Source organism: Acidimicrobiia bacterium (assembly GCA_035651955.1).
In the GTDB taxonomy this organism is placed as follows: domain Bacteria; phylum Actinomycetota; class Acidimicrobiia; order IMCC26256; family JAMXLJ01; genus JAMXLJ01.
Window position 1 is genome coordinate 1 of sequence record DASRES010000047.1, and the last position, 47,049, is coordinate 47,049.

Here is a 47,049-nt window from a genome sequence, read left to right on the forward strand (position 1 = left end):
GTGCTCAACGCGCTCGAGGGCGGTGCCGGCCTCGAGCTGCTCATCGACAAGATCCGCACGACGAAGAGCAACGACGAGTTCCTCGCCGAGATCGCGAAGGCTCCTACCCCAGGGGGGTAGGAGCCTTCGATGCTGTCTCGCGCGCTCACTGCGGGCCGGGATACCCGGCCCGCGGGCGTTCGCTCGCTGGCGAGCGCCTGCGCTCCTCCGTCGCTCCGGCGCCGCATCCGGGTCGGTCGGAATGGTTCGCTGGCCTGCGCCGTTATCCTGGAGTCTCCCGTCTCCCGGAAGGTTTTCCTGTGAAGGCTGCAATTCATCCTGAGTACGTCGAATGCACCGTGCGGTGCTCGTGCGGGAACACGTTCACCACGCGCTCGACCGTCCCGGAGCTGCGCGTCGAGCTGTGCTCCGAGTGCCACCCCTTCTACACGGGCAAGCAGAAGCTCGTGGACACCGGCGGTCGCGTCGAGCGGTTCCAGCGTCGCTACGCGAAGGCCCAGAAGACGCAGAAGTCCAGCCGGGCGAAGAAGGCCTGAGCGGCACGGCGACCGGCGCGGCCGAGGAGCGCGGCGTGGCCAAGCAGCCCGAGGCCCGCTACATGGGCGGGCAGGCGGTCATGGACGGCGTGATGATGCGGGGCGCCACGACGTGGGCCGTCGCGTTGCGCACCGAGGAGGGCGACGTCGACGTCGTGGTGCACGACGCGCCGCAATGGGCGGAGCGGTGGTCGCGCGTCCCGCTCGTCCGCGGTGTGGTCACGCTCGCGGAGTCGCTCACGCTCGGCATGCGCGCGCTGATGTGGTCGGCGAGCCGTCAGCTCCCCGAGGAGGAGCAGATCTCGAGCGGCGCGCTCGGCTGGGCGATGGGCATCGCGCTCGTGCTGTTCACCGCGCTGTTCATCCTCCTGCCCGCGCTCGCCGCCAAGGGCCTGGGTGGTCTGGTCGGTCACAGCGGCTGGCAGTTCGACGTCGCGGAGGGCGTCCTGCGCCTCGGCATCTTCCTCGGCTACCTCGCGCTGATCGCCCGCATGGCGGACGTGCGGCGGGTGTTCCAGTACCACGGCGCCGAGCACAAGGCGATCGCCGCATACGAGAACGACGTCGAGCTGACGCCCGAGTCCGCGCAGCGCTTCACGACCGAGCACGTCCGCTGCGGGACGAACTTCCTCCTGACCGTGATGGTCCTCACGATCGTCGTCTACGCGTTCGTCGGCCGTCCGAGCTGGCTCGTGCTGGTCGCGTCCCGGATCGTGCTGATCCCCGTGATCACCGCGTTGAGCTACGAGGTGATCCGGTTCGCCGCGAAGCACATGGACCGGCGGTGGGTCCGCGCGGCGATGCGTCCCGGTCTGGTGCTGCAACGCATGACCACTCGCGAGCCGACGCTCGATCAGCTCGAGGTGGCGATCGCGTCGCTGCGCGCCGTGCTGACCGCCGAGCAGCTCGCCGAGGTCGACGGGCGTGCGCGCATGCCGCGCGTCGACCCGCTCGTCAACCCGGCGTTCGGCTCGTAGCCGCGCCCGACCAACCGAGGATCGCGGCGCGCAGCGCGACGCTCGTCATGTCGAGGAAGACGTCGTCGCGTGCGGCGTCGCCGTGGTCGAGCCAGTTCAGCGTCGCGTCGACGAGGTAGCTGACGACCGTCTGCGCCGCCCACTCGTGCACGGACGCGTCGACACGGCCCGCCAGCAGCGCGCGTGATGCGTCGACCGCGTGGTCGCGCAGCTCCCGCGCGTACTCCGCGAACGCGGGTTCGCGCGCGGCATGCCGCCAGAGCAGCTGAAAGCCGGCAGGATCCTCACGGGCGACCGTCAGCAGCGACCGCGCGCCGATGCTCGCGGTCCCGGGCCGCGCGTACTCGGCGAGGAACTCCTCGGCGAGGCGGTCGAACACCCGCTGCAGCACGGCGCGGTACAGCTCCTCCTTGGAGTCGAAGTGCCGGTACACGATGAGCTTGGTGATGCCGGACGCCGCCGCGATGTCCTCCATCGAGGTGCCCGCGTAGCCCCCGCCCGCGAACGCGACAGCGGCGCCGCGCAGGATGGCGGCGTGGCGCTCGGCTCGGGGGAGCGGGCGGGTCGGGGTGGTCTCGGACGCGGTTGCCATCGGTAAACCGAGGAGTTTACACTCCCGCGTGTACCACGCGCGGGAGGTGCCATGAGCACGCTGCAGCTCGAGTGGACCGAGGACGAGCTCCTGGCGAGCGACCCGATCGCGGAGCCGCTCGTCGCCGGCGGCCGCCGGTGCCACGGCGGCTTCGACGACACCGGCGCGTACCGGTCGCCACGGACGCGCAACCGCGCGCCCGCGATCGCCGCATGGCAGCGACACCATCGTGACCAGTTCGGCACCGAGCTCGTCGAGGCGCCGCTCGACACGTGGCCCGAGAGCTACCCGAACGTCGCGCAGGCGAAGTTCCTGCTGCGCGAAGGCGTCAGTGCTCCCGTCGTCGCGACGTTGACGCGCATCGGCACGGTCGAGGGGTTCGGGGCGATGATCCGTCACGCGCAGATCGGCGACCTGCAGCGCTTCTTCGACGAGCCCGTCGACGGCACCGCGATCGCGCACCTGCAGCGCGGCCTGTTCGAGGCGCACGCTCGCGACGAAGCCGGCTTCGCGGACGAAGCAGGTCATCGCGACATGTGGTGGGCGGCGCGCGACATCGCCTTCGACCGTCCGATCACGCGCGACGAGACGAAGGCGATGATGCAGCGCATGGGCATCGTCGAGCCCGGCGCGGGGGGACTGGTGGACCAGGAGGCGGCCCGTCGCCGGATGCTCGAGGCACGCCGCTTCGACGATCTCGATCTCGGCCTCGAGATGCTCGTGCAACGGATGATCAGCATCCTGCTGATCGAGGTGTCGGCCTTCCACATCTTCCGCTGGGCCGAGACCGTCTTGTCCGACGGCGACCTCGTCGCCGGTGACGGCGAGGCGGCGCGCATCGTGAGCTACATCCGCCAGGACGAGACGCCGCACGTCGAGTACCTGCGCACCGCGCTCACCGAGATGCGCGACCGCACGTTCGTCGGCGAGAGCGGCGCGCGCATCCCGGGTCGCGACGTCATCGGCACGCTGTGGGACGTGATGCTGGCCGACTCGCTCGGCCCGCGCCGCGACGACAACCTCCGCGCGACGTTGGGCGAGGTCGAGCACGCGCTCGACGGCAACCCGCGCCGCGACGACATCCTCGAGGAGTTCCACGCGCTCGGTTCCGGAGCGACGAGCGCCCGCGAGGCGGGTATCCCGCCGAGCAGCGAGTGCGACCATGGGCATCGTCCGGCCCGGCCGGGCGGCGTGACGCGATGAAGTTCGGCATCTTCTACGAGCACCAGCTCCCGCGCCCGTGGACCGACGAGTCCGAGCACGAGCTGCTGAAGGACGCGCTCGAGCAGTGCGCGCTCGCGGACCGGCTGGGCATCGACTACGTGTGGGAGGTCGAGCACCACTTCCTCGAGGAGTACAGCCACTCGAGCGCGCCCGAGCTGTTCCTGGCCGCGGTGTCGCAGCGCACGCGCGACATCCGTCTCGGTCACGGCATCGTGCAGACGCCGCCGCCGTTCAACCATCCGGCGCGCGTCGCCGAGCGCATCGCGACGCTCGACCTCCTCTCCGACGGCCGCGTCGACTTCGGCACCGGTGAGTCGAGCTCCGAGGCCGAGCTCGGCGGCTTCCTCGTCGACCCCGTACAGAAGCGTGCGATGTGGGAGGAAGGGCTGCGCGTCGCGCTCCGTTGCCTGACCGAGGCGCCGTTCACCGGCTTCGCAGGCGACTACGTCACGATGCCGCCGCGCAACGTCGTCCCCAAGCCCCGGCAGAAGCCGCATCCGCCGGTGTGGGTCGCGTGCAGCCGCCGCGACACGATCCACCTCGCCGCGCAGAAGGGGATCGGCGCGCTCACGTTCGCGTTCATCGACCCCGAAGAGGCCGAGCACTGGATCGCCGACTACTACGACACGCTCGAGCGTGAGTGCGTCCCGATCGGCGACACGGTGAACGCGAACCTCGCGTGCGTCACGCCGTTCATGTGCCATCCCGACGAGGAGGAGGCGCTGCGACGCGGTCTCGAGGGCGCGAACTTCTTCGGGTACTCGCTCGCGCACTACTACGTGTTCGGCCGGCACCGTCCCGGCGTCACCGACGTCTGGGCCGAGTACCAGTCGCTGCGCGCGGAGAAGGGTTACTCGCCGGAGGCCGTGATCGCGGCCGCGCAGCACTCCGACCGGCTCGGGGCCAAGGCCGTCGAGCAGGGCGTGTCCGGTCTCCGCGGCGCGATCGGCACGCCCGACCAGCTGCGCGCGTTCCTCCGTCGCTACGAGGAGTACGGCGTCGACCAGGTGATCTTCGTGAGCCAAGCCGGCAAGAACCGCCACGAGGACATCATGGAGAGCCTCGAGCTGTTCGGCCGGGAGGTCCTGCCGGAGTTCAAGGATCGCGACGCGGCGCAGCAGCGGAGCAAGGCAGCGCGTGTCGAGCCGATCGTCGACAAGGCGTTGGCCCGGAAGCCCGACGCCGACCACCCGCCGCTGCCCTCGCCCGACTACGACTTCCCCGCGATCCCGCGCGCGATCGCGGACCGGTCGGGCTCCGACGACTTCCACGCGTGGCTCGACAAGGTCGCCGAGGAGCGGGCGGCCGGCCGGGAGGACATCTTCCCGCGCCTGTCGTGACGCGCACCTGAACCCGGCTTCACACTGCGCTCACACGCGGGGTCGATCGTGACCGCGTGAGCGTCAGTGACCGTGAGCGGGTCTCGCACGTCGTGCGCCGGCTCTCGGTCGGCGCGCATCCCGACGTCGTCGGCGCGCTCCGGACGACCGACGACGCGATCGCGAGGGCGCTCGACCTGTCCGCTCCCGCGGCACCCCCTCCGACGCTCGCGCCGCCGGCCACCGAGGAGGAGTCGCGCCGTGTCGCGGCGATCACCGAGCCGCTCGCGTGGTGGATCGGTCGCATGCGCGCCGACTCCCGCCTGATCGAGGAGCGGCTCGTGTGGTTCTGGCACGACCACTTCGCGACGAGCATCGCGAAGGTGCGCGTGCCGTACCTGATGTGGCAGCAGCACCTCACGATCCGCCGGTACGCGACGGGCAGCTTCGCCGACCTCCTGCACGCGATGGCGAAGGATCCGGCGATGCTCGTCTGGCTCGACGGTGTGACGAACACCGCGCGTCAGCGGAACGAGAACTTCGGCCGCGAGTGCATGGAGCTGTTCACGCTCGGTCGGAACGCGGGCTACACGCAGGACGACGTCGTCGCGGCGTCACGCGCGTTCACCGGCTGGGTCGTCGACGTGCCGTTCCGGCGCAACGCGGTCGCGGCCGGTGCGGCGCCGTACGCGGCGGCGTTCGTCCCCCGGCGCCACGACGCGGGCACGAAGACGCTGCTCGGCGCGACGGGCGACTTCGACCTGGAAGGCGCGCTCGACGTCATCCTCGACCATCCCGCAGCCGCGCGCTTCGTCGCGACGAAGCTCCACCGCGAGCTCGTCGGCGTCGATCCCGACCCGCCGACCGTCGCTCGGCTCGCCGCGACGTTCCGCCGCGACTGGGGCGTCCTCTCGCTCGTCGAGGCGATCGTCACGAGCCCGGCGTTCACCTCGGACGCCGCGGTGCGCGCCAAGGTGCGCACTCCACTCGAGAAGCTCGTCACGTTGCTGCAGGCGGTCCCGTCCCGGGCGCCGGCACACGCCGCGAACGGGGGCGGCAAGGCGGCCCTCGCCGCGCTGCGCCGTATGGGGTACGTCCCGTTCGCACCGCCGAACGTCGGCGGCTTCCCCAAGGGCGCGCCGCTGCTCGGCCCGCACGAGCTCGTCCACGCGCTCGACCTCCTCGCCGCGATCGGCGGACCGCCCCCGGAAGCGTTCACCGCGGACGTCGACGCGCTCTTCGCACGCTTCGGTGTCTTCGACGTCGCACCCGCGTCGCGCGCGGTCGTCGCGTCGCATGACGATCCCGTGACCCGCGTCGCGCTCGTGCTCACCTCACCCGAGGTCGCGCTCACATGAGCGAGCGAGCCGTGAGGCGAGCGGAAGCGGTGGCCCGAGCGGCCCGGCGCCGGAGGCGCCAGGAGCGGGAGACATGACTGGCGAGCCGCGCCGCGTCACACGCCGGCAGTTCCTCACCGGCGCAGGCATCGTCGCGACCGCCGCGGTCGCGGGTGGCTACGGCGTGAGCGTCTGGACGCGCGACGCGCCTACGACGAAGAAGCAGGCGCGCACCGTTGCACACGGTGATCCACGCGGCACGCTCGTCGTCGTCGAGCTCGGCGGCGGGAACGACGCGCTCAACATGGTCGTGCCGAACGACCCGGCGTACCGCGCGCTGCGGCCGACGCTCGGCGTCAGCGATCCGATCCACCTCGACGACGAGACCGGCCTGCACCCGAAGCTGGTCAAGCTCGCGGAGCGGTACCGCCGCGGCCAGGTCGCGATCGTCGAAGGAGTCGGGTACCCCGACCCGAACCTCTCGCACTTCGCGTCGCTCGCGACGTGGTGGTCGGCGCACCCGGGGGGCTCCCTCGACACGGGCTGGCTCGGCCGCTACCTCGACGCAACCGTGGGGTTCGACGACCCGCTCGCGCTCGTCGCGATCGGTCCGACACCGTCGCCTGCCGTGCTCGGCGAGCGGTCGTTCGCGACGTCGATCGCCGACGCGACCGGTCTCACGCCGCGCCTGCCGGCATGGGCGGACCGCGCGTCGGACGTCGTCGCGGCGTGGCGCGGGTTCGCGCCGGCGCCGGTGGATCCCGTCACGCTCACCGAACGGGTCGACGACGCGCTCCGCCTGACCGTCTCGGCCCGTGACGAGCTGCGCGCCACGCTCGGCACGGGTGGCGCTCCCGCGGCGTCCGACGTCGGCGCCGCGCCCGGCGGTGCGCTCGTGGACGAGCTCGAGCTCGCCGGGCGTCTCGTCGCCGGACGCCGTCGCCCGCGCGTCGTGTACGTCAGCGGGACGGGCGACTTCGACACCCACCAGGGCGAGGCGACGCGCCACCCCGCACTGATGGCGGACCTCGACACCGGCATCGACCGGCTGTTCACGGCCGCCGGCCCGGCCGGGAAGGACCTGCTCGTGATGACCGTCTCCGAGTTCGGTCGCCGGCCCGCGGAGAACGGCAGCGGCACCGACCACGGCACCGCGGCCGCGCACCTGCTCGTCGGGTCGTCGGTGCGCGGCGGACGCCACGGCGCGCGGCCGTCGCTCGCCCGTCTCGACCAGCACGGCAACCCCGTCGCCACCGTCGACTTCCGTGCGCTGTACGCGTCCGTGCTGCGCGACTGGCTCCATGCGGATCCCGAGCCCGTGCTCGACGGCGCGTTCGGAGGCCTCCGCGTCGTCGCCTGACGCGGGAAGGCACCGACCCCGCCCACCGTTAGCCTGGTCGGGATGCTCCCCCGCGACCGCCTCGCCGACCTGGAGGCCGAGCTCGAGAAGCTCGAGTCGAACCTGCCCGAGATCTACGCGTCGGGCGACCAGCAGGCGACGCGCGACGCCGGCCGCCGTCATGCGGAGCTCAAGCCGCTCGTCGACGCGTGGCGCGACTACAAGCGCACCGAGGACGACGTCGCGGAGGCGAAGGAGCTTCTCGGCAACGAGGACGACGCCGAGATGCGCGAGTTCCTGCGCGGCGAGGTCACGGAGAAGGAAGCGCGGCTCGGCGCGATCGACGCGCACATCAAGGAACTGCTCCTCCCGCGCGACCCGAACGACGGCAAGAACGTCATCGTCGAGATCCGCGGCGCGGTGGGCGGCGAGGAGGCGAACCTCTGGGCCGCGGACCTCTACCGCATGTACCAGCGCTATGCCGAGGCGCACGGCTGGCGCGTCGAGCCGATGTCCAGCCAGCCGTCCGAGATGGGCGGCTTCCGCGAGGTGACCTTCGTCGTGAAGGGGCCCGACGCGTGGACGCGCCTGAAGTACGAGGCCGGCGTCCACCGGGTGCAGCGGGTCCCGGTGACGGAGAGCCAGGGCCGCGTCCACACGAGCGCGGCGACCGTCGCGGTGCTCCCCGAGGCGGAGGACATCGCGATCGACGTCGATCCCAACGACCTCGAGATCGACGTCTACCGGTCGACGGGACCGGGCGGGCAGTCCGTCAACACGACCGACTCCGCGGTCCGCATCACGCACAAGCCGTCGGGACTCGTCGTCACGTGCCAGGACGAGAAGAGCCAGCTGCAGAACAAGGAGAAGGCGATGCGGATCCTGCGCTCGCGCCTGCTGCAGATCGAGCAGGAGCGCCAGCAGCAGGAGCTCTCGTCCGCGCGGCGCAGCCAGGTGAAGAGCGGTGACCGCTCCGACAAGAGCCGGACGTACAACTACAAGGAGAACCGGGTCACCGACCACCGTGTCAACCTGACGGTGAAGGCCCTCGATCGCGTGCTCGAGGGCGATCTCGACGAGATCGTCGACGCGCTCGCGGCCGCCGAGCGCAGCGAGCAGCTCGCCGCGTCGGACAGCTGAGCCAGCGAGCCGACGTGGCGAGCTGGCGACAGCTGCTCGATGACGCAACCCGTGCGCTCGATGCCGCCGGTGTCACCGCCGCCTCGACCGAGGCCCGGTGGATGCTCGAGGAGGTCTCGGGCTACGACGCGGCGGAGCTGCTCGCCAACCGGGGCGACGACGCGCCCGCACGCGCGGTCGCCCGTCTGCAGGGGATGGTCGCGCGGCGCGCCGCCGGCGAGCCCCTGCAGTACGTCCTGGGTCACTGGTCGTTCCGCGACCTCGATCTCCTCGTCGACCCGCGCGTCCTGATCCCGCGTCCCGAGACGGAGGTGGTCGCCGAGGTCGCGCTCGACGAGGCGGTGCGGCTCGGTGCGAGGCGCGGCCGGCCGCGCACGTTCACACGTTCCCACACGCCGCGGCCGTTCACGATCGCCGATCTCGGGACGGGATCGGGCGCGCTCGCGCTCGCGCTCGCGACGCAGCTCCCCGAGGCCGAGGTGTGGGCCACCGACGTGAGCGAGGACGCGCTGGCCGTCGCGCGCGCGAACCTCGCCGGGATCGGGACCGCCGCGACGCGTGTGCGCGTCGCGAGCGGCTCGTGGTTCGACGCACTGCCGCCGTTCCTGCGCGGCCACGTGCGTCTCGTCGTGTCGAACCCGCCGTACGTCGCCAACCGCGAGATGCAGTCGCTGCCCGCGGACGTCGCGGACCACGAGCCGATGGAGGCGTTGGTGAGCGGCCCGACCGGCCTCGAGGCGATCGAGCGCATCCTCGCGGATGCGCCGTCATGGCTCGTGGCGAACGGTTCCGTCGTGTGCGAGATCGCACCGCACCAGAGCGTCGACGCCGTCGCGGTCGCGCTCGAGCACGGATTCGAGGAGGCGTTCACGCGGCCAGACCTCGCGGGACGCGAGCGCGTGCTGGTCGCGCGGCGGCGGATAGGGTGGCCGGGATGGCCGACGAGCTCGACGTCGACGCGATGCTCCAGCGGTTCCGGGACCGGGCCGAGGCCGTGAAGAGCCGGCCGCTCCCACCGGTCGCGGGTGCCGAACGGCAGCGCTTCGTCGAGCAGGCCCAGCTCGACTACCAGGACTTCGCGATCGTCGGCGACGCGTCGTGGACCTTCGAGGACGGCGTCCTCACCCTGCAGGTCGACCTCAAGGGCTGAGCGCTCAGGACGACCGCTCGTCGAAGATCTCGAACCGGTCCATCCGCTGCAGGTACGCGCGGTCCACCGCCATCCACACCGTCTTCGAGAACGGGTAGTAGAGGATCGGCGCGAACAGCATGAGCGGTACGAGCACCGCGAGCAGCGGTGCGACCGGGATGTTCGGGACGGTCGCCGCGACGAGCGCGACGAACACGGCCGCGAACACGCCGCCCACCACGATCATGTTGATCGCGAGCGCACCGACGAAGTAGCCGGACTCACGCTCGAAGTGCAGCCCGCAGCGCGGACAGTCGGGCACCAACGTGAAGTACCGGCGGAACAGGTGACCGCTGCCGCAGCGCGGGCATCGCCGTGTGAAGCCCCACCACATCGTGCGTGCACGGCTCGGTTGGACGGTCACGACGCGCCGGCCCACGGTCCCAGGGTACCGGTCGGGTCAGACGTTCACGCCGGGCGGAACCGGCCATGCGGCGACCGCGGGCGCGGCGCTGTCGCGGCAGATCGAGCGGTACCGGCACCACCCGCACGTGGTCGGGTCCGCCACGCCCGCGTACTCCTGCTCCTGCCACATCTCGCCGACCACCGCGCGCATCTCCTCCTCGATGTCGGCGAGCTCGTCGTCGTCGGGCTCGAAGGGCACCGGGTCGTCGACGACCTCCGGCGAGAGGAACTCGTAGCGCACGCGCACGCGCAGTCCCTTGCGGGCCGCGCGCGGCGCGAGCAGCCAGGCCTGCAGGCGCGCCCGCGGGTCGTCCCGGAGGTGCTCGGACGTCGGCGGCGCGCCCGTCTTGTAGTCGCGCGCATCGGCGATCCCGTCGTGGATCCACACGGCGTCGATGCGCCCCGTCGCCATGAACATCGGTGCCGGCAGGCGATGGAACCGGGCGAGGTCGAGCTCGTGTGCCGACCACACCGCGCCCTCCGGGCAGCGACGTGCATGACGCTCGACGAACGCGTGCATGGGCCCGTCACCGTCGAAGCCGTGCGCGGCGAGGACGTCCACCACATGGGCGCCGTCACGGCAGGAGCCCGTTCCGGTCGTGTGCACCTGCCGGAGCATCGCGTGCACCGCGACGCCGAGGTCGGGCGACGGGCCCTCGTCGCTCGCCGGGATGCCGAGCATGCGCGCGATCCGGTACTCGCGGCGACACCGCCGCCACTGGACGAGCGACGTCGCGTTGAGCGCGACGATCGCGGCCGGGCGGACGTCGTCGCGCGCCGTCACGTGTGTGCCTTGCACCCGGGGACGAAGCGGCAGGACGCGCAGTCGGAACCCGGGGCCGGATCGGGCTGCGCGATCCGCTCGCGGATGAGCGCGACGCGCGCTGCGACCCAGTCGTCCAGGTCCGCCCGCCGCGACGCGACGTCGACCACGTCCTCGCGGCGCGCGCCCTGCACGACGTCCGCGACTGACACGAGCAACGGGCGGTCGCCGGCCCAGCGCGCGAGACGGAGGAGCACGAACCGCACGTCGGCGTCGTCGACCAGCACCGCGGGAACGCCGGAGCCCAGTCGGAGCAGACGCACCTCGGCGCGCCCGTCGCCGTCCTCGACCACCAGCCCGCACCGGCCGACGAGACGCACACCGAGGCCGTCCAGCGTCGTGGACCACTCCTCGTCGCCGGGGAGGTCCGCGGCGCGCACCGGGCGATCGCCGTAGAGGGCGACGTACCAGGCGGCCGCGTGCTCGTACAGCCGGCGCTCCTCGTCCGTCAGGGCGTCGGCCCGGAACGCGCCGATCGACGGCGACGCCACGTCGACGTGACACAGCCGGGCGTCCTCGAGGAGGCGCTGCTCCACGCGGAACCGACCCGACCCGAGGTTCATCCCGCGGTGGTCGCCGTGCTCGTGCGCCAGCCGCCGCGGGCACATCGTTCCGGCGCGGCGGAGGTGGCTCACCGTGACCTTCGGCGGCTGGTCGGCGTCGAGGTCCGCGCCGCCACTGCGTGTGCTCGGTCGCACGGGTTCGGCCTTCACCACGGGTCACGGTATGCCGACACGAGGATGTGGCTTCGGACCTCCAGGTGCCGCCTAGCATCCCGCGCGTGGCTGCGGATCGCGAGCGGCCCCGCCGGCGGCGGTGGCCGTACGTCGTCGTGTTCGTCGCGGTCGTGGTCGCGTGGCTCGCGTTCTCGGCGTTCTCGTTGCTCCGCGCCCGCCACGACGCCAACCTCGGCATGGACCTGCTGCGCCAGGCCCGTTCGACCCTCACCCCGACGGATGTCGTCCGCGGTCAGGGTGCCGACATCCTCGCCGCCGCCGAGCGCGACTTCGCCCGGGCCCACGACCGCGTGGACAAGCCGTGGCTGAAGCCGCTCGAGATCGTGCCCGTCGTCGGGCGGCAGGTCCGCTCGATCGACGCGCTCACCGGCTCGGCCCGCCGCGTCGTCGCCGTCGGCTCCGACGCGATGACGCGCTCGCGCGCCCAGCTCTCCGCACCCGTCGTGACCGGCGACGCGCGCGTCCAGCAGGTCCGCGCCCTCGGGTCGATCGCCAGCTCGGCGTGGCGGCAGCTGCGATCGGTCGACCTCGGCCCCGGGAACGCGCTGATCGGCCCGCTGCGCGACGCCCGCACGAAATTCTCCCACGACCTCGCGAAGCTGCGCGACGCGCTGAAGAACGTCGACGACGCGTCCACCGGTCTCGCGCAGCTCATGCAGGGCCCGTCGCGCTACCTCGTCGTCGCGGCGAACAATGCCGAGATGCGCGCCGGATCGGGCATGTGGCTGAGCGCAGGGCTGCTCGACGTGCAGAGCGGCCGGTTCGCCGTCGGGGACATGCGACCCACGCCGGACCTCGCCCTCGACCCGGGCGTCGTCCCGATCACCGGCGACCTCGCGGCACGGTGGGGTTGGACGGTCCCGAACCAGGAGTGGCGGAACCTCATGATGAGCCCGCAGCTCCCGGCGAACGCCGAGCTCGCGGCGAGCATGTGGCGCGCGCAGTCGCCGGTGCCGATCGACGGCGTGCTCGTCATCGACCCGGTCGCGCTGCAGGCACTGCTGTCGGCGTCCGGCCCGGTGAACGTGGACGGCAAGGTGATCGACGCCGACAACGTCGTGGCCTACGTGCTGCACGACCAGTACTACGGCGCATCGACCGAGACCACGCAGCAGGCCGAGCGACGCGAGCAGCTGAGCGCGATCGCCCGCGCCGCGATCCAGGGCATCGACCAGCACGGCTGGGACGCCAGCAAGCTGGTCGACCAGCTGCGCACGGCCGCGCAGGGCCGTCACGTGCTGGCGTGGTCGAGCAATCCGGTGCAGGAGAAGGCCTGGGAGGCCGCGGGCATCAGCGGGACGTTCCCCCGGGACTCGCTCATGGTCTCGATGCTGAACCGCGGCGGCAACAAGCTCGACCAGTACCTGCACGTCGACCCGACGCTCGTGGTGACGCCGACCGCCACACGCACTGCCGCGACGCTGCAGGTCGCCGTGTCGAACCAGACGCCACCCGACCAGCCGTTCTACGTCGAGGGGCCGTTCCCGGGCACGGGCCTCGCGGCGGGCGAGTACCTCGGGATCCTGGCGGTCAACGTCCCGGCCGACGCGTCGAACATCAGCATCGACAACGGCGCGCCCCTCGTCGCGGCCGGCCCCGACGGCGACAGCCGCGTCGTGGCGACGTACGTGCGGCTCGCCCGGGGACAGAGCCGGACGCTCACCGTCCGCTTCACGCTCCCCGCCGGCGCACGGACGATCGACGTGCAGCCGTCCGCCCGGATCCCCGGTGAGGTGTGGCACTTCCGTGACCAGCAGTGGGTCGACTCGGCGGCCCGCCCGTTGACCTGGTGAACGGCACGCGACCGTCGCTCGCGGAGCGTGGCCGCAACCCCGCGACAGCCGGCGGTATCGCGCAGTTGCGACGGGTATAGGTCGATCGGCCCGTTGTCGCGCCGTCAACGTCTGGCTACACTCCGCGCGGAGCTTGGGGGGAACAGGGCCAGGGAGGCAGCAGTGAAGCAGGGACCGACCGTCTCGGGACGTGTCGAGGAGGGGCCGACCGGCCCGACGATCCGGCGCCGTGTCGCCCGTGCGGCTGCGGCCGGCGCGATCGTGCTCGGCGTCCTCGCACCGACCGCCGCGTTCGCGCAGACGTACCCGAACGGGGGCACGACGCCGCCGAAGGCGAACGACCCGGGCGCGCAGGTGCAGGGCGTCAGCGCCACGAACAACAGCTCGTCGCTGCCGTTCACCGGCGGTGACGTGGCCGGCCTCGCCGCCATCGGCGGTGGCGCCGTCGTCGTCGGTGGGCTGCTCGCGCTCCGTTCGCGGCGTTCGCACGCCTGAATCTGCACGCATCCCCGTCGTGAGGGGAAAGCTCATCACGCCGGGATTCGTGCCGACCTGATCGTGATGACGGCTGCGATGAGCGGCGCGACTGCTCCGCAGGGTGGGCTAGCGTGCATCGGAGCGCCTGTCGGGTGCTTCCGCGCGTCGTGTGTGCGTACCACAGTGTCGTACGTGGTCGTCCGGGCTACGGGAACGTGAGGGTGAGCGTCGGAGAGCGGGTACGCCCCGATCGGATCGAGAGCACGCGTCCGCCGCGGGCGACCCGCGGGCGCGCGCGACCCCGTCCCGAGCTCGGGCGGGTCCACCATCCGTCCCTGCGCACCATCCTGCTCGCGGTGGACACCACGTCGGTCGCGGCCGCGTGGCTGCTCACGCTCCTCGTGCCGTGGGCCGGTCGCTCGGCCTTCCACACCCAGCGCTACGCGATCGCGATCGCCGTTCCCGCGATCACGCTCGGCTCCCTGGCGCTGATCGCGTCCCAGCGCCTCTACCTGGCGCGCGTCTGCGGCGTGCGCGCCGTCGAGGTCGCGCGCCTCGCGAGCGCGTCCCTGATCTCCGGTGTCGCGACGTACGCCGTCGCCGCCGCGCTCGGCGCGTCGATCTCGCTGCCGCGAACGCTCGTCGGCGTCGCCCTCGCGTTCACCTTCCTCACGTTCGGCCGCGGCGCGTACGGCACGTGGTTGAAGAGCTCGCGCGCGACGGGTCGCTTCAGCCGACCCGTCGTCATCGTCGGGACGAACGCGGAGGGACGCGAGCTCGAACGCCTGTTGCGGACGCACCCCGAGCTCGGGTTTCGCGTGGTCGGTTGCGTCGGTCGCTCCGACGAGCTGGCGCTGTGGCGCGACGACGTGCCGTGGCTCGGCGACCTCGGCGGTGCGGCCGACGCGATCCGCGGGCGGGGTGCGAACGGCGTGATCATCGCGGCGAGCGCCGTCCCGCACGACCAGCTCAACCGGCTCACTCGTCAGCTGCTCGCGGCCGACGTCCACGTGCACCTGTCGACCGGGCTGCAGGGGATCGCGTACCGGCGGCTCCGGTCGCTCCCGCTCGCGCACGAGCCCCTCTTCTACCTCGAGGCCGTCTCGCTGTCGCGGTGGCAGCTCGCCGCGAAGCGCGCGCTCGACATCATCGTCGCCGCGATCGCGTTGCTGTTCGCGGCGCCCGTCCTCCTGCTCGCGGCGGTCGCGATCAAGGTCGGCGACCGGGGCCCCGTCCTGTTCCGGCAGCGACGGGTCGGGCGGGGCGGGAGGACCTTCGAGGTCCTCAAGCTCCGGACCATGGTCCCCGACGCCGAGGAGCGCCTCGCGGAGGTGACGGCCGAGAACCTGCGGCGTGACGGACCACTGTTCAAGGCCTCCGACGACCCGCGGCGCACGAAGGTCGGCAGGGTGCTCGAGGCGACGAGCCTCGACGAGCTGCCGCAGCTCATCAACGTGCTCGTCGGGACGATGAGCCTCGTCGGCCCCCGGCCCGCGCTGCCCGACGAGGTCGCCCAATTCGACGACGAGCTGCTCGAGCGGCACAGCGTCCCGCCCGGCATCACCGGACTGTGGCAGGTGGAGGCGCGCGACAACCCGTCGTTCGAGGCGTATCGCCGCCTCGACCTCTTCTACGTCGAGAACTGGTCGATCACGCTCGACCTGGCGATCCTGTTCGAGACGTTCCAGGCGGTCGTCGCGCGACTGCTGCGCGGCCCGACGCCGCACTTCGAGACGATCGAGCACGCCCAGGACCGAACCACCGCGGCGTGAGCGAGCGAGCCGGGAGGCGGACCGGCACTCGCACCGTCGTCGAGGCGCCGTTGCGCGCGTTGCTCGTCAACGAGAACCTCGGCGGGCACGCCTCGATGCACCTCTACATCCGCGAGGCGCTGCGCGACGTACCCGAGCTCGCGGCCGACGTCGTCGACGTGCCGCGTGCCGGTCTCGCGCGCAAGCTCCTCGCCGCCCCGGTCCCCGGCCTCGCGTCGCGCGACCTCGATCTCGCGCCGCTGCGCGCGCAGCTCCTCCAGAGCGCGTGGGTGCGACGCGTGCTCGAGCACCGGGCCGGGGCGTACGACGTGGTGCACGTGTACACGCAGAGCACCGCGCTGCTGTCCGCGGACCAGCTCCGCACGCGCCCCAGTGTGGTCTCGACCGACGGCACCGGGACGCAGAACGCGTACCACCTGCCGTACCGCCGCCCGACGCGCTGGACCGCGTCCCAGGCGCGTGCCGCGCGCCGGTTCGAGGACGGCGTGTACGAGGCCGCGACGCTCCTCGTCGCGCAGTCGCACTGGGCCGCGCGCTCGCTCGTCGACGACTACGGCGTCCCCGCCGAGCGGGTGCGCGTCATCCCGTTCGGCGTGCCGATCCCACCTGCCGTGCCACGGCGCGAGCGCGACGGCCTGCCGCTCGTGACGTTCGTCGGCAAGTCGCTCGAGCGGAAGGGCGGGGTGCGCCTGCTGCGCACGTTCCGCGAGCACCTGCGCGGTCGCTGCGAGCTGAACCTCGTCACCCTCGAGCACGTGGCGCCGGAACCCGGTGTCGTCGTGCACAACGACTTCCGACCCGGCGACCCGCGTCTCGTCGACCTGTTGTCGCGGAGCGCCGTGTTCGCGTTCCCGAGCGACATGGACAACTCGCCGTACTCGGTGGTCGAGGCGATGGTCGCCGGCCTGCCGGTCGTCGCGACGCGCGTCGGTGGTGTCCCCGAGATGGTCGTCGACGGCGAGACGGGCGTGCTCGTCGGCGACGACGACGCGCAGCTCGCCGCCGCGATCGCGTCGTTGCTCGACGATCCCGACCGACGCCGCGAGATGGGTCTCGCAGCGCGGCGGCGGGCCGAGGAGCGATACGACGCGCGCACGACGACACGCGCGCTCGCCTCGGTCCTCAGCGAGGCCGTCGAGCGGTTCCAGCCGTAGCCGCGAGCGCCCGCGACGCGGGCGCACCATGGCCGCGCCGCCCGGGTCGCCGAACGCGCAGCGTCACCTGCGAGCGACTCGTCCGGGAACGTCCGATGTCGGGCGATTTCGCGAGCACGGACCGTGCTCAAGTGGGTTTGCGCGGCCGTCGAAAACCACGGCGTGCAGTTCGGGACCCCCGCTCGCCGTGCCCGGTTCGTCGGCGCGACCGCGCTGTTCGCGCTGCTCGTGGTCGTGGCCGCCGTCGCCTCCGGGGGGACGCCGGCGGCCCACGCGGGCATCGACTCCTACGGGCTGGGGCTGGGGGAGCGCTTCGGGTTCTCGCCCGGCGGCGACCTCCTGTGGAACCGCACGTACCAGCAGCAGTCCGCCGAGCTCGACGCCATCGCGGCGACCGGCGCGAAGTGGGTACGGATCGACTTCCCGTGGGACACCGTGCAGGCGGCCGGGCCCGCTTCCTGGAGCTGGGGCCAGGACGACACGCTCGTGCAGATGGCGACCGCGCGCGGGCTGCACGTGCTCGGCGTGCTCGCGTACACGCCGGCCTGGGCCCGCCGCAGCGTGTGCAACACGAACCACGCGTGCCCACCGAACGACCCCAACGCGTTCGCCGCGTTCGCGCGCGCGGCCGCGCAGCGCTACGGCTCGAACGTCACGGCGTGGGAGGTCTGGAACGAGCCGAACTGGGACCCGTTCTGGGCGAGCGGCCCCAACGCCGTCGACTACGTCAACCTGCTGAAGCCGACGTACGTCGCGATCAAGAGCGTCGCGCCGAGCGCGACCGTCGTCACCGGTGGGCTCGCGCCGTACGGTGATCTCGCGCGCACGGCCATCGACCCGAAGGTCGCCGCGGAGCACCCGGTGAACTTCCTGAAGGCGATGTACGCGGCCGGTGCGCGCGGGTACTTCGACGCCGTCGGTCACCACCCGTACTCGTATCCATACGCGCCGACCGACTGCTGCATCGGGTGGAACGCGGTGCTGTACACGCAGACCCTGCACGACGTCATGGCGCAGAACGGCGACGGCGCGAAGAAGATCTGGGGGACCGAGGCCGGCGCGCCGACCTCCGGTTGGGGTGCGGTCTCCGAGGCGCAGCAGGCGCAGTGGGTGCAGCAGTACTTCAGCCTCTGGGACAACTGGTCGTTCACGGGCCCGTTGATGTTCTTCACGCTCGCCGACGCGGGCGGCGACCCGACGAACAACGCGAACTACTTCGGGTTCATGCACGCAGATCTCTCGCCGAAGCCCGCGTACAACATGTTCGTGCAGCAGGTGCAGGCGGCCGCGGGCATCGGCACGGTGTCCGGCGGCAGCACGTCGAGCCCCTTCCTCAAGGTCTCCGCACCGTCACGCGCGGTCGCGGCGAACCCGAACGGCGGCTACTACGTCCTCGCGCCCGACGGCAACGTCGTCGCGTTCGGCGGCGCGCCGTACTTCGGGTCGTCGATCGTCCCGGGCGGGCTCGCGCGCGACCTGGCGGTCATGCCCGACGGCAAGGGCTACGTGATGCTCGACGGATGGGGCGGTGTGCACCGCTTCGGCAGCGCCACGAGCCTGCCGCTCCCGAACGGCTACTGGCCCGGGTGGGACATCGCGCGTCGCGTCGCGATCACGTCGGACGGGCGCGGGCTCGCCGTGCTCGACGGGTGGGGCGGCGTGCACGCGAGCGGCGACGCGCCCAGGCTCACACCGGGCTGGTGGCAGGGTTGGGACATCGCGCGGGCGATCGCGATCGCGCCCGACAACCAGGGTGTGTACGTGCTCGACGGGTGGGGGAGCGTCCACGTCGCGGGAAGCGCGAAGGTCGAGCCCGGCGGACCGTTCTGGTACGGCTGGGACATCGCGCGCGACCTCGTCGTCACGCCGGACAACGGTGGCTACGCGGTGCTCGACGGGTTCGGGACGATCCATCCCGTCGGCGACGCGCCGCACGGCGTCACGCCCGGCTACACCCCCGGTGATCTCTGGCGCGGCCTCGCGCTGAAGAGCGGCTGACCCCGATCACGCGGCCGTCCCGGCGATCGGCATGCGACGGGTCGTCGGCGGCGAGCCCGTACGATGGCCTGCGCTCGGGCATCCCCGAGGAACCCGCCGCAACGTTCGGTTGCCGTGGGGCGGAGCGCCGTAGCGGGCGCGGAGGGATCTCTCATCGTCGATCAGCGCACGCCGGACAACTCGAGTGACGCGCCCGTGACCGGGCCGGCCCGTGGGCCGGGACGCGTCCCGAAGGCGTCGGGCTCGATGCTGTCGGGCGCCGGCATCCTGCTCGCCGGACGGTGGGGCGTCGCCGTGCTCGGGTGGACGACGACCGTCATCGTCGTCCGCACGATCAGCACGCCCGCGTTCGGTGAGTACTCGCTGATCTTCAGCCTGCTCGGGATCATCGGCTTCATCTCGGAGCTGAAGCTGAGCCGCATCGTCCTGCAGCAGGTGATCGTGGCGGACGAGCAGGAGGCGGCCGCAGTCGTCGGCTCGTACACGACCCTGCGCGTGATGGTCGGCGTCGTGGCGTATCTCGTCGCGATGGCGGTGGTGTGGATCGCGAACTACCCCGCGAGCGTCGTCCAGGCGACGGCGGTCGGCGGGCTCGTCGTCATCATCTTCTCGGCCGCGTACGGCATCACGCTGCTCTTCGAGGCACGGCTGTGGCTGCGCAGCATCGCCGCGAGCCAGTTCCTCGCGCAGGTCGTCCAGCTCGGGGTCACCGCGCTCATCGCGGCGCTCGGCGCGGCCTCCGTGCTGCTGTACGCGTGGGCGAACGTCGTCAACGCGTTCGTCACGTTGTTCTGGCTGGTGTGGGTGATCCGGCACATCGCACGCATCCGGCTGCGCATCGACCGCAGGTGGTGGGTCGCCTGGTTGAAGGAGGGAGCACCGCTCGCGGTCGGTGCGGCGCTCGACACCATCTACTTCCGCATCGACACGGTGATGCTGTCGCTGCTCGACACGTTCCGCTCGGTCGGGATCTACAGCGTCGGCTACAAGTTCTCCGACCTGCTCGGCTTCGTCTCGACGGCCGTCGGCACCCCCGCGATGACGATGATGGTGCGCGCGTGGCCGGAGAACCCCGCCGAGTTCCGCCGCGCGTTCCGGCACGCACTCATCCTGCTGACCGTCGCGAGCGTCGGCGCGGCGGTCGGCTTCGGCGTGTTCGCGAAGCCGTTGGTCGTGCACCTGTACGGCGCGAACTACGGCGTGGGCGCGGAGGCGGCGCGGCTGCTCGTCGCGGGCCAGGCGCTGCACTTCTACACGGTGCTGTGCTTCATCACGTTGGTGTCGGTCGGTCGAAACCGGCTCTATCCGATCGCGACGCTGACCGGCGTCGTCGTGAACGTCGGGCTCAACGCGGCGCTGATCCCGCGCTACTCGTTCAACGGGGCGGGGTGGGCCACGGTCGTCACCGAGAGCATGGTGATGGCCGTCCTCGGGTTCGGCGTGCTGCGCATCCCCGGGATCCGGCCGCTCCCGTGGCTGCCGCTGCTGAAGTGCGCGGTCGCCGGCGGCGCGATGTTCGCGGCCGGCGAGGCGATGCTCGGTTCGCTGCCGTGGCCGGTCGCCGGGCTGCTCGCCGGGCTCGTGTACCTCGCGGTGCTGCACGTGACGCAGGTGGACGGGCGGGGCGGTCTGCGGGTCCTGCTCACGAGCGGCCGCATCCGCCACGGCACCGACGGACCGACGTTCGCCGACGAGCGTGACGACGAGCGCGCGCCGCTCGGGACGCCCGATGCCGCGGGCGCGCGCGACGAACACGTCGCCGAGGCGTTCGAGGGCCCCGAGGACTTCCTGCCCCCGCCCGGTCAGCTCCCGTAGTAGCTCGTCGGCCGCGGCGTCGACGCGCGGTTGACCACGACGCCGACGATGTTGGCGCCGCCGCGCTCGAGCGACTCGATCGTCGACCGCACGGCGCGCTTGCGGCTCGTCTTCGTGTCGAGCACGAACACCGTCGCGTCGCACTGCGAGGCGACCGCCATCGCGTCGGCGAACAGCGCGCCGGGCGGCGTGTCGACGACGACGAGACGCACGGCACGCAGCGCGTCGAGCACGCTGCGGAACGCACGCGCGCCGAGCACACCGGACGGGTCGCTGACGGGCGTCCCGCTCGGGAGGATCCGCAGGAACGGGCTCGAGCCGTTGCGGCGGAGCGCGCTCGCGATGTCCGCGCCCTGCAGCACGGCCGACAGACCGGGCGCGCGCACGACACCCGTGCGCTCGTGGATCGCGGGCTTGCGGAGGTCGGCGTCCACCAGCACGACCTTCTCGTCGAGCGCCGCCGCGGACTCCGCGAGGTGGATCGCGACGAACGTCTTCCCGGCGTCGGGGTTCGCGCTCACGATCGCGAGCGTGCGCGGCTTGCCCGCACCCTCGAGGAACATGAGGTTCGTGCGCAGGATGCGGAAGGCCTCGATCGTGTCGGCGTCGGAACCCTTCGGGATGCGGGCGAGGACGGGGAGGCCGACGACCTTCATGATGTCCGCGCTGTCGTCGCTCGCGGAGAAGCGGTCACCGACGGCCCGGGCGACGACCCACAGCTCGGCGATGACGACGAACGACACGACGAGCGCGAGAAGCGCGTCCGTCGTCGGCCGGGGCGAGACCGGGGTCGAGCTCGCCACCGCGGGCGACGCGACGATGATGCGGTTCCGCGGTTGGGCCTCGCGGTTGTAGAGCGCGGTCTGTGCGGCCTGCAGCGCGTTGTTCAGCGAGCCCGCGGCGGGACTGCCGGGCGGCAGGCTCGCGAGCTGCTTGGTCAGCTGGTCGATCTGCGCGTTCAGCGGCGCGATGTCGGCGAGCGTGCTCGTGTTCTGCTGGTCCTCGACCGCGCTCGTCAGCGCGATGGTCGCACCGCGCGCCAGGGCGCGTGCCGCCGCGGGCGACGGGCCGGTCGCCGTCACGCGCAGGAACGCGATGTTGCCGATCTGGCTGACCGAGATGCGGCCGAGGCCGGCGGACGGGTCGATCTTCAGGCCGGACTCCTTCACCGCCTGGAACACCACCGGGACGGACTCGCCGAGCTGCGCGTACGTCTGCGTGAGGAAGTTGGTGTCGTCGGTGGTCGCCTGCCCGATCGAGGCCCGGCCCGAGATCACCTGGAGGTCGGCCTTCGCGGAGTAGGTCTTGGCCCGGCTCGCGTCGACGGCGTACACGGTCGCGGCGACGAGCACGGAGACGATGAGGATCCGCCACCAGTTCTGGAGGATCGTCCGGAGGTGCTCGGCCACGTCCACGGCGGGTCATTGTAGGGGTGAGGGATCCGCCGTTCGGGGCACCGGGTGACCGGCGCGCGCGGAGCGTCGCCGGCCCGGTCGACCGGCGGGCGCTACGGCGACGGCGGCGGGAGCGTGCCGGCGATGACACGCGTGATCGTCTCGAGCGCGGGCTTCGGCGAGCCGTCGGCGTGCAGCACGCCGAACGAGTCCTGCTGGTCACGCCCGGGGCCGGCGTCGCGGACCGAGAACCACAGCATCGGACCGGTGAACGGCCACGTGTTCCACACCGAGTAGTACTCCGCGACCCACACCGCCTGGGTCCGTTCGCCGACCGACCCGTCGCCGCGGGTGGGTGCCCCGACCTCGGTGGCCCAGATCTTCTTCGCCCCGTCGCCGTGCGACGCCATCACGGCGTAGAGGTCCCGGGTCTGGAGGAACGCGTTCGACGAGACACGTGTCGTGGGGTCGAGCGGGAACGTGTACGGATGGTCGGCGACGCCGTCGAAGCTCGCCCCGCCGCCCGCGTCGTAGATCCGCTCCAGGAACGTCCGGGGCGACACCGAGGAGCCCGCGTCGTTCGTCGCCGGTGCCAGGCCGCCGGTGAGGATCGTCACGCCCGGTTCGACGGACCTGAGCGCGGCGGCGCTCATCTCGAGCAGCTGCGTGTAGCGGATCGGGTCGGGACGCTCCCAGAACTGGTCGACGTTCGGCTCGTTCCAGATCTCCCACACCGCGACGCCTCGGGTCGCGTACCGCAGCGCCGCCGCGTGGACGAACCGCGCGAAGTCCGCCGGGTCGTTCGGCGGGTGCTTCTGGCTCGTGCCGGGAGGGCGCGCCCACTCGGGCGTGTACGTCGGCAGCGCGATGACGTCGAGCCCGCGTCGGTGCGCGGCGTTCACGACGCGGTCGATCGCGCTCCAGTCGAACGACGTCGGCCCCGCGCGCTGCACCCACGACCAGTCGAAGTCGAAGCGCACCCACCGAGCGCCGGTGGCCGCGACGGTGTCGAGGTCCGCGGCGAGCTGACCGTCGTCGTCGGCGAGGATCGTGCTGCCGGTCGCGAAGCCGGCACGCGCGCCGATCGCGGTTCGTGGCTTCACCGGTGGCGCGACCGCCGCGATCGGGTTCGACGTCGTCGTCGTCGACGGCCCGGCGGTGGTGCTCGAGGTCGTCGACGGTCGCGACGGCGCCGACGACCCGGGCGGGAACGGCGCGGGCGACGGACCGCCACGCAGCGCCCACACCACGATCCCGAGGATCACCACCAGCGCGATGCCGACGACGACCTGGGTCCGCGTCGGCCGCGACGCGCGCGGGCGCGCGCCGCCCTGCGGGTCGTGCGGCGCGTCAGGCGGGCTCACGCGCGAGCGCCTCGTCCACCGCGGCGACGAAGCGTTCGCGGAACGTGGCGGCCGAGAACGACTCCGCGTGCGCGCGGATCACCGCCCCGTCGAAGCGATCGGGGTCGAAGCGGCGCATCGCGCCGGCGAGGGCGTCGACCTCGTCGGCTGATCCGTCCGACCGGTAGAGCAGGCCGGTCACGCCGTCGACGACCGTGTCGAGCGCGCCGCCGTACCCGAGCGCGACGACGGGCGCGCCGCATGCCTGCGCCTCGACCGGCACGATCCCGAAGTCCTCCTCGTGGGGGAACACGAGCGCGCGACAGCGGCGGTACAGGTCGAGCAGCGTGGCGTCGTCCACGCGCCCGAGCATCTCGAGGCCCGGCCACGCGTGCGCCTCGACGTCCGCGCGGCCACGCCCCTCGCCGGCGACGACCAGGCGCACACCGGCGGCGCGCGCGGCCGCCGCGGCGAGATCGGCGCGTTTGTACGGCGCGAGCCGTCCCGCGAACAGGAAGAAGTCCTCGCGCGCGACCGACGGGTCGGCGGTGTAGTGGTCGATGTCGACGGGTGGTGCGACGACGGTCGCGTCGCGATCCCACCAGTCGCGGACCCGCTGCGCGACGTGTTGGGAGTTCGCGACGATGCGTGTCAGCCGCGACGCGGCGCGGGCATCGGGTCGGCGTTGGGTCGCGGCGAACGCCGCGAGTCCCGCGCGGCCCAGGGGGCCACCGATCTCGTGGGCGCGCATCGACGGCTCCCAGATCCAGCGCGCGGGCGTGTGCGTATACGAGACGACCGGGGTGCCCGGGCGTACCCGAACCCGGTTCGCGAACGCGTGGTGGCTCGTCACGACGAGATCGGCGTCCGCGAGGTCCATGCGCGCGATCGCGAGCGGCAGCAAGGGGAGCAGGTAGGCGTACGTCGTCCCGCCGCGGTACAGCCGCTGCAACGGCGTCGTCTCGACCGTCGCGCCCTTCATGCCGGCCGGGAGCGCGTCGCGGTCGAGGATCGGGACGTGGACCGTCGCCTCGGGCCAGATGCGATGGAGCTGCTCGACGACGCGCTCGGCGCCACCGAGCTCGGTGAACCGCTCGTGCACGATCGCGACGCGTCGCGGGCGCGGGTGCCCGCCCCTCACGTCGTCAACGGCCCGCGCGTCCATTCGGTCCCCGGCTGCGGTGCTCGCGGCTCACGCAACACCTCGTCGTCGTCGTTCCCCGCCGCGCGCGCGGCGGGGCGCCGCCCGGTCGAGGAGGGACCGCGACGCTATCCCGTCGCGCGAGGTGCTCCGCGCGCACGTACCCGGCTAGGCCGGCGCGTACAGGACGACGCGGAGATCGGGCTGGAAGACCCGTTCGGTGACGGGCCGCATCGCGGGGCGCAACCCCGCCACGCTGCGCCGTGCCGCGGCGTCGTCCTGGCCCGGCGGCCATCCTCCGCCGCGCGCGATCACGACCCACACGCGCCGCCCGCTGGTCGAGATCGTGCGGACCTCGCGCGCCGTCGGGAACGTCTGCGTCTCGTTGCCGGTGCGGAACGTCGTCCACGGTTGGCGGGGGAACAGCGGGACGAGCCCGTGCGCGTCACCGCCGTCGCGGTGCAGGTAGTACTCGAACGGGATCCGCGCCTCGTCGCCGAGGAAGACGATGCCGTCACCGGGGCGCGCGTGGTCGAGGATCCACGGCGTCGCGTCGCGCCAGTCGTCCTTCGGGTGCCCGCGGTAGTAGCTCGCGAGCGCGACGCCGGACAGCCCGACGACCGCGACGAGCGCGACGGCGCCGAGCCGCTTGACGTCGAGCGCGCACACCGCGACCGCGACGAGGATCAGCAGCGCGGGCGTGACCTGGACCAGGTACCGCGACTGGAAGCTCTGCTCGACGAACGACGCGACGATCGTCACGATCGTCGGGACGACGAGCCACGACCACGTGAGCGCGTGACCCCACGACCGCGTGCTGCGCAGCCCGCGCCGCCACACGGGGATCGCGCTGAGGAGCGCGAAGAAGGCGAGGACGAACATCACGACGACGAGCGCGCGCGAACCTGTTGCGGCAATCGAACCGATCGCGTGGACGAGCTCGGACAGCGAGCGTCCGCCCTCGAGGAAGTGCGTGCGCTCGCCGCGCGTCGCGGCGAGCAGCACGAGCATCGGCGCGCTCAGTGCCGCGATCACGATCCCGCCACGCGTCAGCCGCCGTCGGTCGACGCGCTCAGCGGGGACGAACGGCAGGGACGCGGCTTGCGCGACCAGGATCCCGATCCCCACCGGCTGCGTGTACACGAGCAGCCCGCTCGGCACGACCCACGCGACGAACGTGCGCCGCGACGGCGAGGTCATCTCGCCGGCGAAGCCGTACATCGAGACCGCGCCGAGCAACATGGTCAGGAGGTACGTGCGCGTCTCCTGGCCGAACACGACGACGTTCACGTTGATCGCCACGAGCAGGCCGACGACGAGCGCGACGCGCCGCCCGAAGAGGCGGCGGGCCGTCAGCGCGACGACGGGGACGAGCGGGAGCGCGCACAGCGCCGACGGCAGACGCAGGAACCACTCGGCGTCCGAGATGCGCGACCAGAACCACATGAAGACGAGGTAGCCCGCGCCTCCGGCCTCGCTCGTCGTGATGTGATGGACGAACGCGGGCCAGCTGCGGTGGACCGACGACCACGTGAACCCCTCGTCGAGCCAGAAGCTGTTGCCGCCGAGGCGCCACAGCACGAGGAAGGCGGCGATCGCGATCTCGATCGCGATGACGGCCCGGTCGGACGGCCAGGTGATGGCCCGCGACCGCTGCGGTCGCGTCAGGTCGTGCGACCGCGGGGCCGCCGGCGCGACACCGGCCTCGTCGTGGACGTCAGTGCGCACGCGCCCACCGCGCCGTGCTCGTCACCCGCGGACGCTCGCCCGCCGACCGGTCGTGTCGTGTGCGCACTCGGCCCACCTGGTTCGCCGCAGACGTCCCCGTCCCGGGACCGCGGGGCCCCCGGGCATGGTCCCACACCGCGGGGACCGTCCCGCGCGGCCCTTCGGGGCTCCCCGATCGGATCGGCATCCGGGGCTCGTTCTTGACCCGCGACGCGTGCGGATCCGCCGCTCACGGCGTGATGTCCGTTCCGGTCCGGAGTGCTCCGTTTCGTGGCCACGAATCGTGGCTACACTGTCACCGGTGAGGGTGGCTCCGGACGCGCGCGTCGGCGCGCCTCCCCACGGTGATCTCGCCGACGCACCGGCGCGGCCGGCGCGGGCGAGCGCGGTCCGGACCGCGGTCGCGCTCGCGATCGGTGCGGCGATCCTCGTCGCGATCGTGTTGCGGTTCGTGACGAAGTCGGACCTCTGGTCGGACGAGGCGCTCTCCGTCAACATCGCGAACCTCCCGCTGCACGACCTGCACGCCGCGCTCGAGCAGGACGGTGCCCCGCCGCTCTACTACCTGCTCCTGCACGGTTGGATGCGCGTCTTCGGGACGGGCGACTTCACCGTGCGGGCCATGTCGGGTCTGTTCTCGCTCGCGACGCTGCCCGCCGTCTGGGCTGCGGGCCGCCGCCTCGACCGGCGCCGCAGCGAGCTCGCGCTGCCCGACGAGGACCGGTCGACCGTCGCGTGGGCCGCCGTGCTGCTGCTCGCGTCGTCGCCGTTCGCGATCCGCTACGCGACCGAGACGCGCATGTACGCGCTCGTCATGTTCCTCGTCGCGTGCGGCTACCTAGCGGTGCTGCGCGCGTTCGACGAGCCGACGGTGCCCCGCCTCGCCGCCGTCGCCGCCGTCACCGGGCTCCTGCTGTACACGCACTACTGGGCGTTCGCGCTCGTCGGCGTCGTCATCGCGTTCCTCGCCGCGACCGCGATCCGCGGCGCGCACCGACGCGCGGCCGTACGGCTGCTCGTCGCCGTCGGCGTCGGGTGCCTGACGTTCCTCCCGTGGGTCGGGACCTTCCTGTACCAGGAGCGGCACACCGGCACACCGTGGGGCAACCCGCTGTCGCCCGCCAGCGGGACGAGTGCCGCGATCCTCGGGTTCGGCGGCTCCACGCGCCCGCTCGCCTGGGGTCTCCTGTTGCTCGTCCTCCTCGCGTTGTTCGCGCGCGCGCTCGACCGTCGCCACGTCGAGGTCGACCTCTGGACGCGCCCGGGCGTACGCGCGGAGATCGCGGTCGCGTTCGGTGCGCTGTGGTGCGGGCTCGTCATCTCGTACGCGGGCAAGAGCACGTTCGACCCCCGCTACGCGTCGGTGATGTTCCCGCTGTTCCTGCTCGCCGCCGCGTTCGGGGTCGCCGCGTTCCAGAGCCGGATCTTCCGGTACGGCGTCGTCGCCCTCGCCGTCGCGCTCGGCTTCGCGGGCGGGTGGAAGAACGTCTCGACGAACAGGACGCAGGCCGCGCAGGTCGCGAACGTCATCAACGCGTCCGCGCACCAGGGCGATCTCGTCCTCTACTGCCCCGACTCGGCCGGGCCGGATGTCAACCGGCTGATCGACAGCTGGCACGGGCTGCGCGAAGCGACGTTCCCGGACTTCCAGAGCCCCCAGCGCGTCGACTGGGTGGACTACCAACGCCGGACGGACGTCTCGCCCCTCACGTTCGCGGAGCAGGCGATCGGCGTCGCGGGACGGCACGACATCTGGTACGTCTGGTCGCCGGGTCTCAACGGTCTGCGCGACAAGTGCGAGCGGATCCTCGACGCGCTCGGGATCATGCGGCCCCACCACGACCGCATCCTCGAGCCCGACCCCGCGTACTTCGAGCACGCGGGGCTCGTCCACTACGCGCTCGGGTAGCGCCCCGCCGCCCCCGTCACGCGTCGCGCCGGCGGACCGCGAGCGCGCGGTAGACGGGCAGCACGCGGCCGATTGCGAACGGCAGGCGGCGCTCCTCGACGATGTCCCCGGCCGCCTCGAGCGCCGGGACGACCTGCGCGCGGCGGCCCTCGAACGTGTCCTCGCCCCGCTCGCCGGTGAGGACCTTGAGGCCGAGGTCGAGGACGGGCGACGTCCCGGGCGTGACGACGAGCGCCACGCCGTGCGGGGTCAGGACGCGCACCGCCTCGCGCGCCGCGACCGCGACGTCGGGGACGAACTCGAACGCGCTGACCACCACGACCGCGTCGAACGTTGCGTCCGCGTACGGCAGCGCGCACGCGTCACCGGTGACGAGCCGCACCTCCACGTCGATCGTGCGCAGCTGTCTGGTGACCGCGGCCGCCTCGTCGTGCACGTCGACGCCGTGCAGCTGCTCGCAGTGTCGCGCGAGCTCGGGCAGGAGGATTCCGCTGCCGTACCCGATCTCGAGCAGGCGTCGCGCACGCGGACGGATTCGCAGCAGCGACGCGATCGCGCCGAAGCGCATCCGCTCGACGCGTCCCAGCACGCCGCGGTACGCCCAGTCGCCCTGGTCGAGGGGGTTCGTCTTGACGAGCAGCTCGCGTGGGAGCAGACGGACGCGCGACCCTGCGGCGCTCACGGGCGGGTCACCAGCTCGTCGATGGCGGCGACGCACCGCTTGGACGCGTCACCGTCGCCGTACGGGGACGGCGTCTGCGCGAGCCGCGCGTGCAGCGCGTCGAGATCCGACGACCAGTCCGCGACCGTCTCGCCGATGGCCGGGCCCGGGGCGACGAGCCGCGCGAACGTCCCTTGGACCTCGGGCCGCTCGGTCGAGTTCCGCACGACGACGAGCGGCCGCTTGATCACGCTCGCCTCCTCCTGGAGCCCGCCCGAGTCCGACACCAGGATGCCGCTGCTCGCCGCGAGCCCGAGGAACTCGCGGTAGCCGAGGGGTTCGACGACGCGCAGCCGTCGCAGCCGGTCGTCGAGCCCGAAGGACGTCGCGCGCGTCGCGGTGCGCGGGTGGAGCGGGAGCACGACGGGCATCGGCAGCCGCGCGAGCTCGTCGAGGATCGTCGCGAGCACGTCGGGGTCGTCGACGTTCTCGGGACGGTGGAACGTGGCGAGCACGAACGCATCCTCGTCGACACCGTGCGACGCGAGCAGCGCGCGCCGCTCGTCGTCGTCCGGGACGATCTCGGGCACGACGTCCACCACCGTGTTGCCGGTCGTGGCGATGCGCTCCGCCGGGATGCCCTCGGCGAGGAGGTTCGCGCGGCTCGTCTCGGTCGGCGCGCAGCAGAGGTCGGCGAGGTGGTCGATGACCACGCGGTTGTGCTCCTCGGGCATCGCACGGTCGAAGCTGCGCAACCCGGCCTCGACGTGCACGAGCGGGATGCCGGAGGCGTTCGCGGCGAGCGCGCCGGCGAGCGCCGTGTTCGTGTCGCCCTGGACGACCACGGCGGCGGGGCGCCGGTCCGCGAACAGCCGGTCGAGCGCGACGGTGGCCTCGCCGATCTGGCGCCCGCGGCTCGTGCCCCCGATGTCGAGGCGGACGTCCGGTGCACCGAGGCGGAGCTGGGTCAGGAAGACGTCCGAGAGCGCGGCGCTGTAGTGCTGGCCGGTGTGGACGGCGCAGGCGCGCCCGCCGAGCTCGCGCAGCACGCCGGCGAGCTTCACGATCTCGGGCCGGGTGCCGTACACGACGGCGACGGCGCCGGATCGCCGCCCGGGATTGTCGTCGCTCACGGGTCCCACGTGGTTACCTTCGGCTGGTCGGGTCGGGGCTCAACCGTCTCATCACGGTTTCACGTGTGGGTGGTCCGATATATCCCGACTCGGTGCAACTGCGAAATCCTCGCATACCTCTCATGGGACGGTGGGTGGCCGCCGATAAGCTGTGCGTGTCCGGGAACTCAGGAAGACGTGCCGTCATTCGACGTCACGCCGCGGCGCGCGGCGTGACCGCCCGGCCGACCGGACCGCACGGTCTCGCGATTTCCCGGGAGGAGGCGCCGTGACGGACGTCCGCCTGGTCGACTCGCCGCTCGTCCTGCCATCGGACCAGGACGCATCCGGACGGACGCTCGGTGACGAGGAGCTCGCGCTGCTCGCCGAGGTGGTCCGCAGCGGCACGCTGACGAGCACCAAGGGCCCGCAGGTGCCCGCGCTCGAGCGCCGGTTCGCCGAGATGCTCGGCGTACGGCACGCGATCGCGTGCGCGTCGGGGACGGCCGCGGTGCACCTCGCCGTGGCGGCGGTCGACCCGGAGCCGGGCGACGAGATCGTCACCACGCCCGTCACCGACATGGGCGCGCTGAGCCCGATCCTGTACCAGGGCGCGATCCCCGTGTTCGCGGACGTGGACGTCGAGTCGTGCAACGTCACGGCCGAGACGATCGAGGCACGGCTGAGCGAGCGCACGCGCGCGATCGTCGTCACCCACCTCTTCGGCGCGCCGTGCGACATGCCGGCGATCGAGGAGCTCGCGCGGTCGCGTGGCATCCCCGTCATCGAGGACTGCGCGCAGGCGTACCTCGCGCGCAGCCGCGGTCGGCTCGTCGGGACGATCGGCACGGTCGGCTGCTTCAGCCTCCAGCAGGGCAAGCACATCACCACCGGTGAAGGTGGTCTCGCCGTCACGAACGACGACGCCGTCGCGCGACGCATGCGCCTGTTCGTGAACAAGGCGTGGCCGTACGGCGAGCCCGACCCCGACCACGAGTTCCTGGCCCTGAACTACCGGCTCACGGAGCTCCAAGGCGCCGTGGCGCGTGCCCAGCTCGAGAAGCTGCGGGCCGGCGTCGACCAGCGCATCGCGATGGCCGAGCGCCTGACCGACGCGCTCGCCGGGGTCAGCGGCATCTCGACGCCGCACGCCGCGCCCGGTGACGTCCACACGTACTGGAAGTACTGCCTGCGCGTCGACGAGCGCGTCGTCCCGGGCGGTCCGCAGGCGTTGGCCGCGGAGCTGAAGGTCGGCGGCATCGCGTCCGCGCCGCGCTACATCCAGAAGCCCGCGTTCCAGTGCGCGGTCTTCCGTGACCAGCGCACCTTCGGCATGAGCCGCTTCCCGTTCACGCTCGCTCGTCCGGAGGCCGTCGACTACGACGAGAACCGGTTCCCGGGCGCGTTCGCCGCGCTGGCGGGCATCCTCGTCCTGCCGTGGAACGAGCGCTACGAGCCCGAGCACGTCGACGGCCTCGCGGCCGCGATCACGGCGTCGATCGACAAGCTGGCAGGAGGTGCGTCGTGAGCGCCCCGCTTCGAATCGGGCTGATCGGTGCGGGCGGCATCGCTCGGGCGTACGTCGAGCTGTTCGAGCGCGTCGAGCGGGCGCAGCTCGTCGCGGTCGCGGACGTCGACATCGACGCCGCCCGCGCGCTCGCCGGTCGCGTCGACGCGATGCCGTTCGAGTCGCACGTGGAGCTGGGCGAGCAGGCGGGCTGCGACGCCGTGATCGTCTGCACGCCGCCCGCGACCCATCCCGAGATCGGCTCCTACTTCCTGAACCGGCGCGTGTCCGTGCTCTGCGAGAAGCCGTTGGCGGTCGACACCGCGAGCGCGCGCAACCTCGTCGAGCTCGCCCAGCGACACGGGGTCGTCCTCACGATGGCGGCCAAGTTCCGGTTCGTCGACGACGTGATCCGCGCGAAGAGCATCGTCGACTCCGGCATCCTCGGCGACATCATCCTGTTCGAGAACGCCTTCGCGTCGCGCGTCTCGATGGCCGACCGGTGGAACGCGGTGCCGGAGGTCAGCGGGGGTGGTGTGCTCATCGACAACGGCACGCACTCGGTGGACATCGTGCGCTACTTCCTCGGCCCCATCGCGGAGGTCATGGCCGTCGAGGCCAAGCGTGTGCAGCGCCTTCCCGTCGAGGACACCGCGCAGCTGTTCGTGCGCACGGCCGCGGACGTCGCCGCGACGGTCGACCTGTCGTGGAGCATCAACAAGGAGCTCGACAGCTTCATCAACGTGTACGGGTCCCACGGCACGATCCGGGTCGGCTGGCGCGAGTCGAAGTACCGGCAGGCGAGCAGCCCCGACTGGGTCGTGTTCGGACACGGCTACAAGAAGCTCGAGTGCATGCGGCGCGCGGTGGAGAACTTCTGCGGCGCGGTGCGCGGCGAGGAGCAGCTCCTCATCACGCCGGAGGAGGCGATCGCCTCCGTCGACGTCATCGAGGCCGCGTACAAGTCGCTCGGCCGCGGCGGCTGGGTTCCGGTGAAGGGCTACGAGGAGGAGACTCGCCCGGTCGCCCGGATCTCCGGCGTCGCCTGAGCGGGCGAGCGCGAGGCGCGTCGTGATCGCGTCCGACGCCCGAGTCCATCCGACGGCCGACGTCGAGGACGGCGTCGACATCGGTGCGCGGACCTCCGTGTGGTCGGATGTCCACGTGCGCGGCCCGGCCCGCATCGGGTCCGACTGCATCATCGGTGAGAAGACGTACATCGCCTACGACGTCGAGATCGGCGACCTCGTCAAGCTCAACGCGTTCGTGTACGTGTGCGCCGGTGTGACGATCGAGCGCGGGGTGATGGTCGCGGCGGGGACGATCTTCACCAACGACCGGTTCCCGCGGGCCACGACGCCCGACCTCACCCGGCTCCGCGGTTCCGAGCCCGACGAGCACACGCGCTCGACGCTGGTCCGCGAGGGCGCGACGATCGGGGCGCGCTGCGTCGTCGGCTGCGGCATCACGATCGGACGGTTCGCCATGGTCGGCATGGGCGCCGTCGTCACGCGGTCCGTCCCGGACTTCCACCTCGTCGTCGGCTCGCCCGCGCGCTCAGTCGCGTGCGTCTGCCGGTGCGGCGAGCCGTTCCTGCGGCTCGACGAGCCCGGTTCCACGGAACGGGACGACGTCGGGTGCCCCGCGTGCGGCGCCCGCTACTCCGTCCACGACGGTGTCGTCGCCGAGCGCGCTCCGGCGGCGTCATGACCCCGCAGCGGTGGGGGATCGTCGGTGGCGGGATGCTCGGGCTCACGCTCGCGCTGCGGCTGCGCGAGCAGGGGCACGACGTCGTGCTCGTCGAGGCGGCCGACCGGCTCGGCGGCCTCGCGTCGGCGTGGCATCTCGGTGACGTCGTGTGGGACCGCCACTACCACGTGACCCTGCTCTCCGACGTGCACGTGCGTGCCGTGCTGCGCGAGCTCGGGCTCGAGTCGGAGATGCGGTGGGTCGAGACGAAGACCGGCTACTACGCCGACGGCCGGCTGTCGTCGGTGTCGAACAGCCTCGAGTTCCTGCGCCTGCCGTCGCTCGGCCTGGTCGACAAGGCGCGTCTCGCGGCGACGATCCTCTACGGCTCGCGGGTGCGCGACTGGCAGCACCTCGAGCAGGTCCGCGTGTCGGACTGGCTGACGCGCTGGTCGGGCCGGCGGACGTTCGAGCGCTTCTGGCTGCCGCTGCTGCGCGCCAAGCTCGGCGAGAGCTACCGCGACGCGTCGGCCGCGTTCATCTGGGCGACGATCCAACGTCTCTACGCGGCGCGCCGGACCGGGCTGAAGAAGGAGATGTTCGGCTACGTCCCCGGCGGCTACGCGCGGATCCTCGAGCGGTTCGCGCACGTGCTCGGCGAGCGCGGCGTCGAGATGTCGCTCGGGCGCGCCGTGCAGTCCGTCGCGCGCGTCGACGACGACGGCGCCGCGTCGCACCCCGTGGAGATCCGCCTCGCGGGCGGCGAGGTCGTGGCGTGCGACTCCGTCGTCGTCACGGCGCCGGGAAACGTCGCGGCGCGCATCGTGCAGGGCCTCTCCGAGGGCGAGCGACGCGCGCTCGAGGGCATCCGGTACCAGGGGATCGTGTGCGCTTCTCTGCTGCTGCGCGACGGGCTCGGCCCGTACTACCTGACCTACCTGATGGACGACGTCCCGTTCACCGCGGTCGTCGAGATGTCGGCCTTCGTGGACCGCGCGAGCTTCGGCGGCAACGCCCTCGTCTACCTCCCGAAGTACGTCGCGCCCGACGACCCGCTCTTCGAGGTGCCCGACGACGAGATCGAGGCGCGCTTCGTCGACGCGCTCGCTCGCATCTACCCCTCGTTCTCGCGGGACGACGTCCTCGCGTTCCGGGTCTCACGGGCGCGCCAGGTCTTCGCGATCCCGACGCTCGGTTACTCGCGGTCGCTCCCGCCGACCGCGACGAGCGTCCCCGGTGTGCACGTCGTGAACTCCGCGCACATCGTGAACGGCACGCTGAACGTCGACGAGACGGTCCACCTCGCCGAGTCGTGGGCGGCCGGGATCGGGGTACCCGTCGAGGAGGCCGCACTGTCGGCGGGCCCGGCGTGAGTACGCTCCGAAGGTGGCGCGCATGAAGATGCTTGCGAGCCTGTCCCTGGACCTGGACAACCAGTGGTCGTACATGAAGACCCACGGTGACGCCGGCTGGGACTCGTACCCGTCCTATCTCGACGTCGTCGTCCCGCGCGTCCTCGACTTCCTCGCCGCGCGAGGGCTGCGCATCACGTTCTTCGTCGTCGGTCAGGACGCCGCGCTCGACCGGAACCACGACGCGCTCGCCGCGCTGTCCCGCGCCGGTCACGAGATCGGCAACCACTCGTTCCGCCACGAGCCCTGGCTGCACCTCTACTCCGAGGCCGAGCTCGAGAAGGAGCTGACGCGCGCGGAGGACGCGATCGAGTCGGCGACCGGCGTGCACCCGACCGGCTTCCGCGGGCCGGGGTACAGCCTGTCCGAGACGACACTGCGCGTGCTCGTGCGGCGCGGCTACCGCTACGACGCCTCGACGCTGCCGACGTACCTGGGGCCGCTCGCACGCGCCTTCTACTTCCGGTCCGCGCGGCTCGACGACGAGCAACGCCGCGAGCGCTCGCAGCTCTTCGGCACGTGGCGCGACGGCGCCCGGCCGGTCGGGCCGTACCGCTGGTCGGTGGACGGCACGACGCTGCTCGAGCTCCCGGTCACGACGATGCCGGTGGCGAAGGTGCCGATCCACGTCAGCTATCTGCTGTACCTGAGCGCGTACTCGCCGGCGCTCGCACGCGCGTACTTCCGCGGCGCGCTCGCGATGTGTCGCGCGGCGCGCGTCGGTCCGTCGATCCTGTTGCACCCGCTCGACTTCCTCGCCGCGGACGACGTCGACGCGCTCGCGTTCTTCCCCGGCATGGACCTGCCGTTGCCGCGCAAGCTCGACACGGTCGCAATGAGCCTCGACCTCCTCACGAATGCCTTCGACGTGCGCCCGGTGGGGGAGCACGCCGCCGCGCTCGACGCGCGCACGGACCTCCGCACCGTGCAGCCCCGCTTCGACTACGTCCCGGAGCACGACGGAGCCGTCTCGCGGTGACGACCGAGCACCCTCCCGACGCCGTGCCCACCCCGATCCCGGACCCGGTGCAGCTGCCGCCGCGCCGTCCGGAGGACCGGCCGCTCGTCTCGGTGATCGTCCCCGCGTTCAACGAGGAGGCGATCATCCGGCAGAGCCTCCGGACGCTGTGCGACTACATGCGCACGCTCGAGGACCTGTACCGGTGGGAGCTGATCGTCGTGAACGACGGCAGCAGCGACCGTACGGGCGATCTCGCCGAGGAGTTCGCGGCGACGGAGCCCGGCGTGCGCGTGCTCCACCACCGGGTCAACTTCCGGCTCGGTCAGGCGCTCCGATACGCGTTCAACGCGTCGCGTGGTGACTTCGTCGTCGTCATCGACTGCGACCTGAGCTACGCGCCCGACCACATCGGGCGGCTGCTCTACACGATCCAGGACACGCGTGCGCGCATCGTGATCGCGTCGCCGTACATGCACGGCGGGCGGACGACGAACATCCCGTTCCTGCGCCGCCAGGCGAGCCGCTGGGCGAACAAGCTGCTCGCGTTCGCGGCCGGTGGTGACCTGTCCACCGTGACCGGGATGGTCCGGGTCTACGACGGTCGGTTCCTCCGCAGCCTGAGCCTCAAGGCGATGGACACCGACATCAACACCGAGATCATCTACAAGGCGCGTGTGCTGCGCGCCCGGATCGTCGAGATCCCCGCGCACCTCGACTGGTCGTTCCAGTCGACCGGTGGCGTACGGCGCCGCGGATCGCTGCGTGTGCGACGGACGACGTTGTCGTCGTTGTTCAGCGCGTTCATCTTCCGGCCGTTCCTCTTCTTCATCCTCCCGGGGCTCGTCCTCCTCGCGCTGTCGCTCTACACGGGCGGGTGGGTGGTGTGGCACGTCGCCCAGCAGTACGGCCACAAGTCGGCGTTCGGCAACTACGGGTTCACGGGCGCGATCCAGAACGCGTGGCACGAGGCACCGCACACGTTCTTCATCTTCGGGATCAGTCTCCTGCTCTCCGTGCAGCTCCTGAGCCTCGGGATCATCGCGACGCAGAGCAAGCGCTACTTCGAGGAGCTGTTCCACCTCGGGACGTCGATCTACCGGAGCGTGAAGGGGCCCGATCCCGCGGATGTCGACGTCGCGGCCTTCGACGTCGTCGACGACGGTCTCGACCCGCGCGAGCGCCGATCGCCCCGCGCCGACCGGCGCCGCAACGGGACCGCCGCCGAGCTGGGCGACTGAACGCGCGGGCTCACCAGCCTCCGGGGGCGGTCGAGGACCCGGCGTTACACTGCGCGGACATGCGTGTCGCCGTCGGGTCCGATCACGCCGGGTACCCGCTCAAGCATCACCTCGTCGCCGTCCTGAAGGAGCGCGGTCACGAGGTCGACGACCTGGGGACGTCGTCGGAAGAGCCGGTCGACTACCCGCCGTTCTGCGCCGCGGTCGCGCGCGCGGTCGCGTCGGGCGAGGCGGACCGCGGCATCGTCCTCGGCGGCAGCGGGCAGGGTGAGCAGATCACCGCGAACAAGATCCGTGGCGTGCGCGCCGCGCTCTGCAACGACCTGTACACGGCGCGGATGTCCCGTCAGCACAACGACGCGAACGTCCTGTCGCTCGGCGCGAGGATCGTGGCGCCCGAGCTGGCGGAGGAGATCCTCCAGCTGTGGCTCGACACCGCGTTCGAGGGCGGCCGGCACGTGCGCCGGCTCGAGGAGATCGCCGAGATCGAGGAGGCCGAGCGAGCATGACCACCGGAACCGACCCGCTCGCGGCGACCGACCCCGCGATCGCGGACGTCATCGGCCGTGAGCGGGAGCGCCAGAACACGACGATCCAGCTCATCGCGTCGGAGAACTTCACCTCGCGCGCCGTGATGGCCGCGCAGGGGTCGGTGCTCACCAACAAGTACTCGGAGGGCTACCCGGGCAAGCGGTACTACGGCGGGAACTTCGTCGTCGACGAGGCCGAGGAGCTCGCCCGCGCGCGGGCCAAGGAGCTGTTCGGCGCCGAGCACGCGAACGTGCAGCCGCACTCGGGTGCGAGCGCCAACATGGCCGTCTATTTCGCGCTGCTCGAACCGGGCGACAAGGTCATGGGCATGCGCCTCGACCAGGGCGGTCACCTCACGCACGGGTCGCCGGTGAACTTCAGCGGCCGCTTCTACGACTTCGTCGCGTACGGCGTCGACGCGCAGAGCGAGGTGCTCGACTACGACGAGGTCCGCGACGTCGCGCGCCGCGAACGGCCCAAGGCGATCATCGCGGGCGCGACCGCGTACCCGCGTCTGATCGACTTCGCCGCGTTCCGCTCGATCGCCGACGACGTGGGCGCGCTGCTCATCGTCGACGCCGCGCACATCGCAGGGCTCGTCGCCGGTGGCGCGCACCCGTCGCCCGTCCCGTACGCGGACGTCGTCACGTTCACGACGCACAAGACGCTGCGCGGACCGCGCGCCGGCGCGATCCTGTGCCGCGAGCAGTACGCCACGATCATCGACAAGACGGTGTTCCCGGGTCTCCAGGGCGGGCCGCTCATGCACGTCATCGCGGCGAAGGCCGTGGCGTTCCACGAGGCCGCGCAGCCGTCGTTCCGTGACTACGCGACGAGCGTCGTGCGCAACGCGCAGGCACTCGCGGGTGCGCTCGCCGAGGAAGGCCTGCGCATCGTCTCGGGCGGCACGGAGAACCACTTGATGCTCGTCGACCTGCGTCCGTTCGGCGTGACGGGCAAGGTCGCGCAGCAGGCACTCGATCGGGCCGGGATCACGTGCAACATGAACACGATCCCGAACGACCCCGAGAAGCCGTTCGTGACGAGCGGCCTGCGCCTCGGCACGGCGGCGGTCACGACCGCGGGGATGGGGGAGCCCGAGATGGCCGAGATCGCGTCGCTGATCGCCCGGGTCCTGCGTGCGGTCGACGACCCCGACGTCGCGGCCGACGTCCACGAGTCGGCGAACCGCCTCTGCTCCAAGTTCACGCCCTACCCGGAGCACTGATGGGCGCGACGTCGCGGGAGCCGGATGCGGCGACCGGAGCGACCGGGGTGAACGTACGTCTTCGGGCCGCGCTGCTTCGTGAGCGGGATGCGGCGACCGGAGCGCCCAGGGTGAACGTGTGTTCCCCAACCGCGCCACTTCGTGAGCGGGATGCGGCGACCGGAGCGACGGAGGAGCGCAGGGAGCTCGCCAGCGAACGACGGATACGCGTCGCGCAGGCCGGACACCCGAGCGCTGCAGCGACGGAGTGAGCGAGAAGACATAGATGGGCGGATACGCGGTCGTCCTCGCGGTCGCTGCGTGCACGACGGCGCTGTTGACGCCGTTGGTCCGCTGGCTCGCGTTGCGCGTCGGCGCGGTCGCGATGCCCGACCCGCGCAAGATGCACACGCGCCCGATGCCGTCGCTCGGTGGCGCGGCGATGTTCGCGGGGTTCCTCGTCGCGATGGCCGTCGCGTCGAGGATCCCGCAGTTCCACGAGATGTTCCGGGGGTCGTCCGAGCCGGTCGGGCTGATGCTCGCGGCGGCCGTCATGTTCGTCGTCGGCGCGATCGACGACTTCCGCGAGATGTCACCGCCGGCGAAGCTCGCGGGTCAGGTGCTGAGCGGCAGCATCCTGTCGATCATGGGCGTGCAGATGCTGTTCTTCCACGTCCCGTTCTCGAGCTTCGGCACGGTGGTGCTGTCGCCCGACCTCGCGCCGCTCGTCACCGTCATCACCGTCGTCGTGATGGCGAACGCGATCAACCTGATTGACGGGCTCGACGGGCTCGCGGCGGGCATCGTGATCATCGCCGGCTCGGCGCTGTTCCTCTACTCGGACCGGCTCTTCAAGGGCGGGTTCCTCGAGGGGTCGAACATCGCGCCGCTCGTCGCCATCATCGCGGTCGGCGTGTGTCTCGGGTTCCTGCCGTTCAACTTCAACCCGGCGCGCATCTTCATGGGCGACGCGGGCGCGCTGTTCCTCGGGCTCCTCATGGCGACGATGACGATCACGATCGGCGGCCGGGCCGACTACGTGTACCCGGGGCAGACGTACTTCTTCTACGCGCCGTTGTTCATCCCGGTCGTCATCCTCGGCGTCCCGATGCTGGACACCGCGTTCTCGTTCGTCCGGCGCGTCGCGAGACGCCAGTCGTTCGCGGTCGCGGACAAGAACCACCTGCACCATCGTCTGATGCGCCTCGGCCACGGCCCCCGTCGCACGGTCGTGATCCTGTGGTCCTGGACCGCGTTGCTCTCCGCGCTCGCGCTGCTGCCGCTGTACGTGAAGCGGGGCAACGGCCTGGTCCCGGTCGGGGTGCTCGGCCTCGGGCTGTTGCTGTACGCCGTCTTCCACCCCGGCGCGCGGGAGGCCCGCCGCGGGCACGGCGATCCGGTCGTCGCCGCCGACGGGGACGGCACCGACGACGCGGTCGTCGACCTCGAGTCCCGCCGGCGGGGGGCGCGGGTCGCGGTCGGCGCGCACGGCCCGGCGCCGCGGACACGCCGTGGCCGCGGCCCCCGGTCCGGCCGGTCGGTGTAGGGGGCGCGGCCCACCGCCACCGTGCGCCGCCACGCCCCGTACCTGGGCTGTCATCGCAGCGAGTTGCACCCTGCGAGGCGCTCCGTTAGATTGGGAATCGTTTCACAAAGCCCGCTGCCCGAGCCGCGCGCGGGCACGCGCGGGCGCATCGAGGGAGACCGGGTGAGAGTCGGCGAGCGGCGAGCGACACCTGCAGTCGGACACAACGACGGCCTGACCCAGGCCCTCACGTTCGTCGTTGCACCGCTGCTGCTGGGCCTGATCGGGTACGGCCTGGACCGGTGGCTCGGTACGCGCCCCGTCCTCATGCTCGCGCTCGCGTGCTTCGGCGTCGCGGGGACGTTCGTCACCTCGTTCTACGAGTACCAGGCGCGCTGCGCCCGGGAGGACGAGGGGAAGCCGTGGACGCGGCGGCGAGCATGAACACGGGGGAGGCCGGTGTAGTACCGGCACACGCGTACGAGTCCCAGGTCGCGGGGGACCTCGTGCGCCGCGCGGCGATCGTCGCGCCGCTCGTCGTGCTCCTCGCGGGTGTGATCCGGGGAGTCGACGGCGCGGTGAGCGCGTTCGTGGCGTTGGTGCTCGTCGCGCTCAACTTCCTCGTCGCGGCCCGTCTCGTCGGCTGGTCCGCGGGCAAGGGCCTCGGCGCGGTGTACGCCGCGGTCCTCGGCGGGTACGTGGTGCGTCTCGGTGCGCTCGCCGCGATCGTCGTCGGTCTCGAGCGTCTGAGCTGGATCGACCTGCCCGTCCTCGTCGTCACCGTCGCGGTGACGCACCTGGGCCTGCTCGTGTGGGAGATGCGCTACGTCAGTCTCTCGCTCGCGGCGCCCGGTCTGAAGCCGGCGGCCGCGCCGCGCCGGCACCACCGTCCGGTCCTCGCCGGCGGCAGCCCGTCGCCCGACCCGTGGAACAACAAGGAGTAGTGGGCGTGCTCGCTGCGTTCGTCTTCCCGCCGATCGACGAGATCTTCCGCTGGAAGGACGTCGCGTTCAAGGGAACGCCGTTCGCGCTGAACAAGACGGGCATCTTCTGCCTCGTCTCCGCGCTGCTCGTCGTGTGGCTCTTCGTGCAGGGCTCGCGGAAGATGAAGCTCGTCCCGCACGGACTCCAGAACGTTGTCGAGATGGGCTACGAGTTCGTCGACCGCGGGATCGCGAAGGACGTCATCGGCCCGAACGCGAGCGGCTGGACACCGTTCCTCGGCGCGCTCTTCTTCTACATCCTGTTCCTGAACCTCTGGGAGGTCATCCCGGTCATCCAGTTCCCGCCGACGTCGCGCTTCGCCATCCCCTTCTACCTGGCGCTGCAGACGTACGTGATCATGATCATCGCGGGGTTCAAGACGCAGGGCTTCAAGTACGTCACCCACCACATCTTCCCGCCCGGCGTCCCGTTGCCGCTCTACGTGCTGGTGACGCCGATCGAGATCGTGTCCGTGTTCATCGTGCGGCCGTTCTCGCTGGCCGTCCGACTCCTCGCCAACATGATGGCGGGCCACATCCTGCTCACCGCGATGGCGTTGCTGACGGCCTACGCGCTGAAGAACGCACCGCTCATCGCGATCGGTCCGTTCGCGCTGAACATCGCGGTCACCGCGTTCGAGATCCTCGTCGCGTTCCTGCAGGCGTACATCTTCACGCTGCTCACCGCCGTCTACATCGCCGAGTCCGTCAACCCCGAGCACTGAGCTCGTCGGTAACCAAGGAGAAGCACCAATGTCCCTGCTCCACCTCGCCGCCCAGAACCCGGGTGAGCTCCAGAAGGGTCTGTCGGCCATCGGCGCGGGCATCGCGTACGGCGCCGCGGCCATCGGCCCGGGCATCGGCATCGGCTACGTCGTGGGCTCGGCGATCACCGCCATGGCCCGCCAGCCCGAGATGCAGGGCCCGGTCCGCACGACGATGTTCCTCGGCATCGCGTTCACCGAGGCGCTCGCGCTCTTCGGCTTCGTCCTCTTCTTCCTCGCGAAGGGCTAGGACCGAGCTTCGACGCGCCCGGCCGACCCTCACCGGGCGAGCGTTCGTGACCCGAGGGTACGGAGGTCGACGTGCATCTCGTTGTGCTGGCCGCGGAGAACACCACCAACGTCACGGCCAAGAACCCGATCATCCCGGAGGGAAAGGAGATCCTCTGGGGCGCGATCGCGTTCTTCATCGTGCTCGCGCTGCTGTGGAAGTTCGCGTTCCCCGCGATCAAGAAGGCCCTCGCGGACCGCGAGCAGCGGATCCGGGACGACCTGGAGCGCGCCGAGTCGGCGCGGCAGGAGGCCGAGCAGTCCCTCGAGGAGTACCGGCGCCAGCTCGCGGACGCGCGCGCGGAGGCGGGTCGCATCATCGAGGAGGCGCGGCAGGCGGCCGACCAGGTCCGCAAGGACCTGCTCGCGCGTGCGGAGGCGGACGCGGCGGACGTGCGGGCGCGCGCCCGTGACGACATCCGTCTCGCGACCGAGCGCGCGATGGGCGACCTGCAGACCCGGGTCGCCGACCTGTCGATCGAGCTCGCCGAGAAGGTCGTCGAGCGCAACCTCGACCGTGACACGCAGCTGGCCCTGATCGAGAGCTACATCAACCAGGTATCGACGTCATGAGCACAGAGCGGCGAGCGGCCGCGAGGCGGGTATCCCGCCGAGCGGCGAGCGCGACCATCAGCATCGCGGGAGCGAAGGTATGAGCGACCGCGTCGAGGCGTACGCCAACGCGTTCCTGGAGGTGGCCCGGGCGGAGGGCTACCTCACGGACATCGAGGACGAGCTCTACCGGTTCGCCCGCGCGTTCGAGAGCTTCGACGACCTGCGCATGGCGTTGACCGACCAGGCGCTCCCCGCGGAGCGGCGCATCGCGGTGATCGAGGAGCTGATGGGCGGCAAGGCGCTGCCCGCGTCGATCGCGCTCGCGGGGATGGTCGTCGCCGCGGGCCGCGCCCACGACCTGCCCGTGATCGTCGATCGCTTCGTCAGCGAGGCCGCGCAGGAGCGCGATCAGGAGGTCGCCGAGGTCCGCAGCGCGGTGCCGCTCGACGCCGGTCAGCAGCAGCGACTCGCCGCCGCGCTCGCCCGCGCGACCGGGAAGCAGGTGGAGATCAAGGTCGTGATCGACCCGACCGTGCTCGGCGGGATCGTGGCGCGCGTCGGTGACGTCGTCATCGACGGCTCGGTGCGCCACCGCCTCGAGCAGCTGAAGGAGCAGATCTGACATGCCCGAGCTGACGATCAACGCCGACGAGATCGCGGCCGCGCTGCGCAAGCACGTCGACACGTTCCAGCCGTCGCTCGCGAAGGGACAGGTCGGCCGGGTGCTCCTCGTCGGCGACGGCATCGCGCGCGTCGCGGGCCTGCCCGAGACCGCGGTGAACGAGCTGCTCGAGTTCGAGGGCGGCATGCTCGGCCTCGCGCTGAACCTGGACGAGGACTCGATCGGCGCGGTCGTGCTCGGTGAGGTCGACGAGATCGAGGAGGGCGCCGCGGTCCGGGCGACGGGCCGCATCCTGTCGGTCCCCGTCGGCGACGCGCTGATCGGGCGCGTGGTGAACCCGCTCGGCGAGCCCGTCGACGGCAAGGGTCCGATCAACGCGACGGAGGAGCGCCGCCTCGAGGTCCAGGCGCCCGGCATCGTCGGCCGCACGCCGGTCCACGAGCCGTTGCAGACGGGCATCAAAGCCATCGACGCGATGACGCCCATCGGTCGCGGTCAGCGTGAGCTGATCATCGGCGACCGCAAGACGGGCAAGACGACCGTCGCGATCGACACGATCCTCAACCAGCGCGGCACCGGCGTGAAGTGCATCTACGTCGCGGTCGGCCAGAAGGGTTCGACCGTCGCGCAGACGGTCGCGACGCTCGAGTCGCACGGCGCGATGGACTACACGGTCGTCGTGAACGCGCCTGCGTCGGAGGAGGCGGTGTTCAAGTACCTCGCGCCGTACGCCGGGTGCGCGATGGGTCAGCACTGGATGGACAACGGCGACGCCGCACTGATCGTCTACGACGACCTCTCGAAGCAGGCCGAGGCGTACCGCCAGCTCTCGCTGCTGCTCCGCCGTCCGCCGGGCCGCGAGGCGTATCCGGGCGACGTCTTCTACCTCCACAGCCGGCTGCTCGAGCGGGCCGCCAAGCTGAACGACGAGCGGGGCGGCGGCTCGCTGACCGCGCTGCCGATCATCGAGACGAAGGCGGGCGACGTGTCGGCGTACATCCCGACCAACGTCATCTCGATCACCGACGGCCAGATCTACCTCCAGGACGACCTCTTCAAGTCGGGTGTGCGCCCCGCCGTGGACGTCGGCATCTCGGTGTCGCGCGTCGGGAGCGCCGCGCAGATCAAGGCGATGAAGGAGGTCGCCGGGACGCTGAAGCTCGACCTCGCGCAGTTCCGCGAGCTCGAGGCGTTCGCGACGTTCGGCTCCGAGCTCGATGCCGTGTCGAAGGCGCAGCTCGACCGGGGCTACCGGCTGACGGAGCTGTTGAAGCAGCCGCTGAACTCGCCGATGCCGGTCGAGAAGCAGGTCCTCTCGATCTTCTGCGGCACGTCGGGCGCGCTCGACGACCTCCCCGTGGCGGAGGTCCGACGCTTCGAGGCCGACCTCCTCGACTACTTCGAGGGCCGGCACGCCGACATGCTCGACCAGATCCGCACCAAGGGCACGCTCCCCGACGAGGAGGCGCTGCGGCGGGCGGTCGACGACTTCAAGGCGACGTTCGTGGCGACGATCGACACGACCGGGCACGAGGCACGGCGCGAGGTCTGACGGGGCATGGCGGGCGGTCAGGAACGCATCCTGCGGCGACGCATCCGCAGCGTGCAGTCGACGATGAAGATCACGCGCGCGATGGAGCTCATCGCGGCGAGTCGCATCGTCCGCGCGCAGGGACGCGTCGAAGCCGCCCGTCCGTACAGCGAGCAGATCACGCACGTCATCGCGAACCTCGCCGGCGGCGGCAGCGACCTCGACAGCCCGCTCCTCGTCCCGCGCGAAGTGCGGCGCGTCGCGTACGTCGTGCTCGCCGCCGACCGTGGCTTGTGCGGTGCGTACAACACCTCGGTGATCCGCGCTGCCGAGCGTGCGTTGCAGGCGCAGGTCGCGCAGGGCCGCGAGTACGCGCTCGTGCTCGTGGGGCGGAAGGCCGAGAGCTACTTCCGCTTCCGCGACTACGACATCGACGCGTCGTTCTCCGGCTTCAGCGAGCAGCCGCAGTACGCCGATGCGAAGCGCGTCGCGGCGGCGATCACAGAGGCCTTCGAGGAGGAGCGCTACGACCGCGTCGAGGTTGCGTACACGCGCTTCGTCTCGGCCGGTTCGCAGACCGTCGAGCTGGTGCCGCTCATGCCGCTCGACCGCGAGGAGCTCGGCCTGGCCGAGGCGGGCTCACGCGACGGTGAGGTGCAGGCGCCGTACGAGTTCGAGCCCGAACCCGGCGCGATCCTCGAGCGCCTGCTGCCCCGTTACGTCGAAGCACGCCTGTTCGCCGCGATGCTCGACGCTGCCGCGTCGGAGCAGGCCGCCCGCCAGCGCGCGATGAAGGCCGCGACCGACAACGCCGAGGACTTGATCACGACGTACACGCGGCGGATGAACCGCGCCCGCCAGGACTCGATCACCACCGAGATCATGGAGGTCGTCGGTGGCGCGGAGGCCCTGCGCGGCGGCGGTCCCCACGACGAGCCCGACCGTCTCCTCGCCGACGAGCTCGCGAGCCGGCGCGCCGCCACTTCGACCACCTGACCGACCGACTGCCCGACGCAACGCACCCAGAGCACCGCAACCAGGAGCGCGAGATGACCATCACGGCCGAGACGCAGGCGCAGCAGCAGCGTCAGCTCAAGGAAGGGCGGGTCGTCGCGATCGCCGGACCGGTGATCGACGTCGAGTTCCCGCCCGACGGGCTGCCCGAGATCAACACCGCGCTCGAGACGGATGTCGATCTCGAGGGACGGACGATCACGATCACGGCCGAGGTCGCGCAGCAGATCGGCGACAGTCGTGTGCGCGCCATCTGCCTCAAGCCGACGGACGGCCTGCGCCGCAACGCGGTCGTCCGCAACACCGGCCGCGGCATCACCGTCCCGGTCGGTCAGGGGACGCTCGGCCACGTCTTCAACGTCATCGGCGAGCCGCTCGACGTGCCGGCCGACGAGCTGACGAACATCGACGACCGGTGGGAGATCCACCGCGAGCCGCCGCCGTTCGACCAGCTCGAGCCGCGCGCGCAGATGTTCGAGACCGGGATCAAGGTCATCGACCTGCTCGAGCCGTACGTGCAGGGCGGCAAGATCGGCCTGTTCGGCGGCGCGGGCGTCGGCAAGACCGTCCTCATCCAGGAGATGATCCAGCGGGTCGCGACGCAGCACGGTGGTGTGTCGGTGTTCGCGGGCGTCGGCGAGCGCACGCGTGAGGGCACCGACCTCTGGCTGGAGATGACCGAGTCGGGCGTCATCGAGAAGACCGCGCTCGTCTACGGGCAGATGGACGAGCCGCCGGGCGTACGGCTGCGCGTCGCGCTGTCCGCGCTCACGATGGCCGAGTACTTCCGCGACGTGCAGAACCAGGACGTGCTGCTGTTCGTCGACAACATCTTCCGGTTCGTGCAGGCCGGCTCCGAGGTGTCGACGCTGCTCGGCCGCATGCCCTCCGCAGTGGGGTACCAGCCGACGCTGGCCGACGAGATGGGCCAGCTGCAGGAGCGGATCACGTCCACCCGGGGCCACTCGATCACCTCGATGCAGGCGATCTACGTGCCCGCGGACGACATCACCGACCCCGCGCCGCACACCACGTTCGCCCACCTGGACGCGACGACCACGCTGTCCCGTCCGGTGTCGGAGAAGGGCATCTACCCGGCGGTCGACCCGCTCGACTCCACGTCGCGGATCCTCGCGGCGGAGTACATCGGCCAGGAGCACTACGACATCGCGAACCGGACGAAGCAGATCCTCCAGCGGTACAAGGAGTTGCAGGACATCATCGCCATCCTCGGCATCGACGAGCTCTCCGAGGAGGACAAGGTCATCGTCGGCCGGGCCCGGCGCATCGAGCGGTTCCTCTCGCAG

General features: G+C 71.8%; 43 protein-coding genes and 1 pseudogene. 34 read left to right on the forward strand and 10 right to left on the reverse strand.

Annotation, left to right across the window (positions count from 1 at the left end; genetic code table 11):
* The first annotated feature begins 299 nt into the window (after positions 1–299).
* Together rpmE and VFC33_11210 are read left to right on the forward strand one after the other, a co-directional pair.
* Positions 300–533, forward strand: a pseudogene (gene rpmE, locus VFC33_11205) (50S ribosomal protein L31).
* Between the two features lie 38 nt (positions 534–571).
* Complete coding sequence (locus VFC33_11210; GenBank protein ID HZR13805.1) at positions 572–1,513, forward strand: DUF1385 domain-containing protein; 942 nt, start codon at positions 572–574, stop codon at positions 1,511–1,513.
* Here the strand turns inward: VFC33_11210 and VFC33_11215 are convergent.
* A complete protein-coding gene (locus VFC33_11215; protein HZR13806.1) occupies positions 1,491–2,105 on the reverse strand; it encodes a TetR/AcrR family transcriptional regulator in 615 nt (204 codons plus the stop codon). The two genes, VFC33_11210 and VFC33_11215, sit on opposite strands and share 23 nt — an antisense overlap.
* Before the next feature lie 51 nt (positions 2,106–2,156).
* Here VFC33_11215 and VFC33_11220 point away from each other — a divergent pair, with 51 nt between their 5' ends.
* The 7 genes from VFC33_11220 (at position 2,157) to VFC33_11250 (ending at position 9,614) form a co-directional block, all read left to right on the forward strand.
* A complete protein-coding gene (locus VFC33_11220) occupies positions 2,157–3,308 on the forward strand; it encodes a hypothetical protein (GenBank protein HZR13807.1) in 1,152 nt (383 codons plus the stop codon).
* The gene (locus VFC33_11225) at positions 3,305–4,669 is read left to right on the forward strand and encodes an LLM class flavin-dependent oxidoreductase (protein HZR13808.1); all 1,365 of its coding nucleotides are present in this window, start codon (positions 3,305–3,307) and stop codon (positions 4,667–4,669) included. Before VFC33_11220 ends, VFC33_11225 begins: the two co-directional genes overlap by 4 nt.
* A 56-nt stretch (positions 4,670–4,725) precedes the next feature.
* On the forward strand, positions 4,726–6,006 hold the full coding sequence (locus tag VFC33_11230; protein HZR13809.1) for a DUF1800 domain-containing protein: 1,281 nt from the start codon (positions 4,726–4,728) through the stop codon (positions 6,004–6,006).
* 73 nt (positions 6,007–6,079) lie between these two features.
* A complete protein-coding gene (locus tag VFC33_11235) occupies positions 6,080–7,345 on the forward strand; it encodes a DUF1501 domain-containing protein (protein HZR13810.1) in 1,266 nt (421 codons plus the stop codon).
* A gap of 42 nt (positions 7,346–7,387) precedes the next feature.
* Positions 7,388–8,464 (forward strand): peptide chain release factor 1, encoded by a 1,077-nt coding sequence (gene prfA / locus VFC33_11240; protein ID HZR13811.1) that lies wholly within the window; start codon positions 7,388–7,390, stop codon positions 8,462–8,464.
* 14 nt (positions 8,465–8,478) lie between these two features.
* Positions 8,479–9,462, forward strand: coding sequence for a peptide chain release factor N(5)-glutamine methyltransferase (gene prmC / locus VFC33_11245; GenBank protein HZR13812.1), 984 nt, complete (start codon positions 8,479–8,481; stop codon positions 9,460–9,462).
* Positions 9,399–9,614 carry a hypothetical protein gene (locus VFC33_11250; GenBank protein ID HZR13813.1) on the forward strand — a complete coding sequence of 72 codons (216 nt, stop codon included), beginning with the start codon at positions 9,399–9,401 and terminating at the stop codon, positions 9,612–9,614. The genes prmC and VFC33_11250 overlap by 64 nt, the downstream gene beginning before the upstream one ends.
* A gap of 4 nt (positions 9,615–9,618) precedes the next feature.
* On the opposite strand, the gene VFC33_11255 is transcribed toward VFC33_11250, so the two are convergent.
* The 3 genes from VFC33_11255 to VFC33_11265 are packed head-to-tail and all read right to left on the reverse strand — an operon-like array spanning position 9,619 to position 11,594.
* Entirely contained in the window at positions 9,619–10,032 is a 414-nt protein-coding gene (locus tag VFC33_11255; protein ID HZR13814.1) for a DUF983 domain-containing protein, read from the reverse strand.
* Between the two features lie 21 nt (positions 10,033–10,053).
* Positions 10,054–10,842, reverse strand: coding sequence for a PD-(D/E)XK nuclease family protein (locus VFC33_11260; GenBank protein ID HZR13815.1), 789 nt, complete (start codon positions 10,840–10,842; stop codon positions 10,054–10,056).
* Positions 10,839–11,594 (reverse strand): hypothetical protein, encoded by a 756-nt coding sequence (locus VFC33_11265; protein HZR13816.1) that lies wholly within the window; start codon positions 11,592–11,594, stop codon positions 10,839–10,841. Before VFC33_11265 ends, VFC33_11260 begins: the two co-directional genes overlap by 4 nt.
* 68 nt (positions 11,595–11,662) lie before the next feature.
* On the opposite strand from VFC33_11265, the gene VFC33_11270 reads away from it, so the two are divergent.
* The 6 genes from VFC33_11270 to VFC33_11295 all read left to right on the forward strand — a co-directional run bounded on the left by VFC33_11270 (position 11,663) and on the right by VFC33_11295 (position 20,627).
* Positions 11,663–13,411, forward strand: a complete 1,749-nt coding sequence (locus VFC33_11270; GenBank protein ID HZR13817.1) for a DUF4012 domain-containing protein — start codon at positions 11,663–11,665, stop codon at positions 13,409–13,411.
* A gap of 162 nt (positions 13,412–13,573) precedes the next feature.
* Complete coding sequence (locus VFC33_11275) at positions 13,574–13,906, forward strand: hypothetical protein (protein ID HZR13818.1); 333 nt, start codon at positions 13,574–13,576, stop codon at positions 13,904–13,906.
* A gap of 338 nt (positions 13,907–14,244) precedes the next feature.
* The gene (locus tag VFC33_11280; GenBank protein ID HZR13819.1) at positions 14,245–15,660 is read left to right on the forward strand and encodes a sugar transferase; all 1,416 of its coding nucleotides are present in this window, start codon (positions 14,245–14,247) and stop codon (positions 15,658–15,660) included.
* A complete protein-coding gene (locus VFC33_11285; GenBank protein ID HZR13820.1) occupies positions 15,657–16,814 on the forward strand; it encodes a glycosyltransferase family 4 protein in 1,158 nt (385 codons plus the stop codon). Before VFC33_11280 ends, VFC33_11285 begins: the two co-directional genes overlap by 4 nt.
* A 162-nt stretch (positions 16,815–16,976) precedes the next feature.
* Positions 16,977–18,812, forward strand: coding sequence for a hypothetical protein (locus tag VFC33_11290; protein HZR13821.1), 1,836 nt, complete (start codon positions 16,977–16,979; stop codon positions 18,810–18,812).
* 195 nt (positions 18,813–19,007) lie between these two features.
* Positions 19,008–20,627 carry a flippase gene (locus VFC33_11295; GenBank protein HZR13822.1) on the forward strand — a complete coding sequence of 540 codons (1,620 nt, stop codon included), beginning with the start codon at positions 19,008–19,010 and terminating at the stop codon, positions 20,625–20,627.
* Here the strand turns inward: VFC33_11295 and VFC33_11300 are convergent.
* The 4 genes from VFC33_11300 to VFC33_11315 form a co-directional block, all read right to left on the reverse strand.
* Positions 20,615–22,042 carry a hypothetical protein gene (locus VFC33_11300; protein HZR13823.1) on the reverse strand — a complete coding sequence of 476 codons (1,428 nt, stop codon included), beginning with the start codon at positions 22,040–22,042 and terminating at the stop codon, positions 20,615–20,617. The two genes, VFC33_11295 and VFC33_11300, sit on opposite strands and share 13 nt — an antisense overlap.
* 92 nt (positions 22,043–22,134) lie before the next feature.
* Entirely contained in the window at positions 22,135–23,385 is a 1,251-nt protein-coding gene (locus tag VFC33_11305) for a cellulase family glycosylhydrolase (GenBank protein ID HZR13824.1), read from the reverse strand.
* A complete protein-coding gene (locus VFC33_11310) occupies positions 23,372–24,505 on the reverse strand; it encodes a glycosyltransferase (protein HZR13825.1) in 1,134 nt (377 codons plus the stop codon). The genes VFC33_11305 and VFC33_11310 overlap by 14 nt, the downstream gene beginning before the upstream one ends.
* A gap of 168 nt (positions 24,506–24,673) precedes the next feature.
* Positions 24,674–26,233: a glycosyltransferase family 39 protein gene (locus tag VFC33_11315; protein HZR13826.1), complete on the reverse strand. Its 1,560-nt coding sequence runs from the start codon at positions 26,231–26,233 to the stop codon at positions 24,674–24,676.
* 301 nt (positions 26,234–26,534) lie between these two features.
* Between VFC33_11315 and VFC33_11320 the strand changes: the two genes are divergently transcribed.
* Positions 26,535–28,142, forward strand: coding sequence for a glycosyltransferase family 39 protein (locus VFC33_11320; protein ID HZR13827.1), 1,608 nt, complete (start codon positions 26,535–26,537; stop codon positions 28,140–28,142).
* Between the two features lie 16 nt (positions 28,143–28,158).
* On the opposite strand, the gene VFC33_11325 is transcribed toward VFC33_11320, so the two are convergent.
* Together VFC33_11325 and wecB are read right to left on the reverse strand one after the other, a co-directional pair.
* Positions 28,159–28,824: a class I SAM-dependent methyltransferase gene (locus VFC33_11325; protein HZR13828.1), complete on the reverse strand. Its 666-nt coding sequence runs from the start codon at positions 28,822–28,824 to the stop codon at positions 28,159–28,161.
* Entirely contained in the window at positions 28,821–29,936 is a 1,116-nt protein-coding gene (wecB, locus tag VFC33_11330; protein HZR13829.1) for a UDP-N-acetylglucosamine 2-epimerase (non-hydrolyzing), read from the reverse strand. Before wecB ends, VFC33_11325 begins: the two co-directional genes overlap by 4 nt.
* A 268-nt stretch (positions 29,937–30,204) precedes the next feature.
* Here wecB and VFC33_11335 point away from each other — a divergent pair, with 268 nt between their 5' ends.
* The 18 genes from VFC33_11335 to atpD form a co-directional block, all read left to right on the forward strand.
* Positions 30,205–31,443, forward strand: a complete 1,239-nt coding sequence (locus VFC33_11335) for a DegT/DnrJ/EryC1/StrS family aminotransferase (GenBank protein HZR13830.1) — start codon at positions 30,205–30,207, stop codon at positions 31,441–31,443.
* A complete protein-coding gene (locus tag VFC33_11340) occupies positions 31,440–32,471 on the forward strand; it encodes a Gfo/Idh/MocA family oxidoreductase (protein ID HZR13831.1) in 1,032 nt (343 codons plus the stop codon). Before VFC33_11335 ends, VFC33_11340 begins: the two co-directional genes overlap by 4 nt.
* Before the next feature lie 22 nt (positions 32,472–32,493).
* Positions 32,494–33,132 carry an acyltransferase gene (locus VFC33_11345; GenBank protein HZR13832.1) on the forward strand — a complete coding sequence of 213 codons (639 nt, stop codon included), beginning with the start codon at positions 32,494–32,496 and terminating at the stop codon, positions 33,130–33,132.
* Positions 33,129–34,484, forward strand: coding sequence for an NAD(P)/FAD-dependent oxidoreductase (locus VFC33_11350; protein HZR13833.1), 1,356 nt, complete (start codon positions 33,129–33,131; stop codon positions 34,482–34,484). The genes VFC33_11345 and VFC33_11350 overlap by 4 nt, the downstream gene beginning before the upstream one ends.
* A gap of 22 nt (positions 34,485–34,506) precedes the next feature.
* Positions 34,507–35,502: a polysaccharide deacetylase family protein gene (locus VFC33_11355; GenBank protein HZR13834.1), complete on the forward strand. Its 996-nt coding sequence runs from the start codon at positions 34,507–34,509 to the stop codon at positions 35,500–35,502.
* The gene (locus VFC33_11360; protein ID HZR13835.1) at positions 35,499–36,722 is read left to right on the forward strand and encodes a glycosyltransferase family 2 protein; all 1,224 of its coding nucleotides are present in this window, start codon (positions 35,499–35,501) and stop codon (positions 36,720–36,722) included. Before VFC33_11355 ends, VFC33_11360 begins: the two co-directional genes overlap by 4 nt.
* 59 nt (positions 36,723–36,781) lie before the next feature.
* Positions 36,782–37,231 carry a ribose 5-phosphate isomerase B gene (gene rpiB, locus VFC33_11365; GenBank protein ID HZR13836.1) on the forward strand — a complete coding sequence of 150 codons (450 nt, stop codon included), beginning with the start codon at positions 36,782–36,784 and terminating at the stop codon, positions 37,229–37,231.
* Entirely contained in the window at positions 37,228–38,481 is a 1,254-nt protein-coding gene (gene glyA, locus VFC33_11370) for a serine hydroxymethyltransferase (protein ID HZR13837.1), read from the forward strand. The genes rpiB and glyA overlap by 4 nt, the downstream gene beginning before the upstream one ends.
* Before the next feature lie 265 nt (positions 38,482–38,746).
* Positions 38,747–40,006, forward strand: coding sequence for an MraY family glycosyltransferase (locus VFC33_11375; GenBank protein ID HZR13838.1), 1,260 nt, complete (start codon positions 38,747–38,749; stop codon positions 40,004–40,006).
* A gap of 162 nt (positions 40,007–40,168) precedes the next feature.
* Positions 40,169–40,429, forward strand: a complete 261-nt coding sequence (locus tag VFC33_11380; GenBank protein ID HZR13839.1) for an AtpZ/AtpI family protein — start codon at positions 40,169–40,171, stop codon at positions 40,427–40,429.
* Complete coding sequence (locus VFC33_11385; protein HZR13840.1) at positions 40,408–40,929, forward strand: ATP synthase subunit I; 522 nt, start codon at positions 40,408–40,410, stop codon at positions 40,927–40,929. The genes VFC33_11380 and VFC33_11385 overlap by 22 nt, the downstream gene beginning before the upstream one ends.
* A 5-nt stretch (positions 40,930–40,934) precedes the next feature.
* On the forward strand, positions 40,935–41,693 hold the full coding sequence (gene atpB, locus VFC33_11390) for a F0F1 ATP synthase subunit A (protein HZR13841.1): 759 nt from the start codon (positions 40,935–40,937) through the stop codon (positions 41,691–41,693).
* Positions 41,694–41,721: 28 nt separating this feature from the next.
* Positions 41,722–41,982, forward strand: coding sequence for an ATP synthase F0 subunit C (gene atpE, locus VFC33_11395; GenBank protein HZR13842.1), 261 nt, complete (start codon positions 41,722–41,724; stop codon positions 41,980–41,982).
* A gap of 71 nt (positions 41,983–42,053) precedes the next feature.
* Positions 42,054–42,593 carry a F0F1 ATP synthase subunit B gene (gene atpF, locus VFC33_11400; GenBank protein ID HZR13843.1) on the forward strand — a complete coding sequence of 180 codons (540 nt, stop codon included), beginning with the start codon at positions 42,054–42,056 and terminating at the stop codon, positions 42,591–42,593.
* 79 nt (positions 42,594–42,672) lie between these two features.
* The gene (gene atpH, locus VFC33_11405; GenBank protein HZR13844.1) at positions 42,673–43,197 is read left to right on the forward strand and encodes an ATP synthase F1 subunit delta; all 525 of its coding nucleotides are present in this window, start codon (positions 42,673–42,675) and stop codon (positions 43,195–43,197) included.
* A 1-nt stretch (position 43,198) separates the two neighbouring features.
* Positions 43,199–44,749, forward strand: coding sequence for a F0F1 ATP synthase subunit alpha (gene atpA, locus VFC33_11410; protein HZR13845.1), 1,551 nt, complete (start codon positions 43,199–43,201; stop codon positions 44,747–44,749).
* Positions 44,750–44,755: 6 nt separating this feature from the next.
* Positions 44,756–45,724 carry a F0F1 ATP synthase subunit gamma gene (locus VFC33_11415; protein HZR13846.1) on the forward strand — a complete coding sequence of 323 codons (969 nt, stop codon included), beginning with the start codon at positions 44,756–44,758 and terminating at the stop codon, positions 45,722–45,724.
* A 53-nt stretch (positions 45,725–45,777) separates the two neighbouring features.
* A partial coding sequence (gene atpD, locus VFC33_11420; protein ID HZR13847.1) for a F0F1 ATP synthase subunit beta occupies positions 45,778–47,049 on the forward strand: 1,272 nt, incomplete at its 3' end.

Bases quoted from the DNA above. Each gene is read 5' to 3' on its own strand.
- atpE (HZR13842.1), top strand. From the start codon at position 41,722: ATGTCCCTGCTCCACCTCGCCGCCCAGAACCCGGGTGAGCTCCAGAAG.
- VFC33_11235 (HZR13810.1), top strand. From the start codon at position 6,080: ATGACTGGCGAGCCGCGCCGCGTCACACGCCGGCAGTTCCTCACCGGC.
- VFC33_11220 (HZR13807.1), top strand. From the start codon at position 2,157: ATGAGCACGCTGCAGCTCGAGTGGACCGAGGACGAGCTCCTGGCGAGC.
- VFC33_11355 (HZR13834.1), top strand. From the start codon at position 34,507: ATGAAGATGCTTGCGAGCCTGTCCCTGGACCTGGACAACCAGTGGTCG.
- glyA (HZR13837.1), top strand. From the start codon at position 37,228: ATGACCACCGGAACCGACCCGCTCGCGGCGACCGACCCCGCGATCGCG.
- prfA (HZR13811.1), top strand. From the start codon at position 7,388: ATGCTCCCCCGCGACCGCCTCGCCGACCTGGAGGCCGAGCTCGAGAAG.
- VFC33_11215 (HZR13806.1), bottom strand. From the start codon at position 2,105: ATGGCAACCGCGTCCGAGACCACCCCGACCCGCCCGCTCCCCCGAGCC.
- rpiB (HZR13836.1), top strand. From the start codon at position 36,782: ATGCGTGTCGCCGTCGGGTCCGATCACGCCGGGTACCCGCTCAAGCAT.
- VFC33_11375 (HZR13838.1), top strand. From the start codon at position 38,747: ATGGGCGGATACGCGGTCGTCCTCGCGGTCGCTGCGTGCACGACGGCG.
- atpA (HZR13845.1), top strand. From the start codon at position 43,199: ATGCCCGAGCTGACGATCAACGCCGACGAGATCGCGGCCGCGCTGCGC.
- VFC33_11415 (HZR13846.1), top strand. From the start codon at position 44,756: ATGGCGGGCGGTCAGGAACGCATCCTGCGGCGACGCATCCGCAGCGTG.
- VFC33_11250 (HZR13813.1), top strand. From the start codon at position 9,399: ATGGCCGACGAGCTCGACGTCGACGCGATGCTCCAGCGGTTCCGGGAC.
- VFC33_11350 (HZR13833.1), top strand. From the start codon at position 33,129: ATGACCCCGCAGCGGTGGGGGATCGTCGGTGGCGGGATGCTCGGGCTC.
- atpH (HZR13844.1), top strand. From the start codon at position 42,673: ATGAGCGACCGCGTCGAGGCGTACGCCAACGCGTTCCTGGAGGTGGCC.
- VFC33_11225 (HZR13808.1), top strand. From the start codon at position 3,305: ATGAAGTTCGGCATCTTCTACGAGCACCAGCTCCCGCGCCCGTGGACC.